General features: G+C 61.3%; 46 protein-coding genes (2 of these 46 only partly in view). 31 read left to right on the top strand and 15 right to left on the bottom strand.

The window, feature by feature from the left end; translation table 11 throughout:
* The 3 genes in view from HDE76_RS01575 to HDE76_RS01565 are tightly spaced (at most 22 nt apart) and all read right to left on the bottom strand, a layout consistent with a single transcriptional unit that may run on beyond the window.
* Positions 1 to 884, bottom strand: the 5' portion of a protein-coding gene (locus HDE76_RS01575; protein WP_184505014.1) for an NADH-quinone oxidoreductase subunit NuoF. The gene continues 676 nt to the left of window position 1, outside the view; only the first 884 of its 1,560 coding nucleotides appear in the window; its start codon is at positions 882 to 884; the stop codon falls past the left edge of the window.
* The gene (locus HDE76_RS01570) at positions 881 to 1,381 is read right to left on the bottom strand and encodes a formate dehydrogenase subunit gamma (protein WP_184505012.1); all 501 of its coding nucleotides are present in this window, start codon (positions 1,379 to 1,381) and stop codon (positions 881 to 883) included. The genes HDE76_RS01575 and HDE76_RS01570 overlap by 4 nt, the downstream gene beginning before the upstream one ends.
* A 22-nt stretch (positions 1,382 to 1,403) precedes the next feature.
* Positions 1,404 to 3,065, bottom strand: coding sequence for an OFA family MFS transporter (locus HDE76_RS01565; RefSeq protein ID WP_184505010.1), 1,662 nt, complete (start codon positions 3,063 to 3,065; stop codon positions 1,404 to 1,406).
* A gap of 479 nt (positions 3,066 to 3,544) precedes the next feature.
* Between HDE76_RS01565 and HDE76_RS01560 the strand changes: the two genes are divergently transcribed.
* Together HDE76_RS01560 and HDE76_RS01555 are read left to right on the top strand one after the other, a co-directional pair.
* Positions 3,545 to 4,810: a molybdopterin molybdotransferase MoeA gene (locus tag HDE76_RS01560; protein ID WP_184505008.1), complete on the top strand. Its 1,266-nt coding sequence runs from the start codon at positions 3,545 to 3,547 to the stop codon at positions 4,808 to 4,810.
* Between the two features lie 23 nt (positions 4,811 to 4,833).
* Entirely contained in the window at positions 4,834 to 5,178 is a 345-nt protein-coding gene (locus HDE76_RS01555) for a hypothetical protein (RefSeq protein ID WP_184505006.1), read from the top strand.
* Positions 5,179 to 5,200: 22 nt separating this feature from the next.
* Here HDE76_RS01555 and HDE76_RS01550 read toward each other — a convergent pair whose 3' ends face one another.
* A complete protein-coding gene (locus HDE76_RS01550) occupies positions 5,201 to 5,740 on the bottom strand; it encodes a DUF2058 domain-containing protein (RefSeq protein ID WP_184505004.1) in 540 nt (179 codons plus the stop codon).
* Between the two features lie 266 nt (positions 5,741 to 6,006).
* On the opposite strand from HDE76_RS01550, the gene HDE76_RS01545 reads away from it, so the two are divergent.
* Entirely contained in the window at positions 6,007 to 7,635 is a 1,629-nt protein-coding gene (locus HDE76_RS01545; RefSeq protein ID WP_184505003.1) for an FAD-dependent oxidoreductase, read from the top strand.
* Positions 7,636 to 7,962: 327 nt separating this feature from the next.
* A complete protein-coding gene (locus tag HDE76_RS01540; RefSeq protein WP_184505002.1) occupies positions 7,963 to 8,673 on the top strand; it encodes a metal ABC transporter permease in 711 nt (236 codons plus the stop codon).
* Between the two features lie 99 nt (positions 8,674 to 8,772).
* Here HDE76_RS01540 and HDE76_RS01535 read toward each other — a convergent pair whose 3' ends face one another.
* The 6 genes from HDE76_RS01535 to HDE76_RS01510 all read right to left on the bottom strand — a co-directional run bounded on the left by HDE76_RS01535 (position 8,773) and on the right by HDE76_RS01510 (position 16,995).
* Positions 8,773 to 11,073 (bottom strand): FdhF/YdeP family oxidoreductase, encoded by a 2,301-nt coding sequence (locus tag HDE76_RS01535; RefSeq protein ID WP_184505001.1) that lies wholly within the window; start codon positions 11,071 to 11,073, stop codon positions 8,773 to 8,775.
* Between the two features lie 97 nt (positions 11,074 to 11,170).
* Positions 11,171 to 11,791: a nucleotidyltransferase family protein gene (locus HDE76_RS01530; RefSeq protein ID WP_184505000.1), complete on the bottom strand. Its 621-nt coding sequence runs from the start codon at positions 11,789 to 11,791 to the stop codon at positions 11,171 to 11,173.
* Positions 11,791 to 12,882 carry an XdhC/CoxI family protein gene (locus tag HDE76_RS01525; protein WP_184504999.1) on the bottom strand — a complete coding sequence of 364 codons (1,092 nt, stop codon included), beginning with the start codon at positions 12,880 to 12,882 and terminating at the stop codon, positions 11,791 to 11,793. The genes HDE76_RS01530 and HDE76_RS01525 overlap by 1 nt, the downstream gene beginning before the upstream one ends.
* Before the next feature lie 133 nt (positions 12,883 to 13,015).
* Positions 13,016 to 15,265 (bottom strand): xanthine dehydrogenase family protein molybdopterin-binding subunit, encoded by a 2,250-nt coding sequence (locus tag HDE76_RS01520; protein WP_184504998.1) that lies wholly within the window; start codon positions 15,263 to 15,265, stop codon positions 13,016 to 13,018.
* 70 nt (positions 15,266 to 15,335) lie between these two features.
* Positions 15,336 to 16,337 (bottom strand): xanthine dehydrogenase family protein subunit M, encoded by a 1,002-nt coding sequence (locus HDE76_RS01515; RefSeq protein WP_184504996.1) that lies wholly within the window; start codon positions 16,335 to 16,337, stop codon positions 15,336 to 15,338.
* Between the two features lie 10 nt (positions 16,338 to 16,347).
* A complete protein-coding gene (locus HDE76_RS01510) occupies positions 16,348 to 16,995 on the bottom strand; it encodes a 2Fe-2S iron-sulfur cluster-binding protein (RefSeq protein ID WP_179476574.1) in 648 nt (215 codons plus the stop codon).
* 320 nt (positions 16,996 to 17,315) lie between these two features.
* Here HDE76_RS01510 and HDE76_RS01505 point away from each other — a divergent pair, with 320 nt between their 5' ends.
* The 7 genes from HDE76_RS01505 (at position 17,316) to HDE76_RS01475 (ending at position 25,435) form a co-directional block, all read left to right on the top strand.
* On the top strand, positions 17,316 to 17,810 hold the full coding sequence (locus tag HDE76_RS01505; protein WP_343205632.1) for a MarR family transcriptional regulator: 495 nt from the start codon (positions 17,316 to 17,318) through the stop codon (positions 17,808 to 17,810).
* 10 nt (positions 17,811 to 17,820) lie between these two features.
* A complete protein-coding gene (locus HDE76_RS01500; protein WP_184504994.1) occupies positions 17,821 to 19,947 on the top strand; it encodes an FUSC family protein in 2,127 nt (708 codons plus the stop codon).
* Positions 19,937 to 20,134, top strand: a complete 198-nt coding sequence (locus HDE76_RS01495) for a DUF1656 domain-containing protein (RefSeq protein WP_179476572.1) — start codon at positions 19,937 to 19,939, stop codon at positions 20,132 to 20,134. The genes HDE76_RS01500 and HDE76_RS01495 overlap by 11 nt, the downstream gene beginning before the upstream one ends.
* An 8-nt stretch (positions 20,135 to 20,142) precedes the next feature.
* Complete coding sequence (locus HDE76_RS01490; protein WP_184504992.1) at positions 20,143 to 21,174, top strand: HlyD family secretion protein; 1,032 nt, start codon at positions 20,143 to 20,145, stop codon at positions 21,172 to 21,174.
* Positions 21,171 to 22,655 carry an efflux transporter outer membrane subunit gene (locus HDE76_RS01485; protein WP_184504990.1) on the top strand — a complete coding sequence of 495 codons (1,485 nt, stop codon included), beginning with the start codon at positions 21,171 to 21,173 and terminating at the stop codon, positions 22,653 to 22,655. Before HDE76_RS01490 ends, HDE76_RS01485 begins: the two co-directional genes overlap by 4 nt.
* Before the next feature lie 131 nt (positions 22,656 to 22,786).
* Positions 22,787 to 23,398 (top strand): glutathione S-transferase family protein, encoded by a 612-nt coding sequence (locus tag HDE76_RS01480; protein WP_184504988.1) that lies wholly within the window; start codon positions 22,787 to 22,789, stop codon positions 23,396 to 23,398.
* A gap of 117 nt (positions 23,399 to 23,515) precedes the next feature.
* A complete protein-coding gene (locus tag HDE76_RS01475; protein ID WP_179476568.1) occupies positions 23,516 to 25,435 on the top strand; it encodes an AI-2E family transporter in 1,920 nt (639 codons plus the stop codon).
* 59 nt (positions 25,436 to 25,494) lie between these two features.
* On the opposite strand, the gene HDE76_RS01470 is transcribed toward HDE76_RS01475, so the two are convergent.
* Positions 25,495 to 26,343: a LysR substrate-binding domain-containing protein gene (locus HDE76_RS01470; protein WP_184504986.1), complete on the bottom strand. Its 849-nt coding sequence runs from the start codon at positions 26,341 to 26,343 to the stop codon at positions 25,495 to 25,497.
* A 134-nt stretch (positions 26,344 to 26,477) separates the two neighbouring features.
* Between HDE76_RS01470 and HDE76_RS01465 the strand changes: the two genes are divergently transcribed.
* The 5 genes from HDE76_RS01465 (at position 26,478) to HDE76_RS01445 (ending at position 31,330) form a co-directional block, all read left to right on the top strand.
* On the top strand, positions 26,478 to 27,254 hold the full coding sequence (locus tag HDE76_RS01465) for an alpha/beta hydrolase (RefSeq protein WP_184504984.1): 777 nt from the start codon (positions 26,478 to 26,480) through the stop codon (positions 27,252 to 27,254).
* A gap of 448 nt (positions 27,255 to 27,702) precedes the next feature.
* A complete protein-coding gene (locus HDE76_RS01460; RefSeq protein ID WP_184504982.1) occupies positions 27,703 to 28,359 on the top strand; it encodes an OmpA family protein in 657 nt (218 codons plus the stop codon).
* Between the two features lie 475 nt (positions 28,360 to 28,834).
* Positions 28,835 to 30,052, top strand: a complete 1,218-nt coding sequence (locus HDE76_RS01455; protein WP_179476564.1) for a GGDEF domain-containing protein — start codon at positions 28,835 to 28,837, stop codon at positions 30,050 to 30,052.
* 131 nt (positions 30,053 to 30,183) lie between these two features.
* Positions 30,184 to 30,618 carry a hypothetical protein gene (locus HDE76_RS01450; RefSeq protein ID WP_179476563.1) on the top strand — a complete coding sequence of 145 codons (435 nt, stop codon included), beginning with the start codon at positions 30,184 to 30,186 and terminating at the stop codon, positions 30,616 to 30,618.
* Between the two features lie 517 nt (positions 30,619 to 31,135).
* Entirely contained in the window at positions 31,136 to 31,330 is a 195-nt protein-coding gene (locus HDE76_RS01445; RefSeq protein ID WP_179476562.1) for a hypothetical protein, read from the top strand.
* 335 nt (positions 31,331 to 31,665) lie between these two features.
* Here the strand turns inward: HDE76_RS01445 and HDE76_RS01440 are convergent, their stop codons facing one another.
* Positions 31,666 to 32,607 (bottom strand): DNA-binding protein, encoded by a 942-nt coding sequence (locus HDE76_RS01440; protein WP_184504980.1) that lies wholly within the window; start codon positions 32,605 to 32,607, stop codon positions 31,666 to 31,668.
* Positions 32,608 to 32,712: 105 nt separating this feature from the next.
* On the opposite strand from HDE76_RS01440, the gene HDE76_RS01435 reads away from it, so the two are divergent.
* Entirely contained in the window at positions 32,713 to 33,822 is a 1,110-nt protein-coding gene (locus tag HDE76_RS01435; RefSeq protein WP_184504978.1) for a site-specific integrase, read from the top strand.
* Positions 33,823 to 34,010: 188 nt separating this feature from the next.
* On the opposite strand, the gene HDE76_RS01430 is transcribed toward HDE76_RS01435, so the two are convergent.
* Complete coding sequence (locus HDE76_RS01430) at positions 34,011 to 34,319, bottom strand: hypothetical protein (RefSeq protein ID WP_184504976.1); 309 nt, start codon at positions 34,317 to 34,319, stop codon at positions 34,011 to 34,013.
* Between the two features lie 165 nt (positions 34,320 to 34,484).
* Between HDE76_RS01430 and HDE76_RS01425 the strand changes: the two genes are divergently transcribed.
* From HDE76_RS01425 to HDE76_RS01410, 4 genes are all read left to right on the top strand, one after another.
* Positions 34,485 to 36,500, top strand: a complete 2,016-nt coding sequence (locus HDE76_RS01425; protein ID WP_184504973.1) for an AAA family ATPase — start codon at positions 34,485 to 34,487, stop codon at positions 36,498 to 36,500.
* The gene (locus HDE76_RS01420; protein WP_184504970.1) at positions 36,497 to 38,221 is read left to right on the top strand and encodes a UvrD-helicase domain-containing protein; all 1,725 of its coding nucleotides are present in this window, start codon (positions 36,497 to 36,499) and stop codon (positions 38,219 to 38,221) included. The genes HDE76_RS01425 and HDE76_RS01420 overlap by 4 nt, the downstream gene beginning before the upstream one ends.
* Positions 38,222 to 38,320: 99 nt before the next feature.
* A complete protein-coding gene (locus HDE76_RS01415) occupies positions 38,321 to 40,213 on the top strand; it encodes a hypothetical protein (protein WP_184504968.1) in 1,893 nt (630 codons plus the stop codon).
* 142 nt (positions 40,214 to 40,355) lie between these two features.
* The gene (locus tag HDE76_RS01410) at positions 40,356 to 41,120 is read left to right on the top strand and encodes a hypothetical protein (protein WP_184504966.1); all 765 of its coding nucleotides are present in this window, start codon (positions 40,356 to 40,358) and stop codon (positions 41,118 to 41,120) included.
* 754 nt (positions 41,121 to 41,874) lie between these two features.
* Here HDE76_RS01410 and HDE76_RS01405 read toward each other — a convergent pair.
* Together HDE76_RS01405 and HDE76_RS01400 are read right to left on the bottom strand one after the other, a co-directional pair.
* Positions 41,875 to 42,852 (bottom strand): hypothetical protein, encoded by a 978-nt coding sequence (locus tag HDE76_RS01405; RefSeq protein WP_184504964.1) that lies wholly within the window; start codon positions 42,850 to 42,852, stop codon positions 41,875 to 41,877.
* A gap of 453 nt (positions 42,853 to 43,305) precedes the next feature.
* Positions 43,306 to 43,944 carry a YkgJ family cysteine cluster protein gene (locus HDE76_RS01400; RefSeq protein ID WP_184504962.1) on the bottom strand — a complete coding sequence of 213 codons (639 nt, stop codon included), beginning with the start codon at positions 43,942 to 43,944 and terminating at the stop codon, positions 43,306 to 43,308.
* Between the two features lie 737 nt (positions 43,945 to 44,681).
* Between HDE76_RS01400 and HDE76_RS01395 the strand changes: the two genes are divergently transcribed.
* From HDE76_RS01395 to HDE76_RS01340, 10 genes are all read left to right on the top strand, one after another.
* The gene (locus HDE76_RS01395; RefSeq protein ID WP_184504960.1) at positions 44,682 to 45,644 is read left to right on the top strand and encodes a 3-hydroxyacyl-CoA dehydrogenase NAD-binding domain-containing protein; all 963 of its coding nucleotides are present in this window, start codon (positions 44,682 to 44,684) and stop codon (positions 45,642 to 45,644) included.
* Positions 45,641 to 46,942 (top strand): NAD(P)/FAD-dependent oxidoreductase, encoded by a 1,302-nt coding sequence (locus tag HDE76_RS01390; RefSeq protein WP_184504958.1) that lies wholly within the window; start codon positions 45,641 to 45,643, stop codon positions 46,940 to 46,942. Before HDE76_RS01395 ends, HDE76_RS01390 begins: the two co-directional genes overlap by 4 nt.
* Positions 46,943 to 46,974: 32 nt before the next feature.
* On the top strand, positions 46,975 to 48,471 hold the full coding sequence (locus HDE76_RS01385) for a CoA transferase (protein WP_184504956.1): 1,497 nt from the start codon (positions 46,975 to 46,977) through the stop codon (positions 48,469 to 48,471).
* A 34-nt stretch (positions 48,472 to 48,505) separates the two neighbouring features.
* Complete coding sequence (locus HDE76_RS01380; RefSeq protein ID WP_184504954.1) at positions 48,506 to 49,414, top strand: 3-hydroxyacyl-CoA dehydrogenase; 909 nt, start codon at positions 48,506 to 48,508, stop codon at positions 49,412 to 49,414.
* 325 nt (positions 49,415 to 49,739) lie between these two features.
* Positions 49,740 to 50,576, top strand: a complete 837-nt coding sequence (locus tag HDE76_RS01375) for an alpha/beta hydrolase (protein ID WP_221262240.1) — start codon at positions 49,740 to 49,742, stop codon at positions 50,574 to 50,576.
* Between the two features lie 141 nt (positions 50,577 to 50,717).
* On the top strand, positions 50,718 to 52,136 hold the full coding sequence (locus tag HDE76_RS01370; RefSeq protein ID WP_343205631.1) for a cytochrome ubiquinol oxidase subunit I: 1,419 nt from the start codon (positions 50,718 to 50,720) through the stop codon (positions 52,134 to 52,136).
* Positions 52,137 to 52,144: 8 nt separating this feature from the next.
* Entirely contained in the window at positions 52,145 to 53,152 is a 1,008-nt protein-coding gene (gene cydB / locus HDE76_RS01365) for a cytochrome d ubiquinol oxidase subunit II (protein ID WP_184504950.1), read from the top strand.
* Positions 53,153 to 53,582: 430 nt separating this feature from the next.
* Positions 53,583 to 54,638 carry a multidrug transporter subunit MdtN gene (gene mdtN, locus HDE76_RS01350; protein WP_221262236.1) on the top strand — a complete coding sequence of 352 codons (1,056 nt, stop codon included), beginning with the start codon at positions 53,583 to 53,585 and terminating at the stop codon, positions 54,636 to 54,638.
* On the top strand, positions 54,619 to 56,643 hold the full coding sequence (locus tag HDE76_RS01345) for an FUSC family protein (protein WP_184504944.1): 2,025 nt from the start codon (positions 54,619 to 54,621) through the stop codon (positions 56,641 to 56,643). Before mdtN ends, HDE76_RS01345 begins: the two co-directional genes overlap by 20 nt.
* Positions 56,630 to 57,671, top strand: partial view of a TolC family protein gene (locus HDE76_RS01340; protein WP_184504942.1) — the 5' portion only. It continues 488 nt past the right edge of the window; 1,042 of the gene's 1,530 nt are visible here — the first part of the coding sequence; its start codon is at positions 56,630 to 56,632; its stop codon lies off the right edge, out of view. Before HDE76_RS01345 ends, HDE76_RS01340 begins: the two co-directional genes overlap by 14 nt.

Below are 57,671 nucleotides of genomic sequence, written 5' to 3'. Positions count from 1 at the left end.
GCCGGCAGCGGCGGCTTGAAGCGCACCATGCCGCGCTTGCCTTCGAGGCTTTCCAATAGCGATGTTTCTTCGCCACAGATATACGCGCCGGCGGCCATGCGCACTTCGAGGTGAAACGCCTTGCCGCTGCCGCGGATGTCACCGCCGAGATAACCTTCAGCCTCGGCCGTCTGGATGGCCGACTCCAGCGCACGCTGCGCGTGCGGGTATTCCACCCGCAGATAGATATAGCCCTGCGTCGCGCCCACAGCCAGTCCGGCGATGGTCATGCCCTCGATCAGCACGAAGGGATCACCCTCCATGATCATGCGGTCGGCGTAGGTGCCCGAATCGCCCTCGTCGGCGTTGCAGACGATGTACTTCTGCGACGCCTGCGCATCCATGCAGGTTTTCCACTTGATGCCGGCCGGAAAGGCTGCGCCGCCGCGGCCGCGCAGGCCGGAGTCGGTGACCGCCTGAACGACCTCGGGACCGCTCATGCCAAGCGCATTTTCCAGGCCGCGATAGCCGCCGTGCGCACGGTAGTCGTCGAGGCTGCGCGGATCGACGATGCCGACGCGGGCAAAGGTCAGGCGCTGCTGGCTTTTCAGATAGCCGATCTCTTCGGTCAACCCCAGGCTCAGGGCGTGATGGCCGCCATGCAGAAAATCCGCGTCGAACAGTCCGGCCACGTCGGCCGCCTGCACCGGGCCAAAGGCGACGCGGCCCTCAGGCGTTGCGACTTCGACCATCGGTTCCAGCCAGTACAGGCCGCGCGATCCGTTGCGGACGATCCGGATATCGAGATTGCGCTGCCTGGCTTCCGCCGCGATGGCGACGGCCACGGCTTCCGCGCCGAGCGATAGCGAGCCGGCATCCAGCGGCACGTAAACCGTGATGCTCATGTTGCCTCCGCGGCGAGCCACGCGTCGAACTGCTTCGGCGTCACTCGGCCCTTGAGTTCGTCATCCACCATGATCGCCGGCGAGCAGGCGCAGTTGCCGAGGCAGTAAACCGGCTCCAGCGTGTACGCACCATTGGCGGTGGTTTCATGGAAGTCTACGCCGAGGCGCTGCTTGATGTGCTGTTCCAGCGCCACCGCCCCCATGGCCTGGCAGGATTCCGCCCGGCAGACGTAGATGACGCGCCTGCCGGACGGTTGGCGGCGAAAGAAGTGATAAAACGTGATCACGCCATGCACGTCGGCACGAGAGAGGTTGAGCTCCCGCGCGATCAACGGCACCGACGCCTCCGGCACATGGCCCAGCGCCTGCTGCACGCCGTGCAGCACCGGCAGCAGGGCGCCGGGCATATCCTTCAGCCGGCTCGTCACCTCGAGTACCGCGGCGCGAATATCTTCTGGAACATCCGGCACCGCGTTGGGGTTGGCAGCACGTTTCATCACATCACCTTCGAAGTGTTTCTCAGAACAGCGCGGCAGCTTTGGCCAGTGCGATATACAAGCCGATGAGGAACGGTACGCCGACCGCCAGCCACGCCAGCACGCCAACCGCGCCGAAGCCGCCACGCGCCGAGGTCTCGGCGGTGGATGTGACGCGATCCTCGTGCTGCAGCGCGCGCTCACTCGCCAACTCAGCATCGGTCATGAACACCGACGCCTTTACCGGCCGTACCAGCGCGTTGCAAATCAGACCGAGCAGCAGCAGGCCCGCCATGATGTACAGCGTGTTGTCGTAGACGAGGTTCTTGGCCACGCCAGCGTCGAGCTGGGTCTGGCGAATCGCAGCGATGAGGAACGGACCGATGACGCCGGCCGCCGACCACGCAGTAAGCAGTCGGCCGTGAATGGCACCAACCATCTGCGTGCCGAACAGATCGGCCAGATACGCGGGGATCGTGGCAAAGCCGCCGCCGTACATGCTGAGGATCACGCAGACGGTGGCGACAAACAGACCGGCCAGACCCAGATGACCCCAGGTCGGCAGCAGGCAGTACAGAACAATGCCGAGAATGAAGAACGCGAAATAGGTGTTCTTGCGGCCGATCTTGTCCGACAGCGATGCCCAGAACAGGCGACCCAGGCTGTTGAACAGGCTGATCAGCCCGACTAGTCCCGCCGCGGCAGCGACGACGGCGGCCTTCTGCGCGGCGGTGAGCGTGGCCGCGGCATCCGCAAGGCCGGCGAGCTTGCCGCCGAACACGTCCTGCAGCATCGGGCTGGCCACCGCGATCACCGAAATGCCGGCGGTCACGTTGAGAAACAGCACGGCCCACAGCAGCCAGAATTGCGGCGTCTTCCACGCGCGGCTGAGATGGACATGGTTATGAGTGACCATGGTCTTGCCGGCATCCTTGGCGGCCGGCGTCCAGCCACGCGGATACCAGCCGTTGGGTGCCACGCGAAAGCCGAGCGCACCTGCCGCCATCACGATGAAATAGATCGCGCCCATCACGATAAGCGTGGTGGCGACGCCCTGGGCGCTGGTCTCGGAAAAGTGCTTCATCAGCGCGGCTGCCAGCGGCGCACCGATCATCGCGCCACCGCCAAAGCCCATGATGGCAAAACCGGTCGCCATGCCGCGACGATCGGGAAACCACTTGATCAGCGAAGACACCGGCGTGATGTAACCGAGCCCGAGACCGACGCCGCCGAGCACGCCGCAGCCGAGAAAGACCAGCCACAGCTGATGGCTCGACACACCGAGGCCGCCGATGATCAGGCCGCCGCCCCAGCACAGCGCCGCGACAAAACCGGCCTTGCGCGGGCCGGCGTGCTCCAGCCAGCCGCCCCACAGCGCTGCCGAAATGCCGAGCACCGCGATAAACGTTTCGAAGATGTGTGTGACCTGCGCGACGGTCCAGTTGCAATTGGTACTGGTCAACGCGGCGAAAAAGCCGAGGTTCGCGCAGGTGGCAGCGTCGGTGGTACTGAGCAGTTTGGACATCGGCAGCCAGAACACCGAGAAGCCGTAAGCCATGCCGATGCACAGATGGATGGCCAACGCGGCCGGCGGTACCAGCCAGCGATTGAATTGGGGGCCTGCGATGGTGCGTTCCCGCGCGAAAAAGCCCGGCGACGTTCCTGTCCCCGCGGATGAAACAACTGCTTCTGGTACCCCTGCCATGAGCGTTCTCTCACTAATGAGTGTATGAAATGTCAAATATCCGGCGATGCCGAACGTACCAGGCGAGCGCGTCTTGCGATCACTGCTTTTGAACGTGTCACTGGCGCCCAAGTGAAACTTTCACGCTGGATATTTCAATGCGTTACTCCGCGATCAAGTACGTTGGACACCGCTGCCCATGGATGCCAGTGTCATTCGGACAGCGACTGACACTACCGGCAGCTTGCTTTCGCTTCACAGCTTCCGCTATCCGTACCATGCACGGTTGCCTTACCAAGTATCACGCTGCAACGCAGTAAAAATTTTGGTGCGAGGAAAGGTCGCTGATACCAACCTTCGCCGGCGATTTTTGCGGCGAAACGTGCGGCTCGACCGCCAATCCGTGGTTCGCCGCGACAATGTGTCAGCGTCAGGGCTTGGCGGCGCCGCCGTACGTGAGAAACTTGCCGCTTGACTCTAAGAGCCCGTCTCGGCACCCGATGATCAACTACACCCAGGCACTCGAACGACTTCTGGCGCAGATCGGCCCGCTGCCGAGGGAAAACTGCGTGCTCGGCGATGCCGTGGGGCGGGTGCTGGCGAAGGCCGTTACCAGTTCGATCGCGCTGCCTTCGTTCGATCACGCGGCGATGGATGGCTATGCTTTGAACGCCGCGACGCCGTGGGCGGCCGGATCGGAACACGCCATATACGGCTCGCACGCCGCAGGCGATGCCTTGCACGAGGCCAGTCAACACGAGGTCGGGCAGGGCGCCTGCGAGATCATGACCGGCGCGTCGCTGCCCGAAGGCCTCGATGCGGTGATCGCCGTCGAGCGCACCGAATGCCTCGCCACCGGCCCCACCGGTATGCCGACGCGAATCCGCCTGCGCGACGCGTTGCGTGCCGGCGACAACGTGCGCTACGCCGGCTCCGACGTGGCGCCGGGTGCGCAGGTGTTGGCGGCGGGAACGCGTATCGGGTCGGCCCAGATCATGCTGCTGGCCGCCCTGGGTGTTGCGACGGTGCCCGTCGTGACGCGACCGCGTGTGGCGGTCATTTGCACGGGCAAGGAGCTGCAGTCCGATCCGACCCATCCACTGGGTGCCGAGCGCATTCACAACTCCAACGGGCCTTATCTTGTCGCGGCGCTGGGCGCGGCCAACGCGCGGGTGCTTGCGTGCGAGGCGGTGGACGATACGGCAGTGACTTATGCCGGCGCCCTGCAGCGCGCCATCGAGGCCGGCGCCGACCTGGTGGTCAGCACCGGCGCCGTCTCGATGGGCCGCTACGACTTCGTGCCGGACACGCTGCGCCGTTTTCATGCGCAGCTACTGTTCCACAAGGTGGCTATTCGTCCCGGCAAGCCCCTGCTGGCCGCCAGGCTCGCGAATGGCCCGCTGGTTGTCGCGCTGCCGGGCACGCCTATGGCGGTCGCGGCCGGTTTGCGCTTTATCGTGATGCCGGCCTTGCGCGAGATGAGCGGGCAGAGCGGCGAACCGGCCATGCATGCCCTGCTCGACACACCTCAGCAGCCCAAAGCCGGCCTGCGGCACTTTCTGCGAGCCAGCCTCTATCAGCATTCGGACGGCCAAATGCACGTCACCGTTACCGAACAGCAGCAGCCCTTCCGCATTCGCCCGTTCGCCGACGCCGATGTCTGGGTCGTGCTTCCCGAAGACGCCGGCGACTGTCCTGCCGGAACCCGCGTGCAGGTGGTCGGCGTTGAACCCGGCGAGTCTCCACGTTTGCGTGTCGTGCACTGACGGCCGGTTTATCGAGTGCTCTTATGAAACTGCAGATTGAAGGCCAGCACCTGCGCGTGCGCATCGACGAAGACGAACTCGCGTGCCTGCTAGCCGGTGAGGCGATCCATGCGCGCACCCGTTTCGCCAACGCGTTTTCCGTCGGCTTCGAGTTGGGCCTGGTGGAAACCGAAGCGGCAAACCTGACGGGGAAGGCCGAGGCCTGGAAAATCGCGCTGCCGGAGGCCGCCGTGCGCGAACACGCGAGCCGTCTGCCGACGCGCGAAGGCTTGCGGTTTTCTCTCTCGGGCGCCGGCGTCGAGGATGTGCTGACCCTGCTTTTTGACGTCGACGTGCGTGACAGCGTGAGGCGTCGCCGATCGTCCTAACGGCGATCGGCCATCCGAGCGATCACCAGATCAGATCGTCCGGCACTTCGAACTGCTTGTAGAACGCGTCCTCGTCGCTTTCCGACTGGCCCGCATCGGCGCGACCGTGATCCAGCACGATCATCGCCGGATCACGCGCATAGACCTTGTCCACCGCGACGCGCGGCAGCAGTTCGTAACCCTGATCGTGGCGCACGATCGCCAGCGTACCGCTGGCCAGCTGTGCCCGCAGCGCTTCGTTGACCAGCACGCTCTTGATCGCCGCGGCGTCGGTGAAGCGATAGGCGATCTCGCCCTCGCGCTTCACCTTGTGTGCCTCGACGATCTGGCGCACCTGCGCGCGCTGCTCGGCGGCGCGTGCCGCCGCATTGCGATCGGCTGCCAGCGCGCGATCGCGCTCGGCGCGTTCGGCCTGCAGGCGCTGCGCGTCGACCTGTTCGGTCAGCGCTGGCGTCGGGGTTTTGCCGTGGCGTTGCTTGGTCTGCTCGCGCACGACTTGAGCGGCCTTGGTCTTGTTGACCAGGCCGGCTTTGAGCAGCTGTTCCTGCAGAGGATTGCGCATGGGGATCGATGGGGTGGTAGGTGATATCCGAGCGTTCTATTGTAGCGCCGCTGCCTGGTGGTATCGGTCCACTGGCCACGACAAGTACACGTCGGACCTTCGATATTCGCGTTTGAAAGCCTCATTCCCGCGCGGCATTTTTCATGCTGCAACGAAGCGTGGAATCGCCGAAAGCCTGTGCTAGCGTGCCGTTCGGCAGGCGCGCAAGCCCATCCGACGCCGTGCCGCGCGGCCATCGGCCGCGGCACCTATCAGAGGCTCCAGCCATGTCATCGATTACTGCCACGTTTGACTATATCGTCGTCGGCGCGGGGCCGGCCGGTTGCGCTACCGCCACGCGGCTGGCGAAAGCGCGGCCAGGCGGCACCGTGCTGCTGCTGGAAACCGGGCCGGCCAAGAGCGGCGTGCTGTCGGATGTACCCGTGGGCGTAGCGGGCCTCGTGCCGTTTCAAAACGCACGCAACTATTCCTATCTCACCGTGCCGCAGCCGGGCCTCGGCGGACGGCGCGGCGTGCAGCCGCGCGGGCGCGGCGTGGGTGGCTCCAGCCTGATCAACGCGATGATCTATATGCGTGGCCAGCACGAGGACTACGACGATTGGTCGAACGCCGGCGCCGTCGGCTGGTCGTGGCGTGAGGTGATGCCGTATTTCCTGCGCGCGGAGAACAACGAACGCGGCGCCAGCGAATGGCACGGCACCGGCGGGCCATTGAATGTGGCCGACCTGGCCAGCCCCACCGATTGCGCCAAAAATTTCATCGAGGCCGCCCAGCAGTGCGGCCACCCGCTGAATCCAGACTTCAACGGCGCCACGCAGGAGGGCATAGGGCAGTATCAGGTCTTCCAGAAGAACGGCAGCCGCTACAACGCCGCCCGCGCCTATATCGGTGGCCTGGCGCCCAAGAATCTCACCGTCATCGCCACGACGCAGGTCGAGCGCGTGCTGATCGAGCAGGGCCGTGCGACCGGCATCCGCTGTGTCGACGGCAAGGTATTTGCCGCGCGTGCCGAAGTGGTGCTCTCCGCCGGCGCCTTCGGCACGCCGCAGCTGCTGATGATGTCGGGCATCGGTCCAGCCGATCACCTTCGCTCCATGGGCATCGACGTGCTGCACAACAGCCCCGAGGTCGGCGGCAATCTGCAGGACCATCTGGACTTCACTATCTGCCGCGCCACCAACGACCGCGAGCTGCTCGGCATCGTGCCGTCGGTGTTTCCGCAAATCCTGCGGGCGATCAAGCCGTACAGGCAGGGTACCGGCATGCTGACCAGCAACGTGGCCGAGGCGGGTGGTTTCCTGAAAACGCGCAAGGAGTTGGATCGCCCGGATATCCAGTTGCATCTGTGCATCGGCATCGTCGACAACCACAACCGCAAGACGCATCTCACGCGCGGACTCAGCCTGCACGTATGCAACCTGCGGCCGCAGAGCCGCGGTGTGGTGCGGCTGGCGTCGAACGATATCCGCAAGGCGCCGATGATCGATCCGGGTTACCTGTCGCATCCCGGCGATCTGGACACGCTGGTGGCGGGCACGCGCATCGCGCAGAGCATTCTGGCGGCGCCGGCGTTTGCGCGTTACGCCGGCAAGACTTATTACAACGCCGACAGCGCGGACGAGAACGGGCTGCGCCAGAGCATTCGCGATCATGCCGACACCATCTACCACCCTGTCGGTACCTGCCGCATGGGTAGCGATGCGCAGGCGCCGGTCGATCCGCAATTGCGCGTACGCGGCGTGAGTCATCTGCGTGTTGCCGATGCCTCGATCATGCCCACGTTGATTTCGGGCAACACCCAGGCGCCCAGCGCGATGATCGGCGAGCGCGCCGCGGACTTTATCTTGGGCGTGCGCGAGGTTTCTGCTGCGGCGGTGACCGAGATGATGTCGTAGGCTTCCTCGCCGATGCGTTTCCCGTAAATTTTTGTGCCGATCAATCCACCGTGGGATTTCAGCGCGTAGTCCGGCATCACGCCACTGCGCTTGCATCCCGGTGCCCCACCATGAAAGGGCACGGCCTTAAGCCGAAGCGCGGCTGGCGGTTCACAAGGCCTTACGACTCTAGGTTCACGATGGGCAAACTTTCCCTGAACAGTGGCCAGAGAAGTCATCTTTCAACGCAGTGGCGGCATCGGAGGACGTAACCTTTCGTTGCTCCAGGGCGAATGGCACAGGTCGGGCACTTATCCACGAACGCATTACTCAACCAAGGACAGACACATGAACACGATCGCACTCCAGCGCAAGGCCATCCTCACCGCCATGGCAGCAGGGCTCGCCCTTACTGCATGCACGACTGTCGTTGCCGCCGATCAGCCGGCGACACCGGTGCATATCCGCGGCACCGTGCTTGCGGTAACCGACGCAGGCTTCACCGTGCAGACGCCTGCCGGCACGCAGACGATTGCCGTGGCTCCCGATACCAAGATCACCGGCGTGGTGCCAAGCACCCTCGACGCGATCAAGGCCGGCACGTTTATCGGTACTGCCAACGTGCCCGGTACCTCCGGTGCCCGCGCACTCGAAGTCGTGGTGTTCCCCGATGCGATGAAGGGCTCCGGGTTGGGCGATTACGCCTGGGATCTGCCGGCCAAGAGCGGTGCTGCCTCAGCCATGACCAATGGCAGCGTCATGGCTTCGGCGATGACCAACGGCACCGTCAAGACGATGAAGCATCCGGCCATGTCGGCGATGACCAACGGTACGGTCAAGACTTCCACTGGCAGCGGCGCACGCACGCTCGTGGTCGACTACGGCAAGGGCGAAAAGACCATCAATGTGCCGGCCAACGTACCGGTAGTGACCTTCCAGGCGGCCGACAAGACGGCCATCGTCAAGGGCGCGCACGTGTTCGTGGTCGGCAAACCGGGTAATCCGGTCGGTGCTGGTCTGGTGGCTGTCGGCCTCAACGGTACGGTGCCGCCGATGTAATGGTGCGTTTCGCACTTGCGAGAAATCGCAGGTGCGATGCTTGAAAACGGGATGGCCTTGCTCGCGTCGCGAACAAGGCCTTTTCGATGACGCAATGTTTCAAGCCGTCTGGCGGGCCGACACGATCTTTACCGGCACCGACTTGTACGCCGGCGTGCCCGAACGTTCGTCGTAATTTTCCAGGGCGACCAGCGAGTTGCCTTCCGGGTAGTACATCGCCACCGAGCCCCGGGCGATCTCGTAAGCCACCGCCGTGTATCCGCGCACGGCGCGCGGGTCGCTGCCGTTGGTCTGGCTGGACACGGTTTCCACGTCGATGCGGTCGCCGTGCTGCAGGCCGCGCGCTGCCAGATCGCCGGGATGGATGAAGATCACGTCGCGCCGACCGGTGATGCCGCGATAGCGATCGTCCATGCCGTAGATCGTGGTGTTGTACTGATCGTGCGAGCGGATGGTGGTGAGCGTAAGCGCGTCCTTGATTTCCGGACCGTCCTCGTCCAGCCCTTTGCCGACGAGAAAGTGCGCGCGCTTGTCGGGCGTCGCCCAGATCCGTTCGCAGGCGGCGATATACAGGCGGAAGCCGCCGGGGTTGCGCACGCGTTCGTTGAAATTCTTGAAAATCGGAAACACCGCTTCGATGCTGTCGCGGATCAGGTCGTAATCGTCGATCATCGCCTGCCAGTCGACCTTGGTATTCGGCAGCGTCGCCATCGCCATCATCGCGACGATAGCCGGCTCGGAGCGCAGCGTCTGCGCCGCCGGCTTCAGCCGACCTTGCGAGGCATGCACCATCGACATCGAATCTTCCACTGTCACCGACTGGAAACCGCCGGCCTGCAGGTCCAGCTCGGTACGACCCAGGCAGGGCAGGATGATCGACTCGCGCGCCAGAATCAGGTGCGAGCGATTGAGTTTGGTCGCGATATGTACGGCCATATCGAGTTTGGCCATCGCTGCAAACGTGGCTTCCGGGTCGGACATCGCCACGGCCAGATTGCCGCCGAGGCAGATCAACACCTTGGATCGGCCGTCGCGTATCGCCTTGACCGCCTCTACCGCATCGTGCCCGTGCGCGCTCGGCGGCTCGAAGCCGAAGCGCTTGCGGATGCCATGGAGCAGCTCGTCATTGGGTTTTTCGGTGATGCCGACCGTGCGATCGCCCTGCACGTTGGAGTGTCCGCGCAGCGGACAGATGCCTGCGCCCTCACGGCCGATATTGCCGCGCATGAGCAGCAGGTTGGCGATGTGATGCACATTCTCGGTGCCGTGCCTGTGCTGGGTGATGCCCATGCCGTAGCAGACGATGACGCGTTCGGCGTTGACGTAGACCGACGCTGCCGCCTCGATATCGGCGCGCGACAGGCCGGATTTGCGCTCGATCGTCTCCCAGGTCGTGGCGTTGAGATCGTCCACCAGGGCGTCTAGGCCGACCGTATGCTGGGCGATAAACGCGTCGTCCAGCTTGCCCGGTCCACCGGCCGCGCGATCGGCGGCATCGGCGGCCAGCACGTACTTCATCATGCCCTTGAGCACGGCCACGTCGCCGCCGACCTTGACCTTGTAATAGGTAGTGGCGAGCTGGGTGGCGTTGCCGGTCAGCATTTCCGCCGGGCTCTGCGGGGAGACAAAACGCTCCAGCCCGCGCTCGGGCAACGGGTTGAAAACGATGATCGGCGCGCCGCGCTGCGCTACTTCGCGCAGGGTGCCGAGCATGCGCGGGTGGTTGGTACCGGGGTTGTGGCCGATCGAGAAGATCGCATCGCAGTGGTCGAAGTCTTCCAGCGATACCGTGCCCTTGCCGACGCCGATCGACTGCGGCAGGCCGACGCTGGTGGCTTCGTGACACATGTTGGAACAGTCGGGAAAATTATTGGTACCGTACTCGCGCGCAAACAGCTGATAGAGGAATGCGGCTTCGTTCGACGCGCGGCCGGAGGTATAGAACTCGGCCATATTCGGATCGGGCAGGGCGCGCAGGCCGGCCGCGATGCGCTGCATCGCTTCCTCCCACGACACTTCCCTATAGGTATCGCTCGCCTTGTCGTAGGCCAGCGGATGCGTGAGGCGGCCTTCGTCCTCCAGCTGATGATCGTGCCAGCCCCACAGTTCGCTCACCGTGTGCTTTGCAAAAAAATCCGGCGTGGCGCGCTTCGACGTCGCTTCCCAACTCACTGCCTTGGCGCCGTTCTCGCAGAACTCGAACGACGAGGTGTGCTTCGGATCGGGCCACGCGCAGCCGGGGCAGTCGAAGCCGTTCGGCTGATTCATCCGCCGCATCGCAGAGGTTTCGCGCACCACCGCCATCTGCTTGCTGATGGCGCCGGCCACCGCTCGCAATGCGCCCCAGCCACCGGCGGGGCCGTCGTATTCGCCAACGCCGGGAACCTTTTTCTCACTCATGGACTATCACCTTGCTCGATGCCGGAGGCTTAGTAGCGAATGCTGCGCTGGCAAATGATGTTACGGCATGCGTGGGAATGGTGTGACCGTTTGCCGCCTAATCGAGGCGATTGGCCGCTAACTGCGATCGCGCCAGCTTCAAGTCATCGGGGCTGTCGACGTCGATGATGCCTTGCCATGTGAACGACTCCACGCGGTCGTTCTCCCGCCGGAGCAAGGCCTGAGCGCCTCGGTCGCCGGACCAGTGCATCAATTCGGTCAGGCAGTCCTGCGGAAAAAGGGTCGGTGGCCCGGCTACGCCATGTTGCTCCGTCGCCAGAATTCGGTCGGGCTTTTGCCGATGCCGCGCCAGCATTCGGGTGTAGCAAGCTGTTCTCAGCAGCGGCTGATCGGCGAGGCACAGCAGGGCACCGGTGGCTTGGGGATAGCGATCGACCACGTAGCGGATGCCGGCAGCGAGCGAGCTGCCCATACCGTCTGCCCAGCCGGCGTGGTGGACGATATGAAGCGGCAAGTCGGACAGCGCGGCGCCGACTTGCCCGGCGTTGGCGCCGGTCACGACGATGAGTGCTACACCGGTGGCGAGCGCCGTGCGGGCAGCGCGATGAACCATCGTTTCGCCATCGATATCGGCCAGCTGCTTGATGCCGCCGAAGCGCCGGCTTTCACCGGCGGCCAGCAGCACGATCACCGGCGCACTGTCGCGGCGTTCGGCCATCAGTGGATCGCGCCTTCGTTGTCGCGCAGCGGGCCCCCGCTGCGGCCGTTGATCACGGCCATGATTTCGGCGGCGACGGCGAGGGCGATTTCCTCGGGCGTTTCCGAACCGATATCCAGGCCTGCCGGCGCATGCAGCCGAATGCCCTTGAGCTGTACATCGCCACGCATGCGGCCCACGCGCTCACGCGAACCCAGGGTGCCGAGGTAGGCGACCGGCGCATCACGCAGCGCGGCGAGGTAAGCCATGTCGCGTTCGATATTGTGGGTCATCACTACGACCGAGCTGTGCGCATCCAGCGGCAGCGCGTCGCGAACCTTGTCCGGTGCCGCGCAGACGGCGCGCAATCCAGCGGGCAGGTCGATGGCCGCAAGGCGCGCGGGATCGTGATCGACCAGGGTCGTCTGCCAGCCCAGCGCGCTTGCCACGGGCAGCAGCGCGCGCGCGGCGGCGCTGTCGCCGATCACGATCAACGCGTGCGGCGGTGCGACCGGTTCCACCAGTACGTCGACCTTGCCTTGCGTGCCGCTCAGGTGCAGGGCAACCGGGCGTGCCGCGTCGTTCGAGGCGATGGCGTCGAAGATCGCCTGCATCACGGCGGCATCGCCGATGCTGTCGTAAAGCACCTCGTCGCCGCACCACAGCAGACGCTGCGGCGGCACCACCGCGCTGTCGACGGCGAACACCGTGGCCATGCGGGCGCTGCGCCGCTGCGCCATGCAGTCGGCCAACGCGTCGACGAAGTCCATCGCCTTGGGCGCCAGCAGCGGTTCGAGCAGCACCTCAAGCTCGCCGCCGCAGCCCATTTCCATCAGCACATCGAGGCCGGATTCGGCGTTGTAGCTGACCAACCGCGGCGCGCCGTTTGTCATCACCTCCAGCGCGCGCTGCACGATGTCGCGCTGCGGGCAGCCGCCGGACAGTTCGCACACCACGCTGCCGTCAGCCAGTACGAGCATGCGCGTGCCGGCGCGACGAAAGGTCGAGCCGCGCGTGCGCACCAGGGTGGCCAGGGCGGCTCGGGGCTGCGCATCGTGCGACAGCGTGCGCAGCGCGGCGATCAGCGTGGCGAGTTCTTGCGCCGAATTCATGCCTACCTCGAAGTGGAATCGGAAAAATCAGGGTGCGCCCCAGGACACAGCATAGGCTGCGCGCGGCGCCAACGCAGCGGGCCGATCATGCGACTGACCGGCCCGCTGCGTTGCGCCCGACATGCGGTGGTACTCAGGCGACTTTCGACACCAGCAGATCCTCGACGTGCACCGGCAGGTCGCGTACGCGTATGCCGGTGGCGTGATGTACGGCCGCGGTGACCGCCGCCGCCAGCCCGGCGATACCGATTTCGCCAATGCCGCGCGCACCCATCTCGTTGAGCTTGGTGTCGGGGTAGTCGAGGAACACCACGTCGATATCGGGCGCGTCGGCGTGGGTCACCATGACGTAGTCGGCGAGGTTGCTGTTGATCGCCATGCCGTTGCGCGCGTCGTAGCTGGTTTCCTCGAACAGCGCCATGCCGATGCCCATGGTCACCGCACCCTCGATCTGGTTGCGGCCGGTCATCGGGTTGATGATCTTGCCGGCGTCGATCACGCTGACCACGCGCCTGACGCGCAGCTGGGCGATCGCCGGCTCCCAGCTCACCTCGACGAAATGCGCGCCGTAGGAGTGCGACGAATATTTCGGGTGCTTGTCGTTCATCGTGCCCTTGGCCTTGCCGCTGCCTTCGACATGGCCGAGGCGTGCGGCGGCCAGAACGTCCTCGAAGCGACGGCCCCGATCGGCCGATTCGTTTTTGCGATGCACGCGGCCGTCGGTGAAAGCCAGCTCGTCAGCATCGATCTTGGCGAACGCTGCATCGCTTTCGCTGGCGCTTTTCAGAAGTTGCTCGATAGCCTCGCGTGAGGCCTCGGCCACCGCGGGGATCAGCGACGCCGTGGCCATGGACCCGCCTGAGAAGGGACCGGCCGGCAGGCTACTGTCACCGATCACCACCTTGACCTTGTCCATGTCGACGCCGATCAATTCGGAGACCATCTGCGCCAGCATCGTATAGGTGCCGGTGCCGATGTCCTGCGTGCCGCTGGCCACGCGCACGCTGCCGTCGGCGTTGATCATCACGCTGGCGGTGGCGTCGGCGCGCGAGGCAATCCAGCTGCACGCGGCCATGCCCCAGCCCAGGATCACGCCTTTGTCGCGCATCGAGCCAACTGCAGGGTTCCGCTTCGACCAGCCGAATGTTTCCGCCCCGGTGGTCAGGCATTCCTTCAGATGTCGCGACGAGAACGGTATGTTCTTGCTTTCGTCGATTTCCGGCTCGTTGATCAGGCGCAGTTCGACCGGGTCCATCTTCAGGGCAATGGCCAGTTCATCCATCGCCGATTCCACCGCGTACAAACCGGGCACCGCGCCGGGACCGCGCATCGAGGTATTCGGCGCGATATCGCGACGGGCGAAGGCCGAGGTCACGCGCAGGTTCGGCGTGCTGTACAGAAAGCCGGTGGCCTCGCCGCAGTCTTCCTTGGTGTCGTCCAGGCGCGAGCTGTGCTGGATGAAATCCTGTTGCAGCGAGACCAGCTTGCCGTCCTTGCCGGCGCCGAGGCGCACGCGCTGCTGCGTGTTGGTGCGGTGGCCGACGTTGTGAAACATCATCTGCCGCGTCACCACCAGTTTGATCGGGCGATGCAGTTCGCGCGCGGCTGCGGCCGCCAGCAGCGCATGCGGCCAAGGCCACAGCTTGCCGCCAAAGCCAGAGCCGAGATATTCGGTGATCACGCGCAGATTCTCCTGCGGCACGCCGAGCATCTTCGCCATCACCGCGCGGTGATTCATGATCGCCTGCGAAGTTTCGTACAAGGTGAAGCGCTCGCCGTCCCACAGCGCCACGCTGGCATGCAGCTCGATCGGATTGTGCGTTTCCGGAGGCGTGGTGTAGACGTGATCGACGGTGACGGCCGCCTTGCCGAACGCCTTGTCCGGATCGCCGCGTTCGGTATCGGTTTCCGGCTTCTCGTCCGGGCTGAGTTTCATGCGGACATCGGGAGCTTTCGTGCCGGCGTAGGTCGCCACCACCTTGTCGGCCGCCGCGGTGGCCTGCTCGAAGGTGTCGGCAACGACCATGGCCACATACTGGCCGTAGTAGCGCACCTCGTCGTCTTCCAGCGGCGGGCGGCGTTCGTCGATCTGTGCCTTGCTCGACTTTGGTACGCGATAGAAGGTGCCGATGTTCTCGCGCGTATAGATTTTCTGCACGCCGGGCATGGCCGCCGCTGCCGCGGTATCGATCCACTGGATCGTGCCGCTGGCGATGCGCGCGCACACGGGCACGGCGTAGAGCATGCCGGGAAAGTGGAAGTCGGAGCTGTAGCGCGCTACGCCGCTCACCTTGAGCGGCCCGTCGATGCGCGTGGCCGAGCGGCCGATGATGGGCAGGGACGTGGCGGCCGTTTTGTCGCTGGACAGGGTGTCGGTAGACATGGGCGTTTCCTCGAAACATCGATCTTGAATTGTCGGTACGCGCGAAGCAGGCGATCGCGTAGCGACGCGGTCAGACGTTCGCCACGGTGGCGAGCGCCTGCGTGAGGCAGCGCTGTGCCAGATCCACCTTGAAGGCGTTCTCGCTCTGCGGCTGCGCGTCGCGCAAGGCGACGGCCGCCGCGGCGGCGAAATTTTCGGGCGTGGGCGAATGTCCCTGCAGCGCCTTCTCGGCGTCCGATGAACGCCACGGCTTGGTGCCGACGCCGCCGAGCGCAATGCGCACGTGGCTGATCTTGCCGGCGTCCGTGGCGAACACCACGGCGGCCGACGCCAGGGCGAACTCGTACGAGGCGCGATCGCGCAGTTTCAGATAGTGCGAGCGGGCGCCTTTGACCGGCGCAGGCAGCAGCACATGGGTAATCAGATCGCCCGGCTGCAGCACGGTTTCGTGCTGCGGCGTGGTTCCCGGCAACAAAAAGAACGCGTCGATCGGCACCTGCCGCTCGCCCTGCGTGCCTTGCACCACGATCACCGCCTCCAGCGCCGCCAGCGCCACATTCATGTCCGACGGATTGGTGGCGATGCAGTGATCGCTGGTGCCGAGAATGGCCAGATTGCGGTTGGCGCCCTTGATCGCCGAGCAACCGCTGCCCGGCTCGCGCTTGTTGCACGGCATGTCCGCATCGCGGAAGTAATTGCAGCGCGTGCGCTGCAACAGGTTGCCGCCGGTACTGGCCATATTGCGCAGCTGCGCGGACGCACCGGCCAGCAGTGCCTCGGACAGCACCGCGTAATCGCGCTGCACGACCGGGTGGTGGGCAAGGTCGCTGTTGCGCACGAGCGCGCCGATCTTCAGCCGTCCATCGGCCAGCGTCTCCACCTCGCTCAACGGCAGATGATTGATATCGACCACCTGCTGCGGTCGCTCCACGTTGAGCTTCATCAGGTCGATCAGGGTGGTGCCACCGGCGACGAAACGTACTTCGGCACCCTGTTGGGCGGTACTGGCACTGGCCGCCGCCGCGATCGCATCGCGCGTCTGACTGGCACGCGAATAGGTAAAAGGTTCCATGTCTCGCTCCTCAGGCTTTGCGGACCTGCTGAATCGCCGCAACGATGTTGGAATACGCGCCGCAGCGGCAGATGTTGCCGCTCATGGCTTCCTTGACGTCGGCATTGGCCGAGCCACAAGGTTCATGCAATAGCGCGGTGGCCGACATGATCTGGCCCGACGTGCAGTAGCCGCATTGGTAGCCGTCGTGCTGCAGAAACGCCTGCTGCATCGGATGCAGGCTGCCGGGTTTACCGAGGCCTTCGATGGTGGTGATCTCGTCGCCTTCGTGCATGGCGGCAAGACTCAGGCAGGCGTTCACCCGTCGACCATTTACATGAACCGTGCACGCACCGCATTGCCCGTGGTCGCAGCCCTTTTTGCTGCCGGTGAGCTGCAGGTGATCGCGCAACGCGTCGAGCAGCGTCGTGCGCGGGTCGACGCGCAAGGTCTGGTTGCTGCCGTTGACTTTCAGCTTCAAGGAAAGCTTTCCGGGGTCGGCATCCTTGATTTCCGCGGTGGCAGCGAGCGGCACCGCATGGCCGGCCTTTGGCAAACCCAGACCGGTGGCCGCACCGGTCACGCCGACCATCTGCAGGAAATTTCTGCGGCTCAGCGTGGCACTATCGATCGGTGCGTGGGTGGCGGGAACGTCGGCTCCCGATTTCTTCTCGGACATGGCTGGCTCCTGAGGCTGGCTTGGTCGCGTTGAATGGCGTTACGCAGAACCTTCCATAGGCTGCGTTAAAAGAGGGGTCGAGCGGGGGCGTACAGGGGACAAGGCAGAGTCATGCCGCGATGGTGCGTTCTGGATCAGGTGGCGCGTTTCGGACAATCCAGTCATGGACGACAGACGCAGGCTATCGAGCGCCAAGTCAACTTTCGGTGAGCTTGGTTTGCGTCGTCTGTGGCCGGCATTTGCAGGGTCAAGCGCCATATGTTTACAAACATATATTACATATATAAAATATAACCACACGAGCCAAACGGTATGCGCCAGTGAACAACAGCTTTGCTCCCACCGAACAGCGTCTGGCAGTCACCTGCAAAAAGTACCCTTCTTTTCCCATGGGTCCGGGCAAGCTGGCACGCCTGATAAAGCACATTCACAAGGCGATGCACGATGACGCCAACGCCATCCTCAAGCCTTACGGGATCAATCATCCCGAATACAACCTGATGATGATGATTTACGGCACGGAAAGCGGCACGATGCTGCCATCGGAGTTGGCCGAGGCAGCTGGCGAGAAATCGGCCAATATCACCCGCCTGACCAACGAGCTTTGCGAAAAGGGGCTGATCGTGCGCGCCAGCAGCGCCGAAGATCGACGCAAGGTGGAGCTGAGCCTCACCCCAGCCGGTCTGGCTCTGATCAACCGTTTTCTGCCCGACATCTGCGGGCTGCTGGAGCGTCAGGGCCGCGACCTGAGTTCGGCCGAGCAAAAACAGCTGGAGAAGCTGCTGAAAAAAATGTTGAACGGACTATCCGCCTAAGGCGCATCGCATGTCAGTCGACGCTACCGCTATCGTCTCGCCGCCAACGCGTACTGTCGTTGTCGACACGCTACGCGACGAAGCGGGCGTGTGGCTGTTCGTATTCAAAACCCTGCTGGCGTTTTACCTGACCGGCTGGCTGGCCATGCGCTTTTCGCTGGCGCAGCCGTCGACGGCCATGCTTACGGTCATCATTGTGGCCAACCGCCAGTCCGGCATGGTGCTGGCCAAAAGCTTTTACCGGGCGATCGGCACGCTCGCCGGCGCGGTCGCCGCGTTCGTTATCGTGGGATTGTTTCCACAACAGCGTGAACTGTTTCTGCTGGCCTTGTCGCTGTGGATCGGGCTGTGCGCCGGTGGCGCCACGCTGTATCGCAATTTCAAATCGTATGCGTTCGTGCTGGGCGGCTATACCGCCGCGATTATCGCGGTGCCGGTGATCAATCATCCGCCGGCGGTGTTCGATTCCGCCGTGGCACGCATCAGCGAGGTGCTGCTGGCGCTGATGGTGAGCGGCGCGGTGAACGACGTCGTGTTGCCCAGCCGCATGCGTGACGTGCTGCGTCGTACGGCAAGGGCGCAGTTCGCGCATTTCATCGGCTTCGTCCAGGGCAGTACCGGCGGCACCATTCCACGCGACGCGATGGAAAATGCCCACCTGCGTTTCGTGCGCGATGCGGTGACGCTGGAAGACCTGCGCAGCTCGGTGATCTTCGAAGACGCCGAAGCGCGTGCACGCAGCGGCCATCTGAAATTGTTCAACCAGCGCTTCATGGCGGCCTCGACCAGCTTTCAGTCGCTGCACCACCTGATCAACCGCCTGCAGCGCAATGGGCAAACGGCGTCGGCGAAAGCGATCATCGAACTGTACGCCCCGATCGGCGCTGCGCTCGATGCCCCGATCGAGGCCGGTGCCGCCGCGGCCATCCTGCTGCCGCGACTCGTTGCTGCACGCAAGACCATGGCCGCTCGCGCGCCTCTCCTGCGTCATGGCCTGGTCGGGCCAAACGCCGTGCGCGATTTCGATACCGGTGCCAGCCTGCTGTTGCGCTTTGTCGAAGAACTGCACGACTACGTCGAATCGGCCGCCTCGCTGCAGGCGCCCAGGCTGGTCCTGCGCACGCCCGAGCGCGTGAACTTCGAGCGCGGCAATGACTTCGCCAGTGCGGGTCTGGCCGTGTTTCGCACCACGCTGACCATGCTGGTGCTGGGCATGTTCTGGATCGACTCGGCGTGGCCGATGGGTGGCAGCGCCATGCTTATCGCCACTATCTTCGCGGGGCTGTTTGCGACGGCCGCCGATCCGGTGCGCGCCACCCGGTCGATACTGGCCGGCTACGCCACTGGCATGACCGCCGGATTTTTATGCGTGTTTTTCGTGCTCACCCGAATGGATGGCTACGGTCTGCTGGTCGCCGGCACCGCGCCTTTTCTGATGGTGGGATTGATGTTGCTAATGCAGCCTTCGGTCGCCAGCTATGGGCTGGGTGGCTGCATGGGCTTTGCCTATATTCTGGCGGTGAAGAACCCGATGGTCTTCGACCCGTCCAGCTTCCTCAACGACGTGATCGCCCAGCTGATCGGCCTGAGTGCGGCAGCGATTGCGTTTATCGTGGTGCCGCCGGCGATCGGCAGCCATTGGCTGCGGCGACGCCAGCTGGAGCGGCTGCGCCGCCAAGTGACGCTGGCCGCGGAAGCACCGTTGGCCGGATTGCGCCAACGCTTTGAAAGCGTCAACCACGATCTCTTCAGCCAGATCGTGGCGCAGACCGCGCCCGGCAGCGCCGATTCCCGCGCGCTGATCGCCTGGGCGCTGGCCGTGCATGAAACCGGGGGCGCGCTGATCGCTCTGCGTCAGGATCGGTTGACCCACCGCATGCCGGAAGAGGTCGATCGATGCATCGCTGTAGCGATCGACGCGTTGGCTCGCTTCTACGAGCGGCCCGATAGCGCAGGTTATGCGCGCACGCGCGACGCCGTCGCCAACGCCATCGACCGAGCCTCCGCCGAGCCCAGCGCACGACCGCTGCTCGACCATCTGCATCTGATCCGGCTGGCGCTGCTCGATGGCGAGTCGGCCATCGCCGATTACATGTCGCCGACGCCGGCGGCCCAGGAGTCGACCCATGCCTCGTGAAATTGCTCTGGGTGATGCGCTGGTGCCCGGGCTACTGCTGCTGTTCGTTTTTTCGCTGGCGCTGCTGTGGTTGATCGACTGGCTCGCCGGTCGCTTCGGACTTTATCGACTGGTCTGGCACCCGCCGGTGTTCCGACTCGCGCTTTTCGTTTGTGTCTTCGGTGGCCTTGCGCTACTCCTGTTTTGAGAATGACCATGAAAACTGCCACGCTGATTCGTTTCGTTGTGACTTTCATCGTTGTGCTGGCGGCGGTTATCGTCGGGCATACGCTGTGGAAGCACTATATGTATTCGCCCTGGACGCGCGACGGTCGCGTGCGTGCCGAGATCGTGCGCATGGCGCCCGACGTGTCGGGTCTGGTGACCAAGGTCGATGTGGTCGACAACCAGACGGTGAAGAAAGGCGATCGGCTGTTCGAGATCGACCCGTCGCGATACCAGAATGCGCTCGATCTGGCCAAGGCCAACGTGGCCGCGGCGCAGGCCGCCGCCCGCGCTGCCAGGGCGAACGTGGAAGCGGCGGCGGCCGCTGCCGTGCAGAGCAAATCGTCGTACGGCATGGCGGCCGAGCAGTCGAGCCGCCGGCAGCGACTCAGCGACGTGGTGTCGGAGGAAGCGCGCGCCGATGCACGCTCGGCTGCCGATGCCGCGCGTGCCGGTTTGAACAAGGCGCAGGCGGGCCTGGATCAGGCGATGGCGGCCGAACAGCAGGCGCAGGCGGCGGTTACCCAGGCGCAGGTTTCCGTCGCGGCCGCCCAGCTCAATCTGGATCGCACCGACGTCCGCGCACCCACCGATGGCTATGTCACCAATCTGCTGGTGCGCGTCGGCGACTATGCCAGTGCGGGCGCGCCGCGGCTGGCGTTGATCGACAGCCATTCCTACTGGGTCTACGGCTATTTCGAGGAAACCAAGCTGCCGCAGGTGCGCATCGGCGATGCGGTGGATATCCGCCTGATGAGCGGCGGCGTGCATCTGCATGGCACCGTGCAGAGCATTGCCCGCGGCATCACCGATGCCGGCAATCCGACCGGATCGGATCTGCTGTCCGACGTGAACCCGACCTTCAACTGGGTGCGGCTGGCCCAGCGCGTGCCGGTGCGCGTGGCGATCGATACCGATCACCTGCCGGCCGGCACCGTGCTGGCCGCCGGCATGACGGCCACGTTGATCGTGCATCCGCACAAGGCCGACGATGCCGATACCAAGGCGGCCGCGACGCCATGAACCCTTCTCTGAACCCATGGATTCGCGCCGTCGCACTGGCGCTGAGTATCGCCCTGACCGGCTGCGTCAGCACGGGCGGCCTGCACACCACCGGCCAGCTGACCGACACGGCCAGTCTCAAATCCGAACGCAGCTTCGCCGACGTATCGCTCAGCCCGACGGCATGGCCCGCGCAGGATTGGTGGGTGAGCTTCGGCGATCCGCAGCTGAGCGCGTTGATCGACGAGGCGCTGAAGAACAATCCGTCGCTGGCCGAAGTGGAGGCGCGCGCGCATCGGGCGCAGGCCGCCGCCGATGGGCTCGATGCGGCGCGCGATCCGCAGGTGGGGCTGGACGCCAGCGCCATCGGCGCCAGGCTTTCGAGCAAGGATCCGGTCTATCCCGAGTACGCCCTCGGCAGCTTTGCCTGGGCCAAGTCGGTGACCGCCGGATTTTCGTGGGATCTGGATGTATGGGGCGGCAAGCGCGCCGCGTGGGAGGCGGCGCTGGGGCGCAGTCGCGCGGCGCAGATCGATGCGCATGCCGCACGTATCCAGCTGTCGGTGAATGTGGCGCGCGCGTATGTCAGGCTGGGTTACGCGTTCGCACAGCAGGACGTGGCCGAGGCCGAACAGCAGCGCGCCAGCAAGTCGCTGACGATTACGCGTCGACTGGTGGAGGGCGGGCTGGGCACGACGCAGGAGGCGTACCTGGCCGACTCGCAGGTCGCCAGCGCCCAGCAGCAGAAAGTGCAGGCGGATCGCGCCATCGATGCCGCGCGCAGCAGCCTCGCCGTGCTGCTGGGGCAGGGCCCCGATCGCGGGCTCGCCATCACTCGCCCGCATCGGCTCGATCAGGGCAAGATCGCGCTGCCGGAGCAACTGTCGGTCGGCTTGCTGGGACGCCGCGCCGATCTGGTCGCCGCACGCTGGCAGGTCGAAGCGGCCGCCAAGGACATCAAGGCCACGAAGACCGAGTTTCTGCCCAATATCAGCCTCAGCGCGATGGCCGGCGTGGTGGCCGTCGGCGACAGCACCAACGTATTTCAGCTGCCGGCGCGCACGTTCAGCGTCGGCCCGGCGCTGAGCTTGCCGATCTTCGACGGCGGCCGCCTGCGCGCCAAGCTGGCCGCCAGCGACTCGGTCTACGACGCATCGGTGGCGCGCTACAACAGCCTGCTGGTGGCGGCCATCAACGACGTATCCGATCAGGTCTCGGCGCTGACCTCGGTGCGCCAACAGATCGAACTGGAAAAACGTGCGCAGGACGACGCACGCAAAAGTTGGGAGCAAGCGCTTGCCGGATACAAAGGTGGCGTGAGCGGGCCGCTGGCTCCGCTGATCAGCCGCCAGCAGTTGCTGCTGGCCGATCAGCGCATCGCGGCGCTGGAAAGCCAGCAGGCCGATATTTCGATCCGTTTGATCGAGGCGCTGGGCGGCGGCTACGGCGTGGAGGCATCCTCCGCGGCGAATCAGGCAAGAGCAGGGCAGACATCCCGGTAGCTCGATGCGGTGATTTTTCGGCGATTCGCTCGGGCCATGGTTTCACTGTTTTGATGGCTATGAAAAGCTTTCACGCCACCCCCGATACGGTTCGTTGAAATAAAATTCGCGACCTACTCAAGGACCACGCCATGATCGAATTGCATCACCTCAACGAGTCGCGCTCGCGCCGCATTACCTGGCTGCTGGAAGAACTCGGTCTGGAATACAAGATCGTCAAATACCAGCGCGATCCGAAAACCCGTTTGGCGCCGCCGGCGCTTTTGAAGATCCATCCGCTGGGCAAGGCGCCGGTGATTCGCGATGGCGACGAGGTGATTTTCGAGTCCGGCGCCATCGTGGAGTATCTGATCCGCCGCTACGGCAACGGTCGCCTGGCGCCGACGCCGGATACGTCCGACTACAACCGTTACATCGAGTTTCTGCATTACGCCGAAGGTTCGGCCATGCTGCCGCTGCTGCTGAAGTTCTATACCAGCCGTCTCGGCGAGGCGGCCACGCCACTGTGGCCGCGCATCGACGGCGAAATGCAGAATCATCTGGGCTTTCTCAACGACCAGCTCGCCTCGCGCGATTTCTTCGTGGGCAACGAACTGACCGGCGCGGACATCCAGCTGATCTTCGTCACGCAGTTCGCCGAACGGTTGGCCGGCGAGAAGGCGTTTCCGCACCTGGCCGCTTTCAACCGGCGCATGGCGGCCCGGCCGGCCTATCGACGTGCGATGGAGAAGGGCGGCGAATAATCGCCGGCATCGAAGGCGAAGGCTTGTTCCATGGATCCGCGGTTTCCCGGCCCTGTGTCTTGCTAAGGTAGCGACCTGATCAGCCACGTTTGAACCTCCACGATCAGGAGCCTGCCTATGCCGACCGCATCTGATCCGCTGCCCGCCGCTCCCGCGCATTCGCGCGCGATAGCCATTATCACCAGCGCCACGGTGCTGGCCCTGCTATATCTGGGCAGGGAAGTGCTGGTGCCGATCACGCTGGCGCTGATTCTGAGTCTGCTGATCGCGCCACCGGTACATTGGCTGCGCAAGATCGGCCTTGGCCATGCGCTTTCCGTGCTGATCGCCGTGCTGGTGCTGGTGATGTTTCTGGCGGGACTCGCCACCATCATCGGCTCCCAGGTTGCGCATATGGCCAGCAGCCTGCCGCAGTACGAGCAAACGGTGCACACCAAGATCCAGGCGCTGAGCAAACTCACGGCGGGCCGCCTCGAAGCCGTGCAGGACGAGATCGGTCGGGTGGCAAGCCAGTTCGGCGATCACACGAGCGAACAGCCCGAACAAGTGGCCGATGCACAGCAGAGCCTGAAGGCATCGACCAGCATCGTGCCGGTGGAAATCCGCACGCCGCCGCCCAGTCCGATGGGCGTGGTCACGCGCATTTTTTCGTCGATCTGGCCGCCGCTGCAGACAGCCGGCATCGTGCTGGTCGTACTGATTTTCGTGCTGCTGGAACACGAGTCCTTGCGTGACCGTTTCATCCGACTGGCGGGCGGCGCCGATTTGCGCACGACCACGGAAGCCATCAACGACGCCGGCGAGCGGCTTTCGCGCTTTTTCGTCTCGCAGTTCGCGGTGAACTTCGGCGTGGGTCTGGTGATTTGGCTGGGGTTGGTCATCATCGGCGTGCCCAATGCACCGCTGTGGGCCACCCTCACGGCCATCCTGCGTTTCGTGCCGTATGTCGGCGTGTGGCTGGCGGCGATTCTTGCCACCTTGCTGGCGGCGGCGGTCGATCCGGGCTGGTCGCTGATGCTGATGACGATCGGCCTTTATATGGTGGTCGAAACGGTTGTCGGGCAATTGGTCGAGCCGCAGCTGTACGGTCATACCACCGGGCTGTCACCGCTGGCGGTGGTGGTCGCCGCGATTTTCTGGAGCTGGCTGTGGGGGCCCGTCGGACTGATCATGTCGACGCCGCTGACGCTGTGTCTGGTCGTGGCAGGCCGCCATGTCAAAGCGCTGAATTTGCTGGATATCCTGCTCGGCGATCTGCCGGCGCTCACCATGCCGCAGCGCTTTTATCAGCGTGCGATTTCGGGCGACTCCGACGAGATCATCGCCAGCGCGCGCATCTTTCTAAAGCGCAAATCCTTCGCCGCCTACTGCGACGCCGTATTGCTGCCGGCACTGCAGCTCACCCGCATCGATTTGATGAACGGGCTGATCGATCCGGGCCAGCAGGTGGTGGTCCGCAGCGCGATCGTGCGAGTCATCGAATCGCTCGGCAGTCAGGGGCGCAAGCATTCCCGCTGGCGTCGCTCGGCGTCGGTGCTCGAAGGCTCCAGCATCGGTCAGGTGCTGCGTCAGCGGCGCGAAAGCGTGAGCGGGCGCTGGCAGGGGCCGCTGGTTGTGGCGCCGCGCTCGGTGGTGCTGTGCACGGGCCTGGGCACGATCGGCGACGATCTGGCCACCGAAATTCTCGCGCGCATCCTGCGCGATCTGAATATCGACGCGCGCCATCTGTCGATCCAGGATATCGAAACGCTGGAAGCCGATCCGCCGCCGGAAGTGACGCGCGACGGCGTCTCGATGGTCTACATCGTCAGCGCGTCGCCGACCAAGGAACGAGAGGGCAGTGCCGTGGTGGCCAGTGAAATGCGCCGCCGGTTTCCCGACGCCTGCATTCTCGCCGTATTTCTTCCCGCGCTGCTGACCCTGCCGGAAAATACACCGCCCGATCCCGGCGTCAACCAGGTAGTCACCTCACTGGAAGAAGCCGCGCAGCAGGCCATCGCCCGCTTTCCGCGTGACGGTCAAAACGTCAAACCTTAGTTTTACGTTGGCAAGGGCGAGGGATTTAGCCAACGCGCCCTTTGCCCCACGCCTCAACGTCAAAGTTCGCCCGCCGCATCGGTAAGCACCATTTCCAGCGCCAGCGCGGCTTGCGATACCGACGGCTGTCGATCGATGACGTAATCGAGAGAACCCAGTTCCGGCAGACCGAGATCGAGACGCACCAGACCGTCGGGAATCGCATAGCCGGCAAACGCACTGATGCCCAGCCCAGCCATGACCGCGGCCTGGATCACCATGATGTTGCTGCTGACGATGGCCAGCCGGTACGGACGGCCGGCGGCTTTCAACGCCTCGAACATCCGTCGACGTGTGACGCTCGGCTCGGGATGTACCGCCAACGGCAGTACGGATTCGCCATGGGTCAACGGCGACGTAGGGCTACCGCACCAGTGCAGCGGTTCCGTGCGCACGATCGTACCGCGCTGGCTGCCGCTGAGCCGTTTAGCAAACACCAGATCATATCGACCTTCGTCCAGTTCGCGAAAAAGATCGCCGCTGAGGCCGGTGCCGATCACCAGTTCGACTTCCGGATTGCGCTGCGCGAAGCTGGCCAGTGCGGTGGTCAGCCGCGTGGAGGCAAAGTCCTCCGGCAGGCCGACGCGCACGGTGCCATTCAACGGCGGCCCGCACAGGCTCGTCATCGCCTCGTCCATCAAGGCCAGAATTTTTTCGGCGTAGCGTTGCAGCGTTTCGCCGTGCGGCGACAGCCTGACATTGCGCGTGTCCCGTTCGAACAGTGGCTGGCCCACCACATCCTCGAGCCGGCGAATGTGCTGGCTGACGGTGGACTGCGACAAGCTCACGTGGTCGGCGGCCACGGTGAAGCTGCCGGTCTGTGCGACAACGACAAAGGTGCGCAGAAGATCGGAGGGCAGCGGGCGCATCGGATATCCCTCTAAATGGCGTCTGATAACTTCATAAATCGGCAGCGCCGAAGGGATTACGATCGATTTGCCTGATGAACAAGCACGGCCTGCAGTCTAAACGATAGCTTTCCCCCATCCCCAAGGACACGACGATGAAAATCAACACCACCAAGAGCCTTTTTCTAGCCACGGCGCTGGCGCTGGCCACGTTATCCAGCACGGCCATGGCGGCAACCCCGGTGCACAACATCGTTCTCGTGCACGGCGCATGGGTCAACGGCAGCGGCTGGAAACCCGTGTACGACATTCTGGTCAAGGATGGCTACCACGTCTCCGTGGCCGAGCATCCGCTGACCTCGTTCGACGACGATGTCACCGCGGTGAAGCGCACTGTCGATAGGCAGGATGGCCCGACCATTCTCGTCGGCCACAGCTACGGCGGCGCCATCATCACCGACGTAGGCAATGATCCCAAGGTGGTCGGACTTGTCTATATAGCGGCGCATGCGCTCGATCAGGGAGAGACCGAAGTCTCCAACGGCAAGCTTTATCCGAACGCCACCAGCAAGACCAACGACGTCAAGAAGACCGCCGATGGTTTTCTGTATCTGGACCCGGCGCACTACCCAGCCGATTTCGCCGCCGATCTGCCGCTGAAGCAGGCGCAGTTCGAAGCGAACGCGCAGGAGCTCACCGCCGCATCGGTATTCACCGTGCCCGCCGGTCAACCGGCCTGGAAGAGCAAGCCGAGCTGGTACGCCGTGGCCACAGCCGACCGCATCATCAATCCCGATCTCGAGCGGATGTACGCCAAGCGCGCCCACAGTCACACGATAGAAGTGAAGGGCGCCAGTCACTCGGTTTACGAATCGCACCCGAAAGAAGTGGCCGCTTTGATCGAGCAGGCAGCGACTCATGCCGCACCATAGATAGATGACCAGCCATCTTTTCTAAAGCGGATAGACTGTCGTACGGCGGCAAGGGCAGCGCCCTTCGAACCTGCCGCGGTGCATGTGTATCGCAAGGTGGCAGGCAGAAACGTTGGCCCGGCGCCGCTATGTTGCCAGCGTCGGGCCTATGCGGGTCAAGGCGGCAAACCAATCATCGGCGCCGGAAGCCGGCACGCGCCGCGCTGGTGTCGCAGGCCGTCGTACCGATGGCGGGGAAGGGCTCCGACGTAAGCTATGTACAGCCAAAGCAATCGCAACGAATGCTAAATACCCGATCGCCGGGTCGGTCATACCCTGTCAACGTCGCGAGCGACACCGTCGTTAATTTGTCAGCGTAAACGCCATTCGCGTCGGGCCGGTTCCGTCGTATACGGCGGTATATGCAACATTTTAAATTTCGCGAGCCATCGATATGAAACGAAAACTCATGACGTTCGTCGCCCAGCTGGCCAGCGCAACGGGTTTGCTGGTTCCGATCATGGCCAGTGCACAGATCGTGGTCGTACCGCCGCCCGTGTATCACTACGAAAGGCTTCCGCCTCCGCGCAGGGGAATGGTGTGGCATTCGGGCTATTGGCGCTGGGCGCATGGCGCTTACGTATGGACACCGGGTGTATGGGCGCCTGTCGTGGTTGAACCAGCCCCCTATCGGGTCGTCGTTGTCCCTCCGCCTCCGCCGCCTGCACCGCCGCCGCCGCGGGTGGAGCGTCTATCGGCAGACGCGCTTTTTCCCTTCGACAAGGGCAGCGTCAACGACATTCGGCCGCAAGGCCTTGCCGATATCGCGCAGATCGCGGCGCGCCTGCGGACCAATCCGTTTGGGCACGTCGAAGTGCGCGGATATACCGATCGGCTCGGTACCGACGCTTATAACTTAGACCTGTCACAACGGCGCGCCGAGGCAGTAAAAGCGGAACTGATCGCCCAAGGACTACCGGCAGAAAAGATCCACGCCGAAGGGCTCGGCAGCCAGGACCCGATCGTTCAGTGCTCGAACGGGAGCCGCAATACGCTGATCCAGTGCTTGCAACCGAATCGACGCGTCGAAATTGTCACCTATGTGAGCGATCAGCCGCGGTGGTAGCGCATACGGCGCTCCCCGGGTTTGGCGCAGCGCCCTGATCCGAAGGTTCAATCCATGGCGTGAAGCGATGGGACGTAAAGAAGCGTCCTGTCGAAGAACCAATCGGGCGCTTCCAGCCCGAATCGGGAGTCCATGTGCGTGACGAAAAGTGGCGGGCGCGCCGCCCTGGCGCGAGCCGATTCGCTATCCGGTTGACCGCGAACTGAGCGAGCGCCAACCGCTGGCGATGGGAATAGCATGAGGAACGAACGGAAGAAGCCGATGGGTGCGGCCCGGCAACAACGACCTGCAAGCGGGAGCGAGCAATATGTTGCGCCATCGTTTAGAAACGCAGAACCTGCGCTTGCCAGCTGACGCCACGCCGAAAGTCAGCTAGTTCCCCACCGATGATTCGCCATGGCGTAGCGCGTGGCCCCAAAATCCGTTGCCCATTCCTGAGACTGCTGATATACGGTGGATTACGAAAGGAGGGGTCATGGAATCCATTGCACGATTGGCTCATGCCGGCACCCTTTTGATCGTCAATGCCATGCTTGCAGCCTTTTCGTCCGCGTTTTTCTTTTCTCTGTACTTTACCTATCCGAGAGTCAAAAAACTCTTGTCAGTGCGCCTGTGGGGATTCAGCTACGCTGCGTTTGCGGTCGGTTTCGGTATCTTGATTCTCCCTGCGTTCCATGTTTCTTTTCCGACTCTCGGGATCGTCGGCAATTTGTCGATCGATACTGGCGTAGCCATCGGCTTGGTGGCCGTTGTTACCTATTTGAATCTGGGCAAGCGCTACTTGTGGGTTTTGTTCCCTGCACTGGTCTTGGCTGCGATAGAAACGGGGATTGTGCTGCGCGAGGGCGAAAATTTCCGGTGGATGGTCATCATCGGAGGCGTGTTGACCGGGATGGTTACGGTCGTCACCGGTATCGCGTTTTGGCGTTGCACCGACGAAGCCAAACGTTCCGTGGCGCGGTTGATCGCTGCCTTCCATTTTCTTTGGGCACTGATGTTGCTGGTCCGCGCGACCTGGTGGGCCTTCCATCCACTGGCAAGCCCGAATCAGGATCCGACATCGACGTTCGGGTTGTTGTCGCGCATGCTTTTGACCTGGGTGATCGCCCCCGGCGTTCTCTGGATACTGACGCGACGACTCGATGCGGAGATGATTCGCTATGCCAGCCATGATCCCTTGACTGGGGTTTTCAACCGACGAGTGATATGGGAGCAGGGCGAGCGACGCGTCGCGCAGTTGGGCGAGGGCGAAGGCGATCTGGCCGTGATCATGATCGACGTGGACAACTTCAAGTCGATCAATGACCGATGGGGACACGATGGTGGCGATCATGTCTTGGTCGCCATCGCGGATACGCTCAGGAAACATGTTCGCCACAATGACATCCTCGCGCGCGTCGGTGGCGAAGAATTCATGGTGCTCATTCATCACGCGGCAGCTGTGCAAGATATCGCCGAACGGATGAGGCGCGCCGTGGAACAAGAATCGATCGTTATGCCATCAGGCGATAGATCATCCTGCACAGTGAGCATTGGTATTTTCGTGGCATCCACATCCAGCGCGAACAAGAGCTGGAAAGGCATCGTGGTCGCCGCGGACGAGGCCCTTTATGCGGCAAAACGAGGTGGGCGCAATCGTGTCGTGCTCAGTTCCAACACCACGTCGTTTATGTCCGTAACGGTAAATGACTGACGACAGTAGCTCTCACGGCTATATTCTGGGAAGGTCAGCTTCTGGCCCGAAGCAGATATATTCAGGGCATCGTTCGGGCCGTATTGAAGAACACCATTCGTGAGTCGATCCAGATGTAGGCAAGGGAAATCATGCGCAGTGTTGCCTTGGGCGTGGCCATACTTTGGGTCGTAGTCGCGTTAGCGGTGATGGCACGCGTTTCGTTCGTGTCGGCCGCGGCCAACGTGCTGATCGTCTTCATTGCCCTCAGTGGCGCGGCTTTCCTGGCGCTCGCGCGGGTTCGACAGACTCGTTATCGGATATTCACTGTACTGGCGACGATTGCCATATCGGCAGCGTATCTGGGGACATTGTTGGTACTCTCCTGGGGTCTAGCGCTCGATCCATGGATCAAGGCGGACCTGGAGCTGCGACAGGGGGCTTTAACATGTCGTGCGGTTTATTTCGGAGAGCGGACCGAGCTCAAGGTTTTCGAGACGTTTCCTTTGGGCATCGAGCAGCGGCTATCCGACGACCTATTGGATGATTCGTCAGAACCAATCACCTGCATGCGCGCACACGTGTGATGCAACCAAGGTCCGCAGACGAACACCGCCAGGGCAATCCCAGGCAGCAGTTGGGTCGAAATAGCTCGCTAAGCATAAAAATGCGATTTGACATAATATACATTATGCGAAATTAAGTCGGCAGCGAAACTGTCTGCGTCACGTCGACCTCGCAGGCTGGCTTCGACCGCTGTTCTGCGCACATCGAGTTCTACTCCCACGGCAGAAACCATAAGCAAATGGCCCAGACAAAGTTCTACAGCGCGGAATGTCTGCAGAGAGACTCCCTCACCTGAGAATGTGCCGCAGTAAAACTTAGGCAGCGGATAACGAACTGGAGTGCCAGACTGCTCGAGTTGTTCGCGCCATACAATGATTTAATTCAGAAATCAGCGCGCCCGCTTCCGGTCTTGCAGGAAATCGTGATAAGGAAACATTGTGCGGCTCTGCGGGTTATAGCGGCCATCCTTCTATGATGACTTGATTCAAGCAGAGTAGGATCACCATACCGCCTGTTCCCAGTTGACGGAGTCCTGACATGCGTGAGTTCCTACTAGGCATGCGCGATGGCTTTCGCAAAGGCAAGGCGTCGCCGTGGAGTGTAATCGTTGCCGGCTATTTCGCGCCGTTTACGGGTCTGGCGCGCACGATTCATTTCTGGATTGAACAGGCCACGGATGAGGCACAACGCAAGCATGATCAAAAGATCACCGATCAGTACAGGGACTCTTGAATGGGCTCAACTAAGGCCCTTTTAGCCCGTTTTCGGCAACAACACGGCGGTCGGTCGTCGATCCCACCAAAGCGCATCCCCCACGTCCCACTTCTGCAAAGCGGTGTGCACAGAATCTTCGTGCCGGTGGGAATCGGCACTCTTCATTGCGCAACAGCGGTAGAAACGGTGTGTAACTGAGGCGCTTAGCACTATGCAACTTCCTAGGAAGGCAGTTAAAGCTGGAACTATCTTCGGAAATGCGCTGAACATTGTGCAAAAGTCTCCGGCGAACTGCAGGCTCCTTCGACGCTCAAAGGTCTTCGTGGTCGGCAAAACGGTGCGGCTGATGAAACCTAGCTCGCTGCTGAGGCAACTCGCGCTTTTCGTTTTCCGGTTGTTGGCTTTTTAGCTGCCAAGGTTAGATCATCCAATTTGCCTCGTAGCGCAGTTTCCCGCTGAGTAGCGGCGTGTAAAGACTTTTGAGCGGCAAGCAAAGCGGCGGAAAGGCCATCCATTCGTCCTAATTGCTGCTCCAACGCTTTTGCGCGAGCTCCATACTCGGAGGCCAGATTCTCTGCAGCACGAGTCGAAACTACCACCGATTCTAGCCGTGCGGCTAAAGTCAATGCGTCCCGTTCCTTCTGGCGTAATGCTGCCTGCAGGGACTTCGTTTCTTCGCGGGCGCGATCAATTTCAGCATGGGCACGATCCTCGATGGCGCGAATGTGCGCCACCTGGGCCTCGCGTTCGGTCGCTGCGACGCTTTTGTGTTTTTCTAACGAATCGGCAAGCTGATCCGCCCGTTGTTGCAAACCATCGCGTTGCTGCAGGAGTTCAGTCAGTTGGCCCGCTTGTTGCTCCACGAGACGTTGGACGTCGACCAGCCGCGTTTCGGCGATCTCGCGGGCCTGGTCCGCGCCCTGGGCCAATTCCTGGGCGGCGGCAACCGCGTTCTCATAGACCTTTCGTTCTTGCATCAGTGAGGTCTGGGTCGCGAGAAGGGCGTTTTGCTCTTGTGCCAGGGAGGCTTGCGCCGCGGAATTGGCATGAGCTATGGCCAAGCGCCAACACTCCGTAAACGCCTGCCCTACTTCCGCCGGCACATCCGGTAACGACAGTACCTGATGGAGGCGTTCGGCCAGCGCGCCGCGCCACGTTTCCAGCATCCGGAGCACCGTGTTGGGCGAGCCGGTGCCCAGCTGCGCTCGAATTTTCTCGACCGTCGGCCGCTCGCCGGCGGTGACCAGCGCATCCGCAGCAGCGTTTACCTGTTCTTGGGTGATGCCTTTGCCCATACCGCATGTCTCCCTTATCGGCGCCCTGCCCTGATCTTGACGTACTGGTGATAAGTGACGATTATCGTGGCTAGGCGGTCTAAGTCGTAGTATAAATTACATAATATGAAAGAAAATTCCACAATCGCCACACTTAGCGAACCAGCCTCCAGCTTGGCGCTGCCGATCCAGCTAGCTCAGCAAGCTGCCGATGCCGTGCGCGAATTGCTAGCTGAAGCGGCCGCCGCTAACACCACGCGCAGCTACGCCAGCGCCTTGCGCTACTGGGCCGGCTGGCACGCGGCGCGCTACGGCATTGAAATAACGCTACCAGTGCCCGAAGCCACCGTGCTGCAGTTTGTGGTCGATAATGTGGTGCGGCGCTCGGCCGACGGCGAGCTCGCCTGGGAATTGCCGCCTGCCGTCGACCATGCCCTGGTGGCCGCTGGCCTCAAGGCCAAGCTCGGACCGTGGACGCTGGCCACGGTCCGCCACCGGGTTGCCGTGCTGTCGACGGCACATCGACTCAAGCATGCGACCAATCCGTGCGAACAACCGGCGATCCGCACGGTACTCAGTCGGGCCGCCCGCGCGGCGGTCAAGCGCGGTGAGCGGCCGCGCAAGAAGACCGCCATCACATTGGCCGAGCTCGAAGCCATGCTGGCGACCTGCGACGACAGCCTCGAGGGTCTACGTGATCGCGCCCTGCTCTGCTTTGGCTTCGCCAGCGGCGGACGCCGACGCAGCGAGGTGGCGGCGGCCGACCTGCGCGACCTCCGCCGGATCGGTCCGCAGGGCTTCATCTACCGTCTGGAGCACAGCAAAACGCAGCAAGCAGGCGTCACGTCATCCTCAACGCCGGATAAGCCCGTTCTGGATCGCGCCGGCCAAGCGTTAGAGGCCTGGTTGGTAGCAGCAGGTATCGACGAGGGGGCGCTTTTTCGGCGTCTATGGAAACACCGCGTCGGCTCTGCCCTCTCTCCGGCAGCCGTGGGCGAAATCGTGCAGCGACGTGCCAAGCTTGCGGGTCTCGACGGGGACTTTGGTGGGCACAGCCTGCGGTCTGGCTTCGTGACTGAGGCCAGTCGCCAGGGGGTGTCGCTGCCGGCGATCATGGCGATGACTGAGCATCGTGCGGTGTCCAGCGTGATGGGCTATTTCCAGACCGGCTCGGTCGACCAGAATCCGGCTGCGCGGCTGCTGGACGATAAGCCTTCGCCCGAGAAAACCCGATAGCAGAAAGATCGGGCACGCGGCTGGCGGCGCCTTGCATGACGTCATCACCCTCGGTGGGGTCTGAATATTAGGCAGGGGTTGTGGCAATTCTTGCGAGGCCCTTGGACCGCGAGTGATCTGTCGGACACTTCGTTGTGGCGAAGTTTGACTTGACCTTGCAAGCCAGGGCGGCGGCCCTTCCAGTACGGCTAATCTTCGTAACGATGCTCGACGTTGCGCACGACATTGGCGGCCAGGAACAACGTAACGGTGAGGATGTTCATGTCAGGCTGGATGGAGAAGGTTTTGGATTGATCGTACCAACGCCATTCGAAGCGCAAGGTCTCGTCACCATCTTGCCGCTCCCAAATCGTGTGCTGGGACGGCTTGCCATCTCCGAGTTCGACTAAACCGCATCGTTCGGCTGCCGCGACCGCGGCGCCCGCGGATTTTTCCTTTGCGGCGGGAACCACGGCGCTTGCGATGATTTCAAATGCGTCTGTCAGGCTGGGCAGCATTGCGTTTGCCTTGAAGATCTCAATGTGGCGATGAGTCATTGGATAAGGAAATGAGCTTTTTCGGCGCAATCTCCGAAAGAGAATTGATGCCGATCCGGAACATTGTGGACTATCGCTGATGCCCGTTCCGTCGTCTATGCTACCAAGCCAAGGAAGGGGGTATCCATGTATCTTCAGCGCGTTAAATTAGAGAATTTCCGATCGTTCGATGCTTCACAGTTTGAATTGCAGAAGGATCTAACTGTCCTGGTCGGTGAGAATAATGGCGGCAAGAGCAACGCGATCGATGCCATTCGATTGTTGACGAGGCCATTGAGTGGCCGTCGAGAAATCTATTGTGAAACGACCGATGTTCGTTTCCAGTGCGGCGCCAGCCAATTCGAGCTAGAAGCCCACTTCGCGGATCTCTCTGCCGGGCAACAGGGGCGACTGATTTCGGCCGCTACCGATGAGAGCTTGGCTAGGGTCTGCTTCGGCCTTCGATTTGATGGCGGTTACAGCGGCGCAAGGCCGCACTTATGGGCCGGGAGGGAAGGCAACGCCCCAGAGCCCGATTGCCATGAAATGATCCGGCATGTTTACCTGCCTACGCTACGTGACGCCAAGCGCGCGCTCGCCTCGGGCAATCCGACCCGAATCATGGCGCTCCTCAATCACTTTCTCGAGGGGACAAGCGCAGCAGATCTTGCTAAGGATCTTGGTCGCACGCGAGGACATGACGTCCTGACGAAGGTCGACTTGGCCGTGAAGAAGGGATTGTCGGCACTGACCGGCGGCGTGCGGCGTCAGACAGCATCGCTCGGGTTTGCCTCTGACGAATCGTTAATCGATATCGCCCGTGATCTCCGCTTCAAGCTCGCAGATCACGGCGTCGCTCCAGAGGATTTGCGCTATTCGGGTCACGGGTATGCGAACCTGCTGTTCATGGCCACCATAGCAGTCGAACTCGAAAAAGTTCGAACAGCGGATCTGACCCTATTCCTCGTCGAAGAGCCTGAAGCCCATCTTCATCCACAGCTTCAGGCGGCTGTTCTTTCCTTCCTCCGGGATCAGGCAGAACGCTCACGCTTGAACCCACCCGCAGATCATGCGCCGGCGGGTGAGCTGCAAGTGGTCGTGGCCACGCATTCGCCACACCTTTCCGCGTGGGTGAGTAGTGATCGATTGGTGGTGTTCAAGTCGGTGATCTCGTCGGCGAATGGATTGAAGCGCGCGCAGGACGAGCCGGCATCGCTCGATGCCAGCATCATAGAGAGTGTATTGGACTCGAAAATGACCAGCGGCGAGGCTGGCGCCGGATCGGTGGCAGCCACCGTCTCGGCCACGGTTCCCCGGCGTGCAACCCGATGTTTGCCGCTCGCAAACATGCCGCTTACGCCTCTTGATCGACGAAAGGTCGACCGTTACCTCGATGTGACGAAGGCGGCACTGCTGTTTGGAGGACGTGCGCTTTTGGTGGAAGGTATTGCGGAGGCCCTCCTTTTGCCTGCCATCGCAAAGCACCATACGCTCAAGAATCATCCCGAAAAGCTCAGGTTGTTTCGTTCGGCTGTCTTTTTGCCGATCGATGGAGTCGATTTCGCACCCTATGTGACTCTCCTGCTTACGGAGCTAAATGGTGTGCGTATCGCTGATCGTGTCGTTGTGATGACCGATGGCGATAAGGGGCTCAAATTAGAGGGCGAAGACGAGGAAGGCGACTTCGCGGATGATGCTGCGCCCGCCTCGACCAGCATGCCAGCCGCAACGCCAGCGGATCCGAGGGGATCATCCAAAGCAGGCGCTGAAGACGTCGGGGAGGAGGCGAATGAAGTCGAAGAATCGCTCATTCCCGGCGAGCAGCGTAAGTCGTCACTGGAGAAGCTCGTTGGAAAATTGGGGGCGAGCGACTATTTCGCCGCTATCACCAGTACGTATTCACTCGAGTCGGAGCTCATCGAAGCAGGAAACGTGGAGATCCTTGAGAAGTCATATCTCGAACTCCATCCACGATCAAAAAAGAAATGGCGCAATGCAATAAAGCTCGAGGGCGATGAGCGCGCCAAGGCTGTGCATGCGATTTTCAAGAAAGCGCGAAAAGGAGACTTCGCGCAGATCCTCGCTCGCTTGATCGAGGACGGCGAGGAGTTCACGGTCCCAACCTATATCGCGACCGCCATCGAACAGTTGGTTGTGGCATGACCGACGCCTATTCGCCGACGCCTGAACAAGAAGCCATTGTCGCGCATGAGGGCCCGGCGTTCGTAACGGCTTGTCCAGGCGCCGGGAAAACACGAACGATGGTCGAGCGTGCCCGACAACTCATGACCGATGACGACGATCGGCGTGGCGTAGCCTTCTTGTCCTTCACGAACGCTGCAGTTGATGAGCTTGAAAGCCGTCTGCGTAGCTTCAACATCCTCCCGACACCGCTATTTCCGAGCTTCATTGGCACGTTCGACCGATTCCTCTGGCAGTTTTTCGTCGCGCCGTTCGGCATGGAAGGTTGTGAGGTCGCTCCGCGCCTCATTCCGGACAAGCGGGAATGGCAGATTCAACCGCATCCAAAAATGCAGCCGCTACCTCTTCGTGCATTTGATCGCCAGACCGGAAAAGTGAACCGGCAGGTTGCAGCGGAGCTAGGATATCCCGCCGATCGCGACGTTTCGCGCCATGAAGCGCACGCGCTCAAGGTACTGACCGCGGCACTCACCAAAGGGCATGTGGACTTCGATGACGTGCGCCAGTGCGTCCGCGTGCGACTTGGTGATAAGGCATTCGCAAGTCGATTGGGAACGGCTCTCGCGGCACGCTTCCGAGAGGTAGTGGTTGACGAGGCTCAGGATTGCAACCCTGAAGACCTCGAGATCGTTCAATGGCTGCGGGATTCTGGTCTGACCGTCAAAGTGATCTGCGATCCCAATCAGTCGATCTATCAGTTCCGGGGAGGCGTCACCGACGAGCTCAACAAATTCGGTGCGCGCTTTGATGCCCGCGACCGATTGCCGATGAGTGGGAACTTTCGATCAACGCCGGCAATCTGTTCGGCGATTGTCGCTTTGCGTCCGCCGGCTTCTCGAGCCAGTCCCGATCAAGCGCTTGGACGACATAAGGGCGACCTAACTCCGGTTTATATCCTGGCATACGGCGGAACAGCCGTGCCCGACGCGGTTGGCAAGAGATTCAACGAAATCACCAAATCGCTCGAGATTTTGTCTGCAGATGCACCTGTTCTGGCCTCCAGGCTGGTAACCGCCGCCAAAGCGATTGGGCATCCATCACTTGAGGAGACCGAGCACATGACGCTGGTCCTCGCCAGGGCCGTGACCGATTTTTATTTTTCCTTTGGCCTGGGAAATCGGCGTGAGACGCTCGTTGGCCTCCATCGTGCAGTTCTACTCATCCAAGATAAGATCGGGTCGCTCGGTGAATATCATGAATATGTCGCGACCAATGCCCTCGATGATGGTCGCTGGAGGCCCGAAATCATCGAAATTGCTGCTGCTCTGCGGTTTGCGGATGGAATGGATGCTGGTGGATGGCTCACCATCGCCCGCGACCTCTTGGGTCCTGGATTCATCGGCACCGGAACGATTGGGCAGAGACTGAGGTCGCACGCCAAGTTAGGCGCAGCATTGGCGAGCCCGCCAGTGGATTTCCATCCGGCACGCACCATTCATTCAGCGAAAGGGATGGAGTTCCCTGCCGTCTGCGTTGTCCTCACGATCAAAAAGGCAGGCGATATCTTGGCCCATCTGGAGGGTGCGGGTGGTGCTGAGGCCGGAGAGGACGCACGCAAGATTTACGTCGCCGCCTCAAGAGCTCAGCAGTTGTTGGTGATGGCGATCCCCAAGAGCAAAGCGACACGACTGAGCTTGCTCCTCACGTCCTTCGGCAGTGCTACCGTCATTAATCAAATCTGAGTTGTACGAACACCGGGCCGGCGGCTGGACGCGATTTGGGACGTCATTGAGCACCTCCCCTCCATCCATGACGACATGTTTCTTTCGGGAGCTTCCTGCATGACCGAACGCCTGATCCCATGGGCGCAAGCCACGATCGAAGATGCCGAAGCCTTCGACTTTGCCGTTCCCGCGGTGGCGATCCGGGAAGCGGCCGCGCACGCCATCGGCTTGCAGTATGCGCACGAACGCGCTGCGTTGGAAAACGATGCAACCCAAGTGCCTCGGGTGCGCGTGCTGGCTTTGCTTTCATCCGCCCTGCAAATGCTTGAGCAACTCCATCTGCCGAAAGCCCCTTATGGTCCCAACATGCAGATGGGGGATGGTCGAACGGCCATTCCTGCCGATTGGCAAGGCGAGAGCGTCGCAGTCCTGGAACGCCTCGGACAACGCGCAACCCACCCAGCGATCCGAGCACGACTCCTTGATGTCGCCTGGTTCCTCGAACGAAAGCGCGTGCAAGGGGGCCACGGCGCGGCGGTGGCCTACCTGGCTATTGCCCAGGGCCTGCGCGATGGAACGCTGGTCAACGCCATGGACGCCGAGTTTCCCGGCGCCCAAGCCCTCACCATGCGGGACGCTTTGCGACGCGGATTGCAGATCTGCATGCAGCTGCGGCCGAACGAACCTGAGTTGACGGCGATCACCACCTTTGTCCTCGAAGTGGCGGATTACTTCGAAGCGACTGAGCAACGCGATGGTCTCTTGGCCATGCTGACCCTGGCTTACGATTTCGAACTCGGGAACTCCGAAGCCTGCGCCACACGCCTCGAAAAGCTGGCGGAGGGATGGACCGAACGCGATCCACATGTTCAGAGCGACACGTTTGTGTTGGCGGCCAACGCGTGGCGGCAAGCCAAGAGCGTTGAGGGCAACGAACGCTGCCTCATGCAGGCCAGCAGCATCCTGGCTGCTCATGCCGAAGCCATTGCCCATGCGCTCCATGCATCGCATTGGTTGCAGCAGGCGATTGACCTGCTTAGGGGACTGCGGTCGCTGAAGGCCAAGGAGCGCAAGCGGGACCTTCGCATTGAGCTCATCCGCAAGCAGGAAGCCATTGACGATGAGATGGGGCAATTTGAAGAACCCATCGATCTCTCCGACATCATCGAAGCGACGGCCGCCGAAGCGGAAGGCCTCTCGCTGTTTGACGGGCTGTTTCTGTTGGCCGATCTGGCTCATTCTCCGGATCCGGACGAATTGGCAGAAGACGCGCGGCGGCTCATCGCCCAAAACCCGTTGTCCGCGATGCTCGACGTCCAGCAACACGACAGCGATGGGCACGTGCGGTTTCGCGCATCGGGGGCGCTACCCGGGCAAGCGTTACCCGATGCCCTTGAACATCGGATCAGCCAAACCGAGTCGCTCAACCGCAGCCTCATCGTCGAAGGTCGAATTAAAGTTGTCATCCAAAACCTGTCGATGCACTATCCCATCGTCGAAGATGATCTCCTCCTGCTGTGCCGGGAGAGCCCTTTCGTGCCGACCGATCTCACGCGCACCTACGCCAAGGGCTTGACGGCATTCCTACACGGGAACATGGCGGTGGCCTTGTCGGTGCTCACCCCCCTGCTGGAGGCGTCGCTGATCTACGTGCTCAAAGGGCACGGAGTGGATGTCGTCCGTCACGACCAAGAGGCAGGCACGCAGGAAGACATGTCGATCACCCAGTTGTTCGACACGCTCCGCGACACGCTCCGCGACACGCTCAACACCATCTTCGGACAGGCGATCGTGGATGATATTGACCGGGTTTTCCTGGCGCGATCGGGCCCTGGCCTCCGGCACGCGGTCGCGCATGGAACGATGAACGACGGCACGCCTTACTCGGCCGACGCCCGCTATGCCTGTTGGCTGATGTTTCGGCTGGCCCTGCTGCCGCTCTTTGGACGGTATGCAGAACTTCGCGCCATCGTGGACCAGCGCCTCCGGCGTCATGGCGTGGGGAGTTGAGCCCAAGCGCAGTGCTGAAAGGGCCGCTGCCCCCATACGACGGAATGCCCCTGAATCCGTGGCGGGGGCCTTGTCGAACCTTTAGTGGGGGTGCGCCGCCCATTAGACTCCCGGGCCATCCCGACCAAACATGAGTGCAACAATGAGTGTCGAACGCGATGAAGCTGCCCTTGACTCAAAAGAGCCTGGCCGCCGCGCTATCTTCTTCTTGATCAAGGTGTTCACCGACGGGGCGCATGCCGACGCCTTTTTAGATGGAAAGCTCTGGTGCAATCGATTGTCCTACTTCAAGGGCATCGAAGATCCACAAGGCCAAACGCGTGGCGACCCCTTCGAGGGCGTCGTCACGTGGCGACAACCGGGGGACATCAAACTCACGGTGACGATCGATGACACCACGAGTTTCGACATAAACCAACTTGCCGCGCCGTTCCAGGTCGAAGCTACGGTTCTCAACGACGTCCACCTCTTCTGTCTTTACGCGGCGCACAGCGACCACCTGGTGGATGTGGTGAAGGACGGAAGCGATGTGATCGGCGGGTCGCTGCGCGTGCCGATGGACCTTGCCAAGTTCGGAGAACACGTCGTGCTGGTCCAGGCAGGTCCCTTCATTGATCGGGTCGCCGCCACCATCAAAGGGAACCGGCATTGGGGCACCGCCGGATTGGTTGAGTATTACGATCCCGAAATGTTCAGTGGTGAGTTCACTCCGAAAGAGGCGCTGCTGCGAAAGCGCAAAGAATTCGACTTTCAAAGCGAATATCGGTTTGCGTTCAACGCCGAGACCAGGGGAACGAGACCCCATACCCTCCAAGTGGGCTCTTTGCGAGACATTGCATGGCGGCTCAGCGGCGATGATTTGCGCGGAGGCATCACGCTGAACCTCACGCAAAAGGCCCCCGCGTAGACAAGCGCGCCGCCGTCGAAGCCATCGCTCTCGCTCATCGTCAAGTTTTTCGCAGAAGTGCCGATGTCCCTTCAGCCAAATCCGGGCGAGCCCCCCCGTAAACAGAAAAGGGCCCCGAGATTTTCGAACCTGGGGAACCGCACATCCAACGTGACGCGGCTGCATCCCAAGACGTTGCGACGCCCACACCGGATGCCCCCAAGGTCGCCGACTCGACACCCTGACGCGCCGGCGCCCTCCCGCGGTAGAAACGAAAAGCCGGGTGGGCCTGGCATCACGGTGCCTCGAGGTCAACGCCCCCTCAGCATTGTTGGGCGGGACACGCTGGCGCCCCCGCGTGGGCACAGGAGAGTTCGTCGCCGCACTCGACGTCACGGCTGATCCCAGACCTTGCCGAGCTGATCCCGTTGACGCGGTGCTGCTGGTAAACAAGGCAAACGCCTCGCTGCGCCAAGGGACAACGCATCGTTCTCTCTTCCATCGGAAAGGGCTGCAACCGCTGACTCATCTGTGTCACCTTTGGTTTGGGTCATGGTAACGACTTCCTCTTCACGACCGACGAAACCATCCACCGTGAACTCGCACGTTGCTTGCGCACTGTTCACCCGACACCCGCGCGCCGAATCACGACGCCCCTAAGTCAATCCTCCGGACGCCGACAGCGTCCAATCGAAATACGTCTTCGTTGGAAGGCGGCCGATCTAGACAGCGATTTGAGCGGCATTCACTTCCCACGGCGTTCCAAAACGATCGGTCAATCCATGGGTGGGATCACCGGCACCTTCATGGCCGAGTAAACACGCTGGGCACACTGATAGATCACATTTCTGTTGTAGCCACCCAGCTGGGTCATGTCGTCCGATCGGTGGTGAAAAAACAGCTCGTTGGGTGGCCGGTGATAGCCCTGCACGACCCACGATGGTGCATGTGGCACCAAGGCGTCCAACCGGCCGAACACGTAGCGAATGAAGGCGTGCGACGTCAGATTGAAATCAAATCCGTCTTTCCCATTTTCTCGGACGCTGGTGCTGAATGCGCGATCCGAGACCAAGCACACGGGATCGGCATAGGTGCAGATCATGACGCCCACCGCACCCTGCGGCCCTTCAAAGAGACTGGTCATCATGCCAGCGAGAATGCTGTTTTCGTCGCCCTCGCCCTTGTCACGTTCGACAAACAGCATGAAGAGCGCTTTCAACCAGTCCACATAGTTTTGATCGGTGATGCCCAGTTCCTGACAGAGCCATTGCTGATGGGGCCGTCGTCCGTTGAGGATGCGCTCGAAGTAAGCGCGTTTCTGAGGGCACGTCGGCTCATAGTTGGCGAGCACACCAAATGTGTTCAGAACCTTTTCGACGCAATAGGGGTTTCGGGCGAAGTTCAAGATCTTCGCGGTGAACAGCATCTTCAAATCCTGATGAAACGAAGGATCCACCTCTTTGAAATCCCTTCCGTTCGCCCAAGCGGCGCCGTCTGCCTTCAGGCGATCCAACACTCGCACTGTGGTGGCTTTGACAACGCCTTCGTATCGGCCGAACAGCGTTTCAAAGTTGGCCCTCAAGCCGTTGTCCGGTGCCACATCGAAACTGAAAAGATCACGGATAGCCGAGTTCTCGGAAATCAAACGGCCCTTTGGGTTTTCCAACTGCAAGGTCCGTTGCTCGCGGTCCACCAACTTGAACGAATAAATCCGCTGTCGGTCACGCGCCGCCCCAGGGTTGGCCGCATTCAATCGCTGCTCCACCTGGGGCAGATAGTGCTGGTGCTTGGTGGTGTTGATGAGTTCCGCGGTGCCTGAGTATAGGCCCCTGGTAGGGTTCGCCCGCGGGCCAGGGTTGGGATAGATGGATCCCTTTCGACCCACTATATTCTGCCTTGACGCACCCTGCGACGAATATCCCAACTAGGCATAACTTCTATTGAGTCGGCGTTTACGTTTCATCAAGAACGGCTTGAATGGCTGGGTGAGGTGACCACAGGTGATCGCCTCATCAGTGCTTTGGTAAGGGACACCGACGGCACCGGAGCCGTGCCTGGCCGTTCCGATTCAATGACGATGCGCATGCCGCCAGGCGGGCCAGCAGAGGTCTGACTGACCTCGCGAACACACCCAACAGAGCACCCACCAAAGGCCGTAGAGAGCGTATGCCCCACCCCCGATAACCCTTCCAAATCGCCGCGCCACTCAAGGTGAGAGGGATTCGCCTGCGCTACTCGTGACAGGGGAAGTCGGAAAGTAATCACGAAGGTCGCGTATCTGGCTCGGCTGGCTGCGGCCATCCCGTTTGACGATCTCGACAAATGCTTCATCGATGCCCGTCAAGCGCATTAAAGGTAGCTTGACTTGATGGGCCCGTGCCGCCAAACACCAATAGTTGGTTTCTGTAAGCATCACATGCTGTCGGCACACCATAGGCCTCACGGCGTAGATTCCGCACGTGGCTTTTTTGGTGAGGAAGGGGCAGCGTCTTCCGTGCCCAGGCTGATGGCTCGCCGGTAGCGACGGCAACGGCAGATCGAGCGATTGAGCGATGAGTTCGGCTTCCAAGGGGTATACATCGACTTTGTAGTAGCAACACGAACTGCAGGCCCGCCGGCAAGCCGTGAACGGGCCGATCGCCTTATAAATCGGCGCTATTCTTTGGTGAAGTATTTGCAACTGCTCTATTGGTGTGCCCGCCGTAGCAGCAATCGTCTCTGGCATTACTTTTTCGTCAGCCTGGATCGAAGGGGAAACACCCGCCTCCAAGCGCCTAGCGTTTTCATGGGCATGAACTACAGCCCAGGTGGGATTTATTTCAGGGTTATCGATCCATCGTGTCATCGAGCTTGATCTCTTGAGTGAACGTCTCTCACTGTGCCCCGCCCGCGCGCATCGCCCTAAGGGAGCTCGAATAAATGCCGAGAATTTAAGGCCCGAGAAGTTTGCGCGATCTTGCCTTGAAGTATGCGCGCCATGCCAGCGGCAATGTGTCCTAGATGCGAAGCCATGCACTCTGCCACCTTCGATAACTTGGCCATAATCACCTTCCCAGCGTGGCTTTAGCGAATTGTGACTATTGTCTCACCCGTACCGACCGTAGGACGAAGTTATCGCTGCGGAAATCCTGTAAACCAGTGTGGCCGACGTCCCTATTTTTAAAGTCGCGTGCGATTCCCGAGCTGTGTGCCGGACAGGTAGTCAGGTGGCTTCTCCTATCAACGGTTTAGCTGATCCAATCATGAACATGGCCGATCCGATCATTTCGTGACCGATCTGATCATCGGAGACTAGATGCCACAAAACCTCGGCATCTTTTTATCCGGAGCGAACAGATAGTGGCCAACTCAATCCGGACCAAGCGAACTTGGATCCCGATGCAACTACCACGTTGAACTAGATCCTCGTCGCGGATTTCAGCCGATTCGCGTGTTGAGAAAGATTGAGCATGTCCTGCGAGTGTGTCCAGGTAGCCCCTCGTTTTGGGGATGCGTCAGCATCGCGCTCACCGATAGCCTTGTCAGTGACGCCCTCGCTCGGGATCAGAGCTCCATCCCCCCGCACCATCGTGGAGACGAATCATGCATACCCTCAGTTCGATAAATTCCTACGCTGGAAAGACAGCTGTTGTCATAGGTGGCGGCGTGATCGGCGCTTCCTGGGCTGCGCTGTTTCTAGTCAACGGACTCAAGGTGATAATCAGTGATCCCGACCCAGAGATTGAATCAAAGGCTGAGGCCCTGATAACCGCGGCCCTGCCTGCGCTCAAAGCGCTTGGTTACAAGGCAACCGATGTCGAGGCAAACCTCTCCTTTGAAAAGGACAATGCCAAGGCAGTCGTTAAGGCGGACATCGTCCAGGAGTGCGCACCAGAAAAGGTCGAGTTCAAGCAGGCGCTGTGGAAGACCATCGAAGCAGCCGCACCTAAGCACGCACTGCTTTTTTCATCGAGCTCGACTATCCCCGCTTCGGCGCAGTTCACTCAGATGGTTGACCAGTCACGACTACTGATCGGCCACCCCTTCAATCCGCCTCACCTGATGCCGCTGGTAGAGGTCGTCCCGACACCGAAGACGGACCCGGAGATCACGGCGAAGGCACTCGCTTTCTACAGAGGTGTAGGCAAGATTGCACTGGAGATCAGGAAGGAGATTCCCGGGTTCGTAGCGAACCGGCTGCAAGCGGCAATCTTCCAGGAATCCGTTTTTCTCGTCGCCGAAGGCGTGGTCAGCTTGGACCAGCTCGACGACGTGGTTACCAGTTCCCTTGGAATCCGCTGGGCGACATCGGGTCCTTTCCTGTCGTTCCACCTTGGTGGGGGACCGGGCGGCCTTTCCCACTTCATTGAGCACCTTGGCCCACCGATGGAGCTCGCGTGGAAGCATCTAGGAAAGGCCAGCTTTGACGACGCCACCAAGGCGCTGCTCGCCAAACAGCTCGCGACTACCTACGGGACCTCGTCCTTCTACGCTTTATCGGAAGTCCGCGACGACAAGGAAGTGGCTGTCATCAATGGATTGGCTCAAGTCCAGAGCCCGGCATGAGCCAGATACCCGCCAGTACGAAGAACATCGTCATTGTTGGCGGGGGCGCTGGCGGCGCCGAACTGGCGGCGGCGCTGGGCCGACGGTTCGGCCGCTCAACCATGAACGTGACACTGGTTGACTGCGCAACCCATCACCTCTGGAAGCCGCGCTTGCACGAAGTGGCCGCCGGCCTTCTCGGGGCCGGTGAAGACGAAACCTCTTATCTGGCGCTTGGGCGGGCGAACCATTTTCAATTTCGCCTGGGCGCCCTAGTCGGTCTCGCCCCTTTTGCTAAAACCATCTCTCTGGCTGCCGTCAAGGACTCCCAGGGCGGCGATCTCTTGGGTCCGCGCGACCTCCAGTACGACCAGTTGGTGTTGGCATTCGGTTCGCAGGTCAACGACTTCGGCATCGAAGGCGTGGCTGAGTACTGCCACATGCTGGACAGTGGTGACCAGGCGCTCGCCTTTCAACGTCACCTCTTGGAACAAGCGGTCCGGGTCTCGGACGGCGCGCTTGAACGCCTGAGCATTGGCATCGTCGGTGCGGGTGCCACGGGTGTTGAGCTGGCCGCGGAACTCCACCATGCCGTAAGCGCCATGCATCGCTTCGGTGGATTGATGCCTGCCGAGCAGCTCGACATCACGCTGGTGGACATGGCGCCACGAGTGCTTGCTAACAGCGACCCATCGACATCTGCGTACGCCATGACCGCGCTCAAGCGGTTTGGTGTACGGGTCCATTTAAACGCCGGCGTGGAGCGGATTACCGCGGAAGGGCTCTTCCTCAAGGGTGGCGAGTTCGTTCCGTGCGTGATGAAGGTATGGGCTTCCGGCATCATCGGCCGGCCACTAGCCGCGACTCTCGAAGGAATTACCGTCGACCGATCGCGACGATTGGTCTGCGATGACCACCTGCGCTGCCAGGGCGTTAACGATATCTACGCTCTAGGTGACTGCGCCCTGACCCTCGATCCGTCTACGCAACGCCCGTTGCCGGCGACGGCGCAGGTCGCGCATCAGCAAGCTGACTATCTTGCCAAGCAGCTGGCAGCGCCACCGGCAAAGATCGCATCACGCCCTTTCGTTTATCGGCCGATGGGTTCCTTGGTTTCGCTCGGGACCGCGCCTGCCGCTGGCGAATTACCCCGCGCAGCACGCAGCCCCATCACCTTCCGCGGGCTGACTCCCAAGGTCCTCTACTCAGCGCTCCAGCTGATGCACCGCGGTGCACTGATCGGCTGGGGCCGGACCGCTGTCCTCGCACTGGCTGATCGTCTCCGCCGAATCACGGCGCCCCCCGTCAAGCTCCACTGAATTACTCACATATTCCCATCCAGGAAGTCAACATGTCTGTCGAAGCCGGTGAGAAATTTACCAAGCAGCTTGAGTTCAACCTGTCGAACCGCTCCACAAGCTGCGATTTCGACTTAGCTGCGGAGACGGAGGCCGTGCTGAACAGCGTCGGTGCCACCTCGTCTGAAAGCGGCGGCCGGCTGTCCTTCTACGGTAAGGATCCGATTGTCCCGAGTGTGGTGCGCTTCGGATCCATGGCCGCCGTCGCCTTGGCCGCGAAAGCCCTGCAGATCGCCTCGATCTGGCGCCTGCGAACCGGACGCTCGCAAGACATCCAAGTCGATGTGCGCAAGGCGCTACGCCGCTTCAGTCCTTTCATCGACCGGAAGTGGGAAACGGTGAATGGCTACGACGGCGGCATGTATTCCGACCCTGACAATCCGTACTTCGCCTTGATGTACGAAACCAAGGATGGCAAGTGGGTTCTGCCTACTAACCCTTACCCGCAGATCCATCTCAAGATGGCCACGCTACTCGGTGTACCGAGCACACCGGATCTCGTCGCCAAGGCGATCAAGCAATGGGATAGCGAGGCCCTGGAACAGGCCGCCGTCGACGCGGGCGTCGTTATGCCTCTCGCGCGACCGCTGAAGCAAATCCTTGGGATGGATGTGTTTCGCCAAGGCCTGCGGGATTTCCCCCTGATTTCCGTGCAGAAGATCACTGAGAGCGAACCCAAGCCGTTCGCCCCCAATGGCCGCGACCCCTTGTCAGGTATCCGGGCATTGGGCCTGGCGCACGTGATCGCTGGTGCGTCCATCGGGCGAGCCCTGGCCTTGCACGGGGCCGACGCCCTCAATATCTGGGCGCCGGAGGACTGGGAACACAACGTGTTCCTCTATACCTCTAACGTCGGTGTGCGGTCAGCGACATTGCGTATTAAAGACGCCGAAGCGCGCGCCAAATTCATGGAACTGATGGGCGGAGCCGACATCTTCTACTCAAACCGGCGCCCTGGTTATCTTGAACGTCACGAGCTCACCGCCGATGCGCTTTGCAAGAATTTTCCGGGGCTCATTCATGCTCAAGTTGTCTATGCCAATCAACAGGGCCCATGGTCCGACCGCGTAGGCTTTGACGTGTCTACGGGCTTGACGATGGGCCTGTTTTGCTTGGAAGGTAGTGACGATAAACCCGCTCCCCCACCTATCAAAGTAGTCAACGACTACGTCGCCGGCTGGCTTGCGACCATAGGCGTCCTCCAGGCATTGAAGCGGAGAGCGGTCGAAGGCGGCAGCTACAAGGTGGTGGTGTCGCTGTCGAAGGTGACGCTTTGGCTGATATCGATGGGCATCTTCGACAAGGCCTTCGCCGCGGAGACGGCTGGCTCCGCCGACGAGCACACCTATGTGGCGCCCGACCAGTTCAGCGCCGTCACCCCATTAGGACTCTATACCGGGGTGACCGAGCAGGTCGAGATGACCGAGACGCCGGGCCACTACCGCTTCGTGCTGGAACCCCGTGGTGCCGCGCAACCGCAGTGGCTTTGAACGCCGACCACAACCCCCTCTTGGAGACAAACACATGACCACGTCCTCGGACAGGCTTCTCCTGCTGAATATCGGCAATCCGTCCCGCCTCTTGTCGGCGTCCCCTGACGGCGGCGACATCCAGACTCTGGTGGCCGACCTCGGCGTAGCGCCTGACGGCATCGCGATCGACCCCATCCACCGTCACATCTTCTGGACCTACATGGGCACGAGCCATGATGGCGAAGACTTCTTTGTCAATGACGGCTCCATCGAACGGGTAGATTTCGATGGTAAGAACCGAACGACCATCGTGCCAAAGGGTGGAACCTTCACACCGAAGCAAATGCAGTGCGATGCAAAGCGCAGCTTCATCTACTGGTGCGATCGCGAGGGGCTGCGCGTCATGCGCGCCCGGCTCGACGGCTCAGAGGTGACGATCCTTGTTCAAACAGGCTCAACGGAGGAGGAGCGCCGCGATCGTCGCCGTCACTGCGTCGGAGTTGCGATCGATCCAGAAGGTGGCTTCCTCTATTGGACCCAGAAGGGCAAGCCCGACGGCGGCGAAGGGCGAATCCTGCGCGCCGCTCTGGATCTACCTAAGGGCATCGATCCGGCGAAGCGCCCTGACATCGAAGTGCTCTTCGACAATCTGCCCGAACCGATCGACCTGGAATGGGTTGAAGAAACGGGCTATCTCTACTGGACCGACCGCGGGGCTCCGCCAGCGGGCAATACGCTCAACCGCGCGCTCATCCGACCGGACCAGCCGATGATCTGCGAGATTATCCTGACAGGGCTGCACGAAGGCATTGGCCTCGCGATTGATCGCCAAAACAAGCGGGCCTTTACCAGCGACCTGGGTGGCTTCGTGCAAATGGTGAGCTTGGATCACCCGGATGCCGGCAAGGTCGTCTTCTCTGGGCACGGGCCTCTTACGGGCATTGCTTACCTCGACGCGTAGCTTGCAGCCTTATGCCCTTTCTCGATGGCGCGAGATCGTCACTGCGTCTGATCATTCCAGATGCTCTCAGCGCCGCTCTTGACCATCAAGTGAAGGGCCACCCTCACGGAATAGAAGATTGGCCACGCTATTTTGATGCTCCCAACGGAGGAACGAAGTCATGTCGAAAACCACTTCTCACGATTCATCTCGAAGGCGATTCATTACCCAAAGTGCCAGTTTGGCAACTGCCGCGGCACTTGTCCCTTCCCTCATCTCAAGTCAGCTGTTTGCTTCGACGGCGCCCATCAAATCTTCCTCTTCAAACCACAAAGGAGACTCGGCCATGAGTTCGATCACCACGAAAGACGGAACAGAAATCTTCTACAAGGATTGGGGTCCGAAGAACGCCCAACCTATCGTCTTTCATCACGGCTGGCCGCTCAGCTCTGACGACTGGGACACGCAGATGTTGTTCTTTCTCGCCCAAGGTTTCCGAGTCGTCGCCCATGATCGCCGCGGCCACGGCCGCTCTGCCCAGGTCAGTGACGGACACGACATGGATCATTATGCGGCCGACGCCGCAGCGGTATTTGAACATCTCAACTTGAAAAACGCTGTCCACATCGGCCATTCGACGGGTGGCGGCGAAGTAGCGCGCTATGTTGCAAAGTATGGACAACCCCAGGGGCGCGTCGCCAAAGCCGTTCTCGTCAGTGCTGTTCCGCCACTCATGCTCAAGACTGCGAGCAATCCAGGCGGCACCCCGATCGAAGTTTTCGATGGCTTTCGTAAGGGACTGGCAGCCAATCGGTCGCAATTCTATATCGATGTGGCGTCGGGCCCTTTCTATGGGTTCAATCGTCCGGGGGCGAAAGTTTCCCAAGGCATCGTCCAGAATTGGTGGCGCCAAGGCATGATGGGCGGAGCCAAAGCCCACTATGACGGCATCAAGGCCTTCTCGGAGACTGATCAGACCGCTGATCTGAAGGCCATCACTGTGCCGACACTCGTTCTTCAGGGCGATGATGACCAAGTCGTTCCCTATAAGGATGCGGCCGTCCTCCAGGCAAAGCTCATCAAGAATGCAACGCTGAAGATCTATCCCGGATTCTCGCACGGGATGCTCACCACGCATGCTGATGCGATCAATCCGGATCTCCTCGCTTTTATCAAGGGTTAGTCACAACCGCTACACCTCGGCTGCGATGCACGCGTGAGGGTGCATCGTAGTCGTTATCAATTGAGCGATTGGAGAGAGCCATTAATAGGCTTCACGCGAACAGTTCGTTTCATCCCTCATTTCAGTACCGGACACATGGCCGTGAATCACACCATTGACGCCCTGCTGCTTGCGCGAATGCAATTTGCGTTCACGGTGTCGTTTCACATCATATTTCCTGCGATCAGCATCGGATTGGCCAGCTTTCTTGCCGTTCTGGAGGGGCTGTGGCTGCGCACCGGGAAAGTTGTCTATCGCGAGCTGTTCTTTTTCTGGTCAAGAATATTTGCGGTTGGCTTCGCCATGGGCGTTGTGTCAGGCGTCGTGATGAGCTACGAATTCGGCGCCAACTGGGCCGGCTTTTCACAGGTTGCCGGAGCGGTTACCGGTCCATTGCTGGCCTATGAGGTCCTCACCGCGTTTTTTCTGGAAGCAGGCTTTTTGGGGATTATGCTGTTCGGCTGGACGCGAGTGGGTCCACGCCTGCACTACTTAGCAACAGTAATGGTAGCCATTGGCACGCTGATATCGACCTTCTGGATATTGGCATCCAACAGCTGGATGCAGACACCTCAAGGCTTCGCGATCGTCAACGGAAAGATCGTCCCGGTGGACTGGCTGAAGATCGTCTTCAACCCGTCATTTCCTTACCGCTTGCTGCACATGGCCATCGCTGCGTTCATCGTTGCTGCCATGATTGTGGGCGCATGCGCGGCGTGGCACCTGCTTCGCGGGCGACGCGATTCGGCCATAAAAAAATCCTTCTCGATGGCCATGTGGATGGTCATCTGCGTGGTTCCTATCCAAATGGTGGTGGGTGACGCTCATGGCATCAATACGCGCCGCTTTCAGCCCGCGAAAATTGCGGCCATTGAAGGTTTGTGGGACACCGAGAAGGGCGGCACATCGCTGAACCTTGTCGGCTGGCCCGATATGCAGGACGAGGTGACCCGTTACGCGATCAAGGTTCCGCATCTCGGAAGCCTGATTCTCACCCACAGCTGGGGCGGTGAGATCCAAGGCCTCAAGGCTTTCGCCCCGGCAGACAGACCGAATTCGACCATCGTTTTCTGGAGCTTCCGCATCATGGTCGGCATGGGGTTTCTCATGCTCTTTCTAGGCTCGCTCGCGCTGGTACTGCGTCGCGGTGGGAAGCTTTATGAATCGCGCTTTCTGCAGCGGTTCGCGTTGCTGATGGGACCCTCAGGACTGATCGCCTTGTTGGCAGGTTGGATAACGACGGAAGCAGGTCGCCAACCCTGGGTGGTTTACGGGGTGTTGCGCACGGCAGATGCCTCCTCTGCCTTGTCAGCGCAGCAGGTCGGCACGTCATTAATGATATTCGTCATCGTGTATTTCCTGGTGTTCGGTACAGGCATCTATTACATGATCAAGCTCATGGGTAAGGGCCCATCGCTGGGTGACCAGGCACCCGATCCTCATGACAGTGATATAGGGATAGGAGCGTCGCGCTTCGATCTTCCTCCCATCTCAGGCCTCAGCGACGCCATCGACGAGTAGATTCCGATATGCATATTGACCTTCCCATGATTTGGGCCGGCATCATCGGTCTGGGTGTCTTTATCTACGTGTTGCTCGATGGCTTTGACCTCGGTATCGGCTTGCTTTTTCCGTTCTTCAATGCCGAGGGTGATCGCGAGATCATGCTCAACACTGTCGCGCCAGTGTGGGACGGCAATGAGACATGGATGGTGCTGGGAGGTGCATGCCTGTTCGCGGCCTTTCCGGTTGCGTATGGCACGCTGCTTCCCGCGGTCTACCTGCCATTGATCGCGATGCTTTGTGGCCTGATTTTTCGCGGCGTTGCCTTTGAAATTCGGGCCAAAGCGCATCGAACACAACCCCTATGGGATCTCGCCTTCATGGCTGGCTCCTCCATGGCGAGTTTTTCACAGGGCGTAATTCTCGGAACGTTGCTACAAGGCATTGCGATTGTCGATGGCCGGTTTGCAGGAAATCCTTATGGATGGCTGACGCCCTTCAGTCTTTTTTGCGGCCTGGGACTGCTCGCGACTTACGCTACGCTCGGATGCGGCTGGCTGATCATGAAAACGGAGGGTGAGCTTCAGCGGCGAATTCGCCGGATGGAAAAGCCGCTCATACTCTTCCTGTTTGGCATCATTAGCATGGTCAGTCTGTGGACCGTTCTGGAACAACCCATCGTCGCCGCACGTTGGTTTGCCAAACACAACTTCCTCTACTTCGCACCGGTTCCTGTTCTAGTCGTGGCATGCGTCGTCGGCATCCTCATTTCCAACGCGCGCGAACACGAGAAGCTCCCGTTTTTGCTTACTCAGGCCATCCTTTTCCTCGGTTACAGCGGCCTTCTGATAAGCATTTTCCCGAACATCGTGCCGCCCTCGCTGACCATCTGGGTAGCGTCATCTCCGCCTTCGAGTCAGAAATTTGCCTTGGTGGGCGTCCTTATCATTCTGCCCATCATTTTGACCTATACCGCTCTTTCCTACTGGGTATTTCGCGGCAAAGTTCGACTCGGTGACGAGAGCTATCACTAATGGATCATTCCAAACCAATTCCGTTGCGCAAGAGGCTGCGCTGGTTCGTCCTGCTTTACGCAGGCGGGGTTCTAGCCATGCTCACTGTCGCAATGATCTTTCGCATTCTCGTCCTCGACGTGGTTCGTTGAAGCAGCCCGTGAATTGACATGCATACGCGTCCAAGCCCCTACACAAATACGCTCCTGACCTCACTGATCTCGATCATCCTCAGTGGATGCGCTGATCGCGGAGCTCCCTCCTTCGCCTTGGCTGGCGCCTTTTTCCCAGCCTGGATGATCTGCGCGCTCCTCGGAATCGTAGCGACGATCGTGGCACGGGTGGGATTTGTCATCTCGGGCATCGCCGACGTGCTTCCGTATCAACTCTTTGTTTGTACATCCATCGGGGTTTGCATCGCGTTCCTAGCTTGGTTGCTGTGGTTCGGGCAATGACCATGATGACTGCGGGCACACGCCATCACGCCTCCTGGGCCAAGCTGATCTCGCTTGCGATCATCATGGTGGCAGCCCTGTTCGGGCTCTACACACTTCATCAGCATTCGATAAAACCCTCCACCGACGACGCAACTATCGACGCTGACGTGGTGCACGTAGCCTCGGTGGTCGGTGGCCGCGTCATCGACATCCAGGTTGCAGAGAATTCCCGCGTCGCCAAGGGCGACCTGCTCTTTCAGATCGACCCAGTGCCATATCGCCTCGCTGTGCAGCAGGCGCAGGCCGACCTCAACATCGCGCGAGCCGCCTTGGCAACGCAGCAGCGCGTGCTGTCGACCCAGCGTTCCGCGGCGACCATTGCGACTGAGCAGGTGCGGCGTGCGATGATTAATCTCAATCTTGCGACTCGCACCGTCGTGCGGATAAGCCCACTCGCGGCCAAGGGCTATGTGCCGACGCAGCAACTGGATCAGGCCTTGACCGCTCAACACGATGCGGCAACCTCTCTTGAGCAAGCCCGCGAACAGCAGGCAGCTGCCACTCAAGCCGTCGACACGAAAGCCGGTGCCGAGGCGACTGTCCAAGCCCGGCAGGCAGCACTCGCCATCGCGCAGCGTGGTCTTGAGGATACGACCGTGCGCGCCAGCCACGCCGGACGAGTTGTCGGACTGTCGGTGCTTACAGGTGAGATCATCGCGCCTTCGCAAAGCTTGTTCACCCTGGTCAATGATGACGAGTGGTTCGCGGTCGCCAACTTCCGAGAGATCGATCTTCGCGCCATCGCAGTCGGCGATTGCGCAACAGCCTTCTCGATGATCGACCGTGCTCGGCCGATCAAGGGAGTCGTGCAGGGCATCGGTTCAGGCGTGCTGGACACCGACCGCATCAACCTGCCGCGCTCCGTCCCCTATGTCGAGCGCTCGCTCAATTGGGTGAAGGTCGCCCAACGCTTTCCTGTTCGCATTCGCCTTGAAGATCCACCTCAGGGGCTCATGAGGCTGGGCGCCACCGCCGTCGTCGAGGTGAACCATGGTGCTGCCTGCAAGTAAGCGGTCCGGCTCGACCATGGCAGGGCTGGCTGCACTCCTGGCACCGGCTCCAGGCCGACTGGGGTTCGCCGCCAGGCTGGCGCTGATTTGCGCAATGACCACGTTGCTCGTCGAGATTTACCAGACGCCCGAGCCGGCACTCACCATCTATCTTGTCTTCTTCGTTATCAAACCCGACCGGGCGACGAGCGTCGTCACCAGCGTCGTGTTGCTTTTGTTGATAACGCTGATCATCGGTGCTGTTCTTCTGATTACGATGCAGGTCATCGACCAGCCGCTTTGGCGTGTGGTTGCCATGACGATCATCTCATTCGGCCTGTTGTTTCTGGCATCGGCCAGTAAGCTCAAACCCATCGGCGGGATCATCGCCTTGATTGCGGCTTATGCCTTGGATCTCCTAGGCACAGCACATATGGGCGAGATCGCGACCCGGGCGCTACTTTATGCGTGGCTCTTCGTCGGGATACCTGCCGGCGTCTGCATCGTAGTCAACCTCTTCCTCGGGCCGCCCCCCCGGCGACTGGCCGAGAAAGCACTGGCGCATCGCCTTAGCCTCTGCGCCATCGTGCTTCGCACGCCAGATCCTGAAGCTCGCCGAGCGTTCGAGGAGTACTTAAACGAAGGGCTTGGCGAAATCGCCGCGTGGCTGAAACTGGCGGGCGCCGAGAAAACGTCACCGCCGAAAGACATCGCCGCGCTGCGGCAAGCGGTCCAATCCACCGTCGTGATCCTGTCGATGGTGGAGGTAATCGTCCGTGCCCCGGAACGGCTGTTCCCCGAAGCTCTTTGCGGACGCATCGCGCAAACGCTCGACGATATGGCTGCGATCCTCCGCAAGGGTGGCTACCCGATAGATGTCGCCCTGGATGATGTGGAAGATAAGACCATATTCATGCCGCTTGCGACTGCTGTCCTTGCGGAGCTCCAGGCAGCGCTGACGCACTTCGCCGAGCCTCCGGTGCCGGAGGCGTCCCCTAAATCGGAAGAAAGAGCCGCAGGAGGTTTCTTTCTTCCGGATGCATTCACCAACCCCGCGCATGTTCAATATGCAATAAAGACCACATCGGCAGCGATTTTCTGCTACTTCGTGTATTCGCTGCTCGATTGGCCTGGCATCCATACTTGCCTGATCACGTGCTATATCGTCTCGCTCGGTACGACCGCGGAGACCGTTGAGAAGCTGACGCTTCGTATCTTCGGCTGCCTGGTCGGCGCTGTCGCGGGCATCGCAGCTATCGTGTTTCTAATGCCGAACGTCACCTCGATCGGCGCTCTGATGACCCTCGTATTCCTGGCGGCGCTGGTCTCGGGCTGGATAGCCGTCGGCAGCCCCCGTATTTCCTATGTCGGCTTCCAGATCGCCTTCGCCTTCTTCCTCTGTGTGGTCCAGGGTTCGTCGCCCGCCTTCGATATGACGATCGCGCGTGATCGAGTCATTGGCATCCTCTTCGGCAATCTTGTCGTGGCGCTCGTATTCACCTTCATCTGGCCAGTGAGTGTGGCCCGACGCATTGATCCCGCCATCGCAACCCTTCTGCGGCGGCTCGGCACCATGGTGTCGGCACGAAGCCGACCGGCGCGATGGACGCTCGCCGCTGAGGCCCATGCGTTGCTCGGCGCCATCGAAACGGATATCACCCTCACCCGCTACGAACCGCGCTCGATTCGCCCTGCTCCAGGCTGGCTGGAGCGACGGCGGGAGGCTGTACAGACCCTGGCGCAGTTACAAGGGCTACTGCTGATCGGCGCCGAACAGGACCCTTCAGCTTCCGGCGTTATCACGCTCCGACTCAACAGGCTGGTCGATGAATTCGACCCTCATCGCGGACCCGCGGAAGTGTTATCCGGGAACGAGACCCCGACACTGCAAACCGAGCAAGGGGAAGAACGGACTGTCTGCGGCATGATCAGATTCATCGAGGACCCCCTTGCAAAGCTGGAGCAAGTAGTTACACAGCCATCTATAAGTGACGGGGAAGGAAGCGGCGACTATGCGCACGTGTAAGGGAGGCATCGTCCTCATCCTGACCTCGCTTTGCTTGTCTGGCTGCGCGACGTCGGCGCTCGATATGGCCCCAGAGAGTGCCGACCGGCCGTGGACGCCGACCACCACGACAAATGGCGAGATCATCGCGGGGGCGCGAGCAGAGTCGGATACGTCAGGTGGATATGTATTGCCGGCCAATTCGGCGCTCGCGTTCGTTGCAGCACCACCTGCTGTCGATTCCGGCAAAGCCTATTCTCTGCCAGAGCTGATCGATCTCGCCGAATCAAGTAATCCGGAGACACGGATTGCTTGGAACGATGCGCGGAAAGTTGCCCTCGCCGCCGGCATTGCAGAAAGCACGTATCTCCCAAGAATCACAGCGACAGCGATCGGTGGATATCAAGGGAGCGACGGACGTGATTCCGCGCTCGGGACGAACTTCAATAGCAACGGGTCGGCGAGCGGCACCGTCTCGGCGATATCTCTTGAATGGCTTCTTTTCGATTTCGGTGAACGCGCTGCGGTCGTCGATGCCGCGAAGCAGGCCTCGGTGATATCGAACATCGCTTTTACCGAAGTGCATCAGCAGGTCATTTACAACGTCGCTTTGGCTTTCTATGCGCATGCCGCGGCACAGGGGCGCCTTATCACCGCTACCCAGTCGCTGAAGAACGCGCTGATCGTGCAGGACGCAGCTGCGGACCGCTACAAGCACGGGTTCGGCACCGTCATGGAGACCGCGCAGTCCCGTCAGGCGACAGCCCAGGCCAACCTGACACTCGTCCAGGCGACGGGCGGAGTCGAGGACGCTTACCTCGCGCTGATCACCGCAGTGGGCATCTCGCCACTGACAAAGATCCGGGTGGCCGATGTCTCCGACCGCAAGCTGTCGCCGGCCATCGCCCCCTCTGTGGAGAGTATCATCACCAGCTCGCTGGCGAGGCGTCCGGACGTTCTAAGCGCCTACGCAGCCCAGAAGGCGAGTCTTGCTAACGTGCGCGCCGCGCATGCGGAGTTCATGCCGAAAATTTTTGTATCGGCGAACG

Origin of the sequence: Rhodanobacter sp. ANJX3 (genome assembly GCF_014200755.1) — a bacterium.
Lineage (GTDB): Bacteria > Pseudomonadota > Gammaproteobacteria > Xanthomonadales > Rhodanobacteraceae > Rhodanobacter.
This window is presented reverse-complemented; position numbering and strand designations above follow the sequence as displayed.

Bases quoted from the DNA above. Each gene is read 5' to 3' on its own strand.
- HDE76_RS01570 (WP_184505012.1), bottom strand. From the start codon at position 1,381: ATGAAACGTGCTGCCAACCCCAACGCGGTGCCGGATGTTCCAGAAGAT.
- HDE76_RS01565 (WP_184505010.1), bottom strand. From the start codon at position 3,065: ATGGCAGGGGTACCAGAAGCAGTTGTTTCATCCGCGGGGACAGGAACG.
- HDE76_RS01560 (WP_184505008.1), top strand. From the start codon at position 3,545: ATGATCAACTACACCCAGGCACTCGAACGACTTCTGGCGCAGATCGGC.
- HDE76_RS01555 (WP_184505006.1), top strand. From the start codon at position 4,834: ATGAAACTGCAGATTGAAGGCCAGCACCTGCGCGTGCGCATCGACGAA.
- HDE76_RS01550 (WP_184505004.1), bottom strand. From the start codon at position 5,740: ATGCGCAATCCTCTGCAGGAACAGCTGCTCAAAGCCGGCCTGGTCAAC.
- HDE76_RS01545 (WP_184505003.1), top strand. From the start codon at position 6,007: ATGTCATCGATTACTGCCACGTTTGACTATATCGTCGTCGGCGCGGGG.
- HDE76_RS01540 (WP_184505002.1), top strand. From the start codon at position 7,963: ATGAACACGATCGCACTCCAGCGCAAGGCCATCCTCACCGCCATGGCA.
- HDE76_RS01535 (WP_184505001.1), bottom strand. From the start codon at position 11,073: ATGAGTGAGAAAAAGGTTCCCGGCGTTGGCGAATACGACGGCCCCGCC.
- HDE76_RS01530 (WP_184505000.1), bottom strand. From the start codon at position 11,791: ATGGCCGAACGCCGCGACAGTGCGCCGGTGATCGTGCTGCTGGCCGCC.
- HDE76_RS01525 (WP_184504999.1), bottom strand. From the start codon at position 12,882: ATGAATTCGGCGCAAGAACTCGCCACGCTGATCGCCGCGCTGCGCACG.
- HDE76_RS01520 (WP_184504998.1), bottom strand. From the start codon at position 15,265: ATGTCTACCGACACCCTGTCCAGCGACAAAACGGCCGCCACGTCCCTG.
- HDE76_RS01515 (WP_184504996.1), bottom strand. From the start codon at position 16,337: ATGGAACCTTTTACCTATTCGCGTGCCAGTCAGACGCGCGATGCGATC.
- HDE76_RS01510 (WP_179476574.1), bottom strand. From the start codon at position 16,995: ATGTCCGAGAAGAAATCGGGAGCCGACGTTCCCGCCACCCACGCACCG.
- HDE76_RS01500 (WP_184504994.1), top strand. From the start codon at position 17,821: ATGTCAGTCGACGCTACCGCTATCGTCTCGCCGCCAACGCGTACTGTC.
- HDE76_RS01495 (WP_179476572.1), top strand. From the start codon at position 19,937: ATGCCTCGTGAAATTGCTCTGGGTGATGCGCTGGTGCCCGGGCTACTG.
- HDE76_RS01490 (WP_184504992.1), top strand. From the start codon at position 20,143: ATGAAAACTGCCACGCTGATTCGTTTCGTTGTGACTTTCATCGTTGTG.
- HDE76_RS01485 (WP_184504990.1), top strand. From the start codon at position 21,171: ATGAACCCTTCTCTGAACCCATGGATTCGCGCCGTCGCACTGGCGCTG.
- HDE76_RS01480 (WP_184504988.1), top strand. From the start codon at position 22,787: ATGATCGAATTGCATCACCTCAACGAGTCGCGCTCGCGCCGCATTACC.
- HDE76_RS01475 (WP_179476568.1), top strand. From the start codon at position 23,516: ATGCCGACCGCATCTGATCCGCTGCCCGCCGCTCCCGCGCATTCGCGC.
- HDE76_RS01470 (WP_184504986.1), bottom strand. From the start codon at position 26,343: ATGCGCCCGCTGCCCTCCGATCTTCTGCGCACCTTTGTCGTTGTCGCA.
- HDE76_RS01465 (WP_184504984.1), top strand. From the start codon at position 26,478: ATGAAAATCAACACCACCAAGAGCCTTTTTCTAGCCACGGCGCTGGCG.
- HDE76_RS01460 (WP_184504982.1), top strand. From the start codon at position 27,703: ATGACGTTCGTCGCCCAGCTGGCCAGCGCAACGGGTTTGCTGGTTCCG.
- HDE76_RS01455 (WP_179476564.1), top strand. From the start codon at position 28,835: ATGGAATCCATTGCACGATTGGCTCATGCCGGCACCCTTTTGATCGTC.
- HDE76_RS01450 (WP_179476563.1), top strand. From the start codon at position 30,184: ATGCGCAGTGTTGCCTTGGGCGTGGCCATACTTTGGGTCGTAGTCGCG.
- HDE76_RS01445 (WP_179476562.1), top strand. From the start codon at position 31,136: ATGCGTGAGTTCCTACTAGGCATGCGCGATGGCTTTCGCAAAGGCAAG.
- HDE76_RS01440 (WP_184504980.1), bottom strand. From the start codon at position 32,607: ATGGGCAAAGGCATCACCCAAGAACAGGTAAACGCTGCTGCGGATGCG.
- HDE76_RS01435 (WP_184504978.1), top strand. From the start codon at position 32,713: ATGAAAGAAAATTCCACAATCGCCACACTTAGCGAACCAGCCTCCAGC.
- HDE76_RS01430 (WP_184504976.1), bottom strand. From the start codon at position 34,319: ATGCTGCCCAGCCTGACAGACGCATTTGAAATCATCGCAAGCGCCGTG.
- HDE76_RS01425 (WP_184504973.1), top strand. From the start codon at position 34,485: ATGTATCTTCAGCGCGTTAAATTAGAGAATTTCCGATCGTTCGATGCT.
- HDE76_RS01420 (WP_184504970.1), top strand. From the start codon at position 36,497: ATGACCGACGCCTATTCGCCGACGCCTGAACAAGAAGCCATTGTCGCG.
- HDE76_RS01415 (WP_184504968.1), top strand. From the start codon at position 38,321: ATGACCGAACGCCTGATCCCATGGGCGCAAGCCACGATCGAAGATGCC.
- HDE76_RS01410 (WP_184504966.1), top strand. From the start codon at position 40,356: ATGAGTGTCGAACGCGATGAAGCTGCCCTTGACTCAAAAGAGCCTGGC.
- HDE76_RS01400 (WP_184504962.1), bottom strand. From the start codon at position 43,944: ATGACACGATGGATCGATAACCCTGAAATAAATCCCACCTGGGCTGTA.
- HDE76_RS01395 (WP_184504960.1), top strand. From the start codon at position 44,682: ATGCATACCCTCAGTTCGATAAATTCCTACGCTGGAAAGACAGCTGTT.
- HDE76_RS01390 (WP_184504958.1), top strand. From the start codon at position 45,641: ATGAGCCAGATACCCGCCAGTACGAAGAACATCGTCATTGTTGGCGGG.
- HDE76_RS01385 (WP_184504956.1), top strand. From the start codon at position 46,975: ATGTCTGTCGAAGCCGGTGAGAAATTTACCAAGCAGCTTGAGTTCAAC.
- HDE76_RS01380 (WP_184504954.1), top strand. From the start codon at position 48,506: ATGACCACGTCCTCGGACAGGCTTCTCCTGCTGAATATCGGCAATCCG.
- HDE76_RS01375 (WP_221262240.1), top strand. From the start codon at position 49,740: ATGAGTTCGATCACCACGAAAGACGGAACAGAAATCTTCTACAAGGAT.
- cydB (WP_184504950.1), top strand. From the start codon at position 52,145: ATGCATATTGACCTTCCCATGATTTGGGCCGGCATCATCGGTCTGGGT.
- mdtN (WP_221262236.1), top strand. From the start codon at position 53,583: ATGACCATGATGACTGCGGGCACACGCCATCACGCCTCCTGGGCCAAG.
- HDE76_RS01345 (WP_184504944.1), top strand. From the start codon at position 54,619: ATGGTGCTGCCTGCAAGTAAGCGGTCCGGCTCGACCATGGCAGGGCTG.